General features: G+C 68.2%; 43 protein-coding genes and 2 tRNA genes. 22 read left to right on the top strand and 23 right to left on the bottom strand.

Annotation, left to right across the window (positions count from 1 at the left end):
- From VGD93_RS08025 to VGD93_RS07995, 7 genes are all read right to left on the bottom strand, one after another.
- The coding region (locus tag VGD93_RS08025; protein WP_395010920.1) for an insulinase family protein at window positions 1-990 on the bottom strand (990 nt) is incomplete at its 3' end.
- 110 nt (window positions 991-1100) lie between these two features.
- Complete coding sequence (locus VGD93_RS08020) at window positions 1101-2366, bottom strand: Glu/Leu/Phe/Val family dehydrogenase (protein WP_395010918.1); 1266 nt, start codon at window positions 2364-2366, stop codon at window positions 1101-1103.
- A 207-nt stretch (window positions 2367-2573) separates the two neighbouring features.
- Complete coding sequence (locus VGD93_RS08015) at window positions 2574-4175, bottom strand: peptide chain release factor 3 (RefSeq protein WP_395010916.1); 1602 nt, start codon at window positions 4173-4175, stop codon at window positions 2574-2576.
- Window positions 4176-4294: 119 nt separating this feature from the next.
- Window positions 4295-4966, bottom strand: coding sequence for an outer membrane protein (locus VGD93_RS08010; RefSeq protein ID WP_395010915.1), 672 nt, complete (start codon window positions 4964-4966; stop codon window positions 4295-4297).
- 231 nt (window positions 4967-5197) lie between these two features.
- Window positions 5198-5809, bottom strand: coding sequence for an outer membrane protein (locus VGD93_RS08005; protein ID WP_395010913.1), 612 nt, complete (start codon window positions 5807-5809; stop codon window positions 5198-5200).
- Window positions 5810-5998: 189 nt separating this feature from the next.
- The gene (locus VGD93_RS08000; protein ID WP_395010912.1) at window positions 5999-6658 is read right to left on the bottom strand and encodes an outer membrane protein; all 660 of its coding nucleotides are present in this window, start codon (window positions 6656-6658) and stop codon (window positions 5999-6001) included.
- Between the two features lie 224 nt (window positions 6659-6882).
- Complete coding sequence (locus VGD93_RS07995; RefSeq protein WP_395010910.1) at window positions 6883-7566, bottom strand: outer membrane protein; 684 nt, start codon at window positions 7564-7566, stop codon at window positions 6883-6885.
- 900 nt (window positions 7567-8466) lie between these two features.
- Between VGD93_RS07995 and VGD93_RS07990 the strand changes: the two genes are divergently transcribed.
- Window positions 8467-8841, top strand: coding sequence for an endonuclease domain-containing protein (locus VGD93_RS07990; RefSeq protein WP_395010908.1), 375 nt, complete (start codon window positions 8467-8469; stop codon window positions 8839-8841).
- Window positions 8842-9010: 169 nt separating this feature from the next.
- Here the strand turns inward: VGD93_RS07990 and VGD93_RS07985 are convergent, their stop codons facing one another.
- From VGD93_RS07985 to VGD93_RS07945, 9 genes are all read right to left on the bottom strand, one after another.
- Window positions 9011-10282: an L-fuconate dehydratase gene (locus VGD93_RS07985; RefSeq protein WP_395010906.1), complete on the bottom strand. Its 1272-nt coding sequence runs from the start codon at window positions 10280-10282 to the stop codon at window positions 9011-9013.
- Window positions 10283-10447: 165 nt separating this feature from the next.
- Complete coding sequence (locus tag VGD93_RS07980) at window positions 10448-11179, bottom strand: SDR family oxidoreductase (RefSeq protein ID WP_395010905.1); 732 nt, start codon at window positions 11177-11179, stop codon at window positions 10448-10450.
- Between the two features lie 20 nt (window positions 11180-11199).
- Window positions 11200-11529 carry a type II toxin-antitoxin system HicB family antitoxin gene (locus VGD93_RS07975; protein WP_395010903.1) on the bottom strand — a complete coding sequence of 110 codons (330 nt, stop codon included), beginning with the start codon at window positions 11527-11529 and terminating at the stop codon, window positions 11200-11202.
- Window positions 11530-11623: 94 nt separating this feature from the next.
- Entirely contained in the window at window positions 11624-11782 is a 159-nt protein-coding gene (locus tag VGD93_RS07970; protein ID WP_395010901.1) for a hypothetical protein, read from the bottom strand.
- Between the two features lie 22 nt (window positions 11783-11804).
- Window positions 11805-12914, bottom strand: coding sequence for a mandelate racemase/muconate lactonizing enzyme family protein (locus VGD93_RS07965; RefSeq protein WP_395010899.1), 1110 nt, complete (start codon window positions 12912-12914; stop codon window positions 11805-11807).
- A gap of 169 nt (window positions 12915-13083) precedes the next feature.
- Window positions 13084-14187, bottom strand: a complete 1104-nt coding sequence (locus VGD93_RS07960) for an ABC transporter ATP-binding protein (RefSeq protein WP_395010897.1) — start codon at window positions 14185-14187, stop codon at window positions 13084-13086.
- 4 nt (window positions 14188-14191) lie between these two features.
- Complete coding sequence (locus tag VGD93_RS07955; protein WP_395010928.1) at window positions 14192-14986, bottom strand: carbohydrate ABC transporter permease; 795 nt, start codon at window positions 14984-14986, stop codon at window positions 14192-14194.
- 65 nt (window positions 14987-15051) lie between these two features.
- Window positions 15052-15954: a carbohydrate ABC transporter permease gene (locus tag VGD93_RS07950; RefSeq protein WP_395010895.1), complete on the bottom strand. Its 903-nt coding sequence runs from the start codon at window positions 15952-15954 to the stop codon at window positions 15052-15054.
- A gap of 114 nt (window positions 15955-16068) precedes the next feature.
- On the bottom strand, window positions 16069-17397 hold the full coding sequence (locus tag VGD93_RS07945; RefSeq protein WP_395010893.1) for an ABC transporter substrate-binding protein: 1329 nt from the start codon (window positions 17395-17397) through the stop codon (window positions 16069-16071).
- Window positions 17398-17542: 145 nt separating this feature from the next.
- On the opposite strand from VGD93_RS07945, the gene VGD93_RS07940 reads away from it, so the two are divergent.
- From VGD93_RS07940 to VGD93_RS07905, 8 genes are read left to right on the top strand one after another with little or no spacing between them, the layout of a single operon-like run.
- The gene (locus tag VGD93_RS07940; protein WP_395010891.1) at window positions 17543-18319 is read left to right on the top strand and encodes an IclR family transcriptional regulator; all 777 of its coding nucleotides are present in this window, start codon (window positions 17543-17545) and stop codon (window positions 18317-18319) included.
- Window positions 18320-18329: 10 nt separating this feature from the next.
- Window positions 18330-19169: an amidohydrolase family protein gene (locus tag VGD93_RS07935; RefSeq protein WP_395010890.1), complete on the top strand. Its 840-nt coding sequence runs from the start codon at window positions 18330-18332 to the stop codon at window positions 19167-19169.
- Window positions 19166-19495 (top strand): L-rhamnose mutarotase, encoded by a 330-nt coding sequence (locus VGD93_RS07930; protein ID WP_395010889.1) that lies wholly within the window; start codon window positions 19166-19168, stop codon window positions 19493-19495. The genes VGD93_RS07935 and VGD93_RS07930 overlap by 4 nt, the downstream gene beginning before the upstream one ends.
- A gap of 54 nt (window positions 19496-19549) precedes the next feature.
- Complete coding sequence (locus VGD93_RS07925) at window positions 19550-20632, top strand: Gfo/Idh/MocA family protein (RefSeq protein ID WP_395010887.1); 1083 nt, start codon at window positions 19550-19552, stop codon at window positions 20630-20632.
- Complete coding sequence (locus tag VGD93_RS07920; RefSeq protein WP_395010885.1) at window positions 20629-21183, top strand: MaoC family dehydratase; 555 nt, start codon at window positions 20629-20631, stop codon at window positions 21181-21183. Before VGD93_RS07925 ends, VGD93_RS07920 begins: the two co-directional genes overlap by 4 nt.
- A gap of 28 nt (window positions 21184-21211) precedes the next feature.
- Window positions 21212-22360 (top strand): CaiB/BaiF CoA transferase family protein, encoded by a 1149-nt coding sequence (locus VGD93_RS07915; protein WP_395010883.1) that lies wholly within the window; start codon window positions 21212-21214, stop codon window positions 22358-22360.
- Between the two features lie 14 nt (window positions 22361-22374).
- A complete protein-coding gene (locus tag VGD93_RS07910) occupies window positions 22375-23484 on the top strand; it encodes an extracellular solute-binding protein (protein ID WP_395010926.1) in 1110 nt (369 codons plus the stop codon).
- Window positions 23484-23927, top strand: coding sequence for a MaoC/PaaZ C-terminal domain-containing protein (locus VGD93_RS07905; protein ID WP_395010881.1), 444 nt, complete (start codon window positions 23484-23486; stop codon window positions 23925-23927). The genes VGD93_RS07910 and VGD93_RS07905 overlap by 1 nt, the downstream gene beginning before the upstream one ends.
- A 376-nt stretch (window positions 23928-24303) precedes the next feature.
- On the opposite strand, the gene VGD93_RS07900 is transcribed toward VGD93_RS07905, so the two are convergent.
- Complete coding sequence (locus VGD93_RS07900; RefSeq protein WP_395010880.1) at window positions 24304-24843, bottom strand: hypothetical protein; 540 nt, start codon at window positions 24841-24843, stop codon at window positions 24304-24306.
- Window positions 24844-25070: 227 nt separating this feature from the next.
- Between VGD93_RS07900 and VGD93_RS07895 the strand changes: the two genes are divergently transcribed.
- From VGD93_RS07895 to VGD93_RS07865, 7 genes are all read left to right on the top strand, one after another.
- Window positions 25071-25481, top strand: a complete 411-nt coding sequence (locus VGD93_RS07895; protein ID WP_395010878.1) for a hypothetical protein — start codon at window positions 25071-25073, stop codon at window positions 25479-25481.
- 127 nt (window positions 25482-25608) lie between these two features.
- Entirely contained in the window at window positions 25609-27606 is a 1998-nt protein-coding gene (locus tag VGD93_RS07890) for a vWA domain-containing protein (protein ID WP_395010877.1), read from the top strand.
- 63 nt (window positions 27607-27669) lie between these two features.
- Entirely contained in the window at window positions 27670-28578 is a 909-nt protein-coding gene (locus tag VGD93_RS07885) for a LysR family transcriptional regulator (protein WP_395010875.1), read from the top strand.
- A gap of 121 nt (window positions 28579-28699) precedes the next feature.
- Window positions 28700-29332: an NADPH-dependent F420 reductase gene (locus tag VGD93_RS07880; RefSeq protein WP_395010873.1), complete on the top strand. Its 633-nt coding sequence runs from the start codon at window positions 28700-28702 to the stop codon at window positions 29330-29332.
- A 5-nt stretch (window positions 29333-29337) separates the two neighbouring features.
- A complete protein-coding gene (locus VGD93_RS07875) occupies window positions 29338-30300 on the top strand; it encodes a glutathione S-transferase family protein (protein WP_395010924.1) in 963 nt (320 codons plus the stop codon).
- A gap of 187 nt (window positions 30301-30487) precedes the next feature.
- Window positions 30488-31162, top strand: coding sequence for a L,D-transpeptidase (locus VGD93_RS07870; protein ID WP_395010871.1), 675 nt, complete (start codon window positions 30488-30490; stop codon window positions 31160-31162).
- Between the two features lie 82 nt (window positions 31163-31244).
- Window positions 31245-31787 carry an SH3 domain-containing protein gene (locus VGD93_RS07865; protein WP_395010869.1) on the top strand — a complete coding sequence of 181 codons (543 nt, stop codon included), beginning with the start codon at window positions 31245-31247 and terminating at the stop codon, window positions 31785-31787.
- Between the two features lie 57 nt (window positions 31788-31844).
- Here VGD93_RS07865 and VGD93_RS07860 read toward each other — a convergent pair whose 3' ends face one another.
- Window positions 31845-32072, bottom strand: a complete 228-nt coding sequence (locus tag VGD93_RS07860; protein ID WP_395010867.1) for a hypothetical protein — start codon at window positions 32070-32072, stop codon at window positions 31845-31847.
- Between the two features lie 163 nt (window positions 32073-32235).
- Between VGD93_RS07860 and VGD93_RS07855 the strand changes: the two genes are divergently transcribed.
- Window positions 32236-32442: a hypothetical protein gene (locus VGD93_RS07855; RefSeq protein ID WP_395010865.1), complete on the top strand. Its 207-nt coding sequence runs from the start codon at window positions 32236-32238 to the stop codon at window positions 32440-32442.
- On the opposite strand, the gene VGD93_RS07850 is transcribed toward VGD93_RS07855, so the two are convergent.
- The 3 genes from VGD93_RS07850 to cpdR all read right to left on the bottom strand — a co-directional run bounded on the left by VGD93_RS07850 (window position 32413) and on the right by cpdR (window position 33109).
- Window positions 32413-32487: transfer RNA gene (locus VGD93_RS07850), tRNA-Val, on the bottom strand. The two genes, VGD93_RS07855 and VGD93_RS07850, sit on opposite strands and share 30 nt — an antisense overlap.
- Before the next feature lie 73 nt (window positions 32488-32560).
- A tRNA-Val gene (locus VGD93_RS07845) sits at window positions 32561-32635 on the bottom strand.
- A gap of 114 nt (window positions 32636-32749) precedes the next feature.
- Window positions 32750-33109, bottom strand: coding sequence for a cell cycle two-component system response regulator CpdR (cpdR, locus tag VGD93_RS07840; protein WP_395010863.1), 360 nt, complete (start codon window positions 33107-33109; stop codon window positions 32750-32752).
- Window positions 33110-33287: 178 nt separating this feature from the next.
- On the opposite strand from cpdR, the gene VGD93_RS07835 reads away from it, so the two are divergent.
- On the top strand, window positions 33288-34184 hold the full coding sequence (locus VGD93_RS07835) for an N-formylglutamate amidohydrolase (RefSeq protein ID WP_395010861.1): 897 nt from the start codon (window positions 33288-33290) through the stop codon (window positions 34182-34184).
- Window positions 34185-34553: 369 nt separating this feature from the next.
- Window positions 34554-35291 (top strand): histidinol-phosphatase, encoded by a 738-nt coding sequence (hisN, locus tag VGD93_RS07830; protein WP_395010922.1) that lies wholly within the window; start codon window positions 34554-34556, stop codon window positions 35289-35291.
- Between the two features lie 15 nt (window positions 35292-35306).
- Here the strand turns inward: hisN and VGD93_RS07825 are convergent, their stop codons facing one another.
- Window positions 35307-36281 (bottom strand): alpha/beta fold hydrolase, encoded by a 975-nt coding sequence (locus tag VGD93_RS07825; RefSeq protein WP_395010859.1) that lies wholly within the window; start codon window positions 36279-36281, stop codon window positions 35307-35309.
- 507 nt (window positions 36282-36788) lie between these two features.
- Between VGD93_RS07825 and VGD93_RS07820 the strand changes: the two genes are divergently transcribed.
- The 3 genes from VGD93_RS07820 (at window position 36789) to VGD93_RS07810 (ending at window position 43835) form a co-directional block, all read left to right on the top strand.
- Window positions 36789-37241, top strand: coding sequence for an Hsp20 family protein (locus VGD93_RS07820; RefSeq protein ID WP_395010857.1), 453 nt, complete (start codon window positions 36789-36791; stop codon window positions 37239-37241).
- A 469-nt stretch (window positions 37242-37710) separates the two neighbouring features.
- Window positions 37711-42408: a glutamate synthase large subunit gene (gene gltB / locus VGD93_RS07815; protein ID WP_395010855.1), complete on the top strand. Its 4698-nt coding sequence runs from the start codon at window positions 37711-37713 to the stop codon at window positions 42406-42408.
- A gap of 5 nt (window positions 42409-42413) precedes the next feature.
- On the top strand, window positions 42414-43835 hold the full coding sequence (locus VGD93_RS07810) for a glutamate synthase subunit beta (protein WP_395010853.1): 1422 nt from the start codon (window positions 42414-42416) through the stop codon (window positions 43833-43835).
- Between the two features lie 297 nt (window positions 43836-44132).
- Here VGD93_RS07810 and VGD93_RS07805 read toward each other — a convergent pair whose 3' ends face one another.
- Entirely contained in the window at window positions 44133-45374 is a 1242-nt protein-coding gene (locus VGD93_RS07805) for a DUF459 domain-containing protein (RefSeq protein ID WP_395010851.1), read from the bottom strand.
- Between the last annotated feature and the right edge of the window lie 184 nt (window positions 45375-45558).

Genomic DNA, 45558 nt, shown 5'->3' with positions numbered 1-45558 from the left:
ACTCCCGGTCAGCCCCTCGCCCAGTCCGGAATCGATCAGCGCCTTGCGCAGCGGCGCCGCCGGCGTGCCGACGAGGATGAACTCGAGCACGCCGAGCGCCAGCATGGCCTGCGGATCGGTGACCTCGTCGAGCATCCAGTTGACGGTGACCATGGAGGTGTGCCGCCCGGGCTCGGCTTCGTTCGCGGCGTAGGTCTCGACAATGCGGCGCGGGGTGTCGAGCCGCGGCTGCAGGCCGACCGCGGACTCCACCTCGATGCGGTCGAACTGGCCCAGGTAGCGCTCGAGGATGGCGAGGCGCTCGGCCGGGTCGTCGTCGCCGTAGAAGACGATGCGGGCGTTGGAGGGGTGGTAGTATTTCGCGTGAAAGCCCTTGAACGCCGCATAGGTGAGGTCGGGGATGGCCTTGGGGTCGCCGCCCGAGTTCACCCCGTAGGCGGTGTCCGGATACAGCGATTGCTGGCTGAGCTTGCCCAGCACCGCGGCGGCCGACGAGTACGCCCCCTTCATCTCGTTGAACACCACGCCCTTGTAGGCCATCGGCCCCTGCGACGCCTCGCGTTCGTAGTGCCAGCCCTCCTGGCGGAACGTGTCCTCGGTCAGCAGCGGGAAGAACACCGCGTCGAGATAGACGCCGACCAGATTGTGGAAATCCTGCAGGTTCTGGCTCGCCACCGGATAGGCGGTCTTGTCCGGGAAGGTCATGGCGTTGAGGAAGGTATGCAGCGACCCCTTGAGCAGTTCCACGAACGGCTTCCTGACCGGGTAGTTGCGGCTGCCGCACAGCACCGAATGCTCGAGAATATGGGCGACGCCGGTGGAATCCGCCGGCGGCGTGCGGAAGGTGATGCCGAACACCTTGTTCTCGTCGTCATTGGCAAGGCTCAGCACCTCGGCGCCAGTCCTGCGGTGCCGGTACAACCGGGCCAGCGCGTTGACTTCCCCGATCTGCTGTTCGCGCACGAGTTCGAAGGCAGGATGCTGTGTCATTTCCGGCTCTTGGTCATTGCGGGGTGCGGCTAAAATAGGAAGCGCCCCCTGCTTGCGCTAGGGGGCGCCGGACGTTCCGTGGGCGGGCAGGCAGGGTCCCTGCCGCTCGCTCAGCTGATGAAGTAAGACTGCGTGCCGTGCTCCTCGATGGCGTTCGCCAGCCGCGACAGCGCATGGATATAGGCAGCCGTGCGCACGCTCGTGCCGCGTTCGCGCGAGATGTTCCACACCGCCCTGCCCTCGCGCTCCATGGTCTTGAGCAGCCGCTGGTGCACCTCCTCGAGGTCCCAGTAATAGCCCTGGCGGTTCTGCACCCACTCGAAATAGGACACGGTGACGCCGCCGGCATTGGCGAGGATGTCGGGCAACACGACGATGCCCTTCTTCTCGAGGATGGCATCGGCATCGGCCGTCACCGGCCCGTTGGCCAGTTCCAGCACCACCTTGGCCTTGATCGCGTCGGCGTTGTCCTTGGTGATCATGTCCTCGAGCGCCGCCGGCACCAGCACGTCGCAATGCACCCCGAGCAGCGCGTCGGGGGCGATGGACTGCACCCCGGCCTCGTTCGCCATGGCGGTGACCGGCTGGCCGGCGCGCTTGCGGGCGATGAGCGCCTCGACGTCGAGTCCGCCCGGCGCGTGGATCGCACCCGAGGAATCCGACACGGCGACGATCTTGTGCCCCTCGGCGGCCAGCAGCTTGGCGATGAACTGGCCGGCATTGCCGAAGCCCTGCACGGCGACACGCATCTCCGACCCCAGCCCGAGTTCACCGGCGAGGTGGCGCAGCAGGTAGAAACCACCGCGCGCGGTGGCGTCGTCGCGGCCGAGCGAGCCGCCGAGCGAGATCGGCTTGCCGGTGATCACCGCCGGCCGGACCTGGCCCGCCAGCTGGTAATATTCGTCGGCCATCCAGCCCATGATCATGGCGTTGGTGTAGACGTCGGGCGCCGGGATGTCGCGGTCGGGGCCGATGACATGGGCGAAGGCCTGCATGTAGGAGCGCGACACCCGCTCCAGCTCGGCCTTGGAGAGCTGCCGCGGGTCGACCCGCACCGCGCCCTTGCCGCCGCCATAGGGCAGGTTCATCACGGCACACTTGAACGTCATCCAGAAGGCCAGCGTCTCCACCTCCTCGACGGCGGCGTCGGGATGGAAGCGGATGCCGCCCTTGGTCGGGCCGCGGGTGTCGTCGTAGCGGCAGCGCCAGGCGAGGAACGACTTGCGCGAGCCGTCGTCCATGCGGATGAGCAGGCGCACCTTGATGGTTTCGCGCGGGTATTTGAGCTTTTCGATGACGTCGGGGTCGATTTGAAGATGGGAGGCGGCCTGGTCGAGGCGCACCAGGGCGCGGTCCAGCAGGGTTTCTTCGGTCATCGCGTGCTCCACTTTCGAAGGGTGCCAACCCGCTGGGCTGCAGTGCGAGGACAGCGGCTTGCCATTCGCATATGTCAGCTATGCTGACCGACTGCAACAGCAATCGTGTCCGAAAGGTGCAGAATCTGCGATGGCCGGGAGGCGACGCGCCCTCGCTTCCCGCCCGGGCGGGAAGCGAGGAACGACGGCGGGGTTGGGCCGGGGCGGCTAGTGCCGTTCCTTGGTGGCGAAGAACTGGATCTGCGGCCAGTCCTTCTGCGTGCGGGCGAGCCACCAGGCGCTTTGCGCCAGGTATACCGGGTCGCCGTCCTTGTCCTCGGCCAGCTCCATCTTCTGGGCCGAAATGAAGCGGTCGAGTTCCTTCCGGTCGTCGCAGCCGATCCAGCGCGCCATCTCGAAATTGAGGCTCTCGAAGGTGATCGGCACGTTGTATTCCTTGAGGATGCGCGCCTGCAGCACCTCGAGCTGCAACTGCCCCACCACGCCGACGATGTAGTCGGCGCCGATCATGCGCCGGAACACCTGCACCACGCCCTCTTCGGCGAGGTCGTGCAGGGCCTTGGCCAGCTGCTTGGCCTTGATCGGGTCGGCGAGGCGCACGCGGCGCACGATCTCCGGGGCGAAATTGGGAATGCCGGTGACCTTGATCTGCGCCCCCTCGGTCAGCGTGTCGCCGACGCTCAGCGTGCCGTGGTTGGGGATGCCGACGATGTCGCCGGCCACCGCCTCCTCGGCCAGTTCGCGGTCGTGCCCGAAGAAGAACATCGGGTTGGAGATGGCGATGTCCTTGCCGGTGCGCACGTTCCTGAGCTTCATGCCGCGCTGGAAGCGGCCCGAGCTCAACCGCACGAAGGCGATGCGGTCGCGGTGGTGGGCGTCCATGTTGGCCTGCACCTTGAACACGAAGCCGCTGACCTTGGGCTCGGCCGGGTCGATGGGACGGGGCTCGGCCGGCTGCGGCCGCGGCTCCGGAGCCCAGCGCCCGAGGCAGCGCAGCAACTCGGGCACGCTCACCGCCTTCAGCGCCGAGCCGAAGATCACCGGCGTCAGGTGCCCGGCGCGGTAGGTCTCGAGGTCGAAGGCGGGCAGCCCGGCCCGCGCCAGCTCGAGCGTCTCGAGCGAGGCCCTGATCACCGGGTCGGCGACGAGCGCCGCGTCGCGCAGCAACTCGTCGGCGTCGGTGAAGTCGCGCAGCGTTTCGCCCCGGGCATCGAGCACCCGCTTGCCGACGAGGTCGACCGTGCCCCTGAAATCGACGCCCTGCCCCAGCGGCCACACCACCGGGGTGACGTCGAGCGCCAGCGTATCGGCGACCTCGTCGAGGATGGCCAGCGGATCCTTGCCCTCGCGGTCGATCTTGTTGGCGAAGGTGACGATCGGGATGTCCCTGAGCCGGCACACCTCGAACAGCTTGAGCGTCTGCGCCTCGATGCCCTTGGCCACGTCGATCACCATCACCGCCGCGTCGACGGCGGTCAGGGTGCGGTAGGTGTCCTCGGAAAAGTCGGAGTGGCCGGGGGTATCGAGCAGGTTGAAGGTCAGCCCGTCATGCTCGAACGTCATCACCGATGAGGTGATGGAGATGCCGCGCTGCTGCTCGATCTCCATCCAGTCCGAGCGCGTCGAACGCTGGTCGCGCCGGCCGCGCACCGCGCCCGCCTGCTGGATGGCGCCGGAGGCGGCGAGCAGCTTTTCGGTCAGCGTCGTCTTGCCGGCGTCGGGGTGCGAGATGATGGCGAAGGTGCGGCGGGTCTGGTACGGCAACGGGCGATCGGTCGGCGCCGCGGCGGTCAGGGCGTTCATGCGCATGCTCGGTGAAGCGGGGGTTGGGGCCGATATAATGGCTCGGGCCCGAAAAGCAAAGCCGCCTCAAGACGCAAAACCCCGCCGCGGCGCGCGCCGGGCGGGGTTGCAGGGAGCGGCCGCCCCTAGAACTTGAAGTTCACGCCGGCGGTCAACGCATGGGTGGTCAGGCTGAGGTCGGTCGGCACGGCGAGGTCGTAGGTCGCCTGGCCGTAATCCGAATAGCGGTACTGCAGGTCGACCGACAGATTGTCCGTCGCCGCTACTTCGACGCCGGCACCGGCCGTCCAGCCGAAATGCACCTGCGAGCTCTCGTCGCCGCCGATCTCGCCGGTCGCCCCGGCGACGGCGAGGCCGCCGGTCAGGTACGGCATGAAGGCGCCGCCGTCGAAGCCGGCGCGGCCGCGCAGCGACGCCGTCCAGTTGATGTCGTAGTCGAGGTCGCTGTTAGCGTCGTAGCCGTTGATGCCGCTCCAGGCGACGTCGCCGACGGCACCGACGACGAAGCCGTCGGAGACGGTGAAGTTGGCGCCCAGATTGGCGCCGATCAGCCAGCCGGACAGGTCGAGTTCGTCCCCCGGAAGGTTGATGACGCCGCCGTCTGCGTCGGTCACGGTGCCCCAGCCATAGCCGGCGAAGCCGCCGACATAGGCGCCGTCCCAGCCGCCGCTGCCGCCCATGTTGACGAAGCCCGGCATGGACGAGGAATTGTTGCTGTAAAGGTCTGCCGCCTGGGCCGCCGGGACGAAGCCGAGAGCGGCCGCGCCACAGAGAAGTGCGAGGGAGATGCGAGTCATGGAAAGCCTCCTTGTGAGGGTTGGCGCTGTGCCCTGGAGGCGATGAATCGATCTAAATTCGAAACAAAGTCTTTACGAACCGGCGGCGCGGGGGCGGCGCCCGGTTTCGTTACCGGACTCTGCTGCGACACGGTTAGCGAAGCGTGAATCGGCGCACGGAAAACCCCGCCCGGCTGGTGCCGGACGGGGCTGCGTTTCGGGCCGGCGGGAGCCGCGCTCCCGCGTGCCGGATCAGAAGTTCCAGTGCAGGCCGGCGGTGACCTGGTGGGTGGCGAAGCCGAACTCCGCGCCCCCGCCGTAATCCTTCGCGCCCAGGTTCGTGTAGCGGTACTGCAGGTCGATCGAGACGTCGTCGGTGGCCGCGAACTCGAGGCCGGCGCCGGCGGTCCAGCCGACATGCAGGTTGCCGAGGTCCGGCGGCTCGACATAGCCCTGCCCAACGGCAAGGCCGGCCGTCAGGTAGGGCATGAAGGCGCCGCCATCTATGCCGATGCGGCCGCGCAGGGAGCCGCTCCACTGTAGGAAGATCACGTCGAACTCGTCGACCTGGCTGCTCCAGGCGATATCGGCGACGAGACCCGCCACGACGCCGTCGGCGAGTTCGAAATTGACGCCCGCGTCGACACCCAGCAGCGCGCCGGAGACCGAAGTGCCCGCGAAATCGCCGGTGAGTTCGCCCGACGCCGCGCCGCCGAACACGCCGATGAAGGCGCCTTCCCAGGCACCGGAGGCATCGACGACACCGGCGACCGGCGCGTCGATGATGAGGTCGGCCGCCTGGGCGGCAGCGGCGAGCGTCAGCGCGGAAACCCCCGCGGCGAGGAGAATTACGAAGCGATTCATTGTGTTAACCCCCAAACCCTTTGGGGCCTGCATAGCCCGTCGCAGCGCAAAGGGCAAGCGTGGCCGATTTGCGGCGTCGCCACATTTCGAACGGGCGCGGCGGGGCAACGAAAAACCCCGCCCGGCTGGCGCCGGACGGGGTGAGTCGTGCCGTCGGTGCGGGCGGGGATGACCCGTCCGCGACCGGAATCAGAAGTTCCAGTGCAGGCCGGCGGTGACCTGATGGTTGGTCAGGCTGAGATCGGCGTCGGGGACGATCTCGTAGGTCTGGGTCCCGTAGTCCGAATAGCGGTACTGCAGGTCGATCGACAGGTCCTCGGTGGCCGCGATCTCGACGCCGGCACCGGCGGTCCAGCCGACATGCACGTTGCTGTCAGAATCGCCCGAGTAGTCCGCCGTCGCGCCGGCCATCGCAAGACCGCCGGTGATGTACGGCATGAAGGCGCCGCCATCGAAGCCGAGCCGACCGCGCACGGATCCTGCCCAGTCGATGCCCACAGTGGTGTCATAGCCGGTGTCTTCGCCGCCGATGTCGCTCCAGGCGATGTCCGCAACGACGCCAGCGACGATGCCATCGCTGAGGTAGAAGTTGTAGCCGAAATCGGCGCCGACCAGCCAACCGGAAAGATCCAGTTCATCGCCGTCGAAGACGTCGTCGGTAATGGCCTGGGTGGCCGTGCCCCAGCCGTAGCCGGCGAACACGCCGACAAAGGCGCCTTCCCAGCCGCCGCTGGTCGTCTCGACGACGCCGACGGCGGGCTGCTCGATGATGAGATCGGCGGCCTGGGCGGCCGAGGCGATGGCGAGGGCGGAAACGCCCGCGACCAGGGAAATGGCAAAACGAGTCATATGTCTTCTCCTTCAGAAGGAGTGAGACATAGGCTGCCCATTTGTGGACAAAAAGTGGCCCGCCTCCGTCCGGGACGGGTTTGCGGGCCAATGTTGCGGTCGTGCCACACCACCTCCTGGCGGAGGTCCGGTGGGCGCCCGCCCCACCCGGCAGACCCGGACGGGGCAGGCACGCATGTGCATTCGGGCCCGGCCGGCGGAGGTTGCCGGCCGGTTCTCCGGGATCAGAAGCGCCAGTTCAGTCCGACGGTGAACAAATGCTCAGTCAAAGCAATCGTCGGATCGGTGAAGGCAGGATTGTCATAGTCGTATTCCTGCTCGCCGAAGTCGGAGTAGCGGTAAGCCACGTCCACAGAGAGATCCTCGGTCGCCGCAATTTCGACACCCGCGCCGGCCGTCCAACCGAAGTGGGTTGCCGAGCCTTCGCCGTCGCCCCAAGCGGAGCCAACCACCTCACGGGTCGCATGTGCGAACGCCGCGCCGCCCGTCAGGTACGGCATGAAGGCGCCGCCATCGAAGCCCAACCGGGCGCGTAGAGAGCCCTGCCAGTCGATGGTGTGAGTGATGTCGCCGAAGACGCCGAAGTCCTCGGTGCCGCTGATATCCGACCAAGCGATATCGCCGACAATACCGACCACGACGCCGTCGCTGACGGTGAAATTGGCACCGAGCGCGGCGCCGAGCTTCCAGCCCGTGAGGTCGATGTCATTACCCGGATCGAGCGAAGTGTGATCGGCCTCGCCCCAGCCATAGCCGGCGAACACGCCGATATACGGGCCATCCCAGTTGCCGCCGACATCGACGACGCCGACGACGGGTTCTTCGATGATGAGATCCGCGGCCTGCACCGCGGAAGTCAGGGCCAGGGCGGAGACGCCCGCAACGAGAAACAGTGATAGACGTGTCATGGCTTTTTGCCTCCTTGGATGCTTGAAAGATACCGCCTGAGACTTGCAAGACAAGCAAATTGCTCACACTCGCCCACAATGACGTCACTGTTTGGTCGAATTGTTGCGAATCCACCACATAGGGACCATAGTCGCCATTATTCCTCTACAATATTGACCGCCGCATCGTACCGATCGGAGCGAGGGCCGGGCCCGCACGACTCTCACCCTGCCGCCAAATGCTTGCTGCCCAAGCGGATTCCGGCAATCGTCGCTGCCGCACGGGCGGGCGACAACTGGCCGGAACAGCAAAGGGCCGCCCCGGCTGGGGCGGCCCTCCCGATTTCGCGACGTCCGCGGGTCCGGCTGCTGCCCGGACCCCCGGCTTCATGACAGAGGCTGCTCCGTCACGCGGCGCGAGGCTCCAAGACCTGCGGAAATCGACGATTTCGAATCAGACATCGGACCACCTCCTCTCTTGCCTGTTGACGATGCACCCAAGGTGGGAGCGTGCGCCCGGCTCGACAAGCCCCATTTTCGGGGCGTCCGCTCCGACCCTCGGGCACCCTCCCGCGCAAGGGAAAAGAGTCGGCGCCTTCTCGCCTCGCGGGAGAAGGTGGCGCCGGATGAGGGGGCGGCGCGGTCGTGCCCAGGAACGAGACCCCCTCCCCGACCCTCCCCACGCTTCGCGGGGGAGGGTGACCGGGGCGGGACGGCGGCTCGGAGGCGGCTGCAACCTGTGCTGCGCCCTGCCCGTCACGCACGCATCGTCCCCCGGCCACGGAGCGAACACCCTCCCCCTTGCGGGGAGGGTTGGGGAGGGGGAGCCGCTCTTTTCCATACGTAGTCCTGCGAATTGCGTGGCCGCTACCGGATGCCCAACATTGCCGATGCAACACCGGAGGGCCGGGAGGGGCGTCCATGAGCACCGAACGGGCAAGGCAATTGCGGGCCAATTCCTCCGTTGCCGAACGCCGGATGTGGCGCATCCTGCACAGCTGGCGCACCGGCGGGTATCATTTCCGCAAGCAGGCCCAGATCGGCCCGTACTACGCGGACATCGCCTGCCATCACGCGAAGCTCGTGATCGAACTCGACGGCGACACGCACGCCACGGACGCAGCCGAGCGCCATGACATGCGGCGCGACGCCTTCCTGCGGGCGCAGGGCTACACGGTACTCCGCTTCGCCAATACCGACGTCATCGACAATCCCAACGGCGTTTTCCTCGTCGTCGAGGCCGCCCTGAAGGGCTGCCCGCAAAGTCCGCGCTGGCTGGCGCGGGGCGGTGACTGAAACACCCCCTCCCCGACCCTCCCCACGCTGACGCGGGGGAGGGTGAAGCGTGCCCGGCTGCCGGGCCGGCGGGTGTGACGGACTACGTTCCCGCCCGAGGCAATATCGTGCCCGAACCGCCGGGCGAACACCCTCTCCCTTGCGGGGAGGGTTGGGGAGGGGGCTGCCGTCAGCCGCGGAATTCGTACGCGGAAATGGATTGCGGCTTCATCTCGATGGAAAAGCTCGGGGCCGTCGGCGGCATGTAGGCGGCGTCGCGGATGACGCAGGGGTCGAGGAAGTGCTCGTGCAGATGGTCGACATACTCGATCACCCGGCCCTGCTTCGTCCCCGAAACGCACAGATAGTCGATCATGGCGAGGTGCTGCACATATTCGCACAGGCCGACGCCGCCGGCATGCGGCCATACCGGCAAATCGTACTTGGCCGCCATCAGCAGCACCGCCAGCACCTCGTTGAGCCCGCCGATGCGGCAGGCATCGATCTGCACGATGTCGATGGCGCCGCGCATGATGAACTGCTTGAACAGGATGCGGTTCTGGCACATCTCGCCGGTCGCGACCTTGACCGGCGCCACCGCCTCGCGGATCCTGCGGTGCCCTTCGACGTCGTCGGGGCTGGTCGGCTCCTCGATGAAGTAGGGGTCGAAGGGGGCCAGCGCGCGCACCCAGTCGATCGCCTCGCCGACCTCCCACACCTGGTTGGCGTCGATCATCAGGTAACGCTCGGGTCCGATGATCCGGCGCACGATCTCCAGCCGGCGGCGGTCGTCGTCCAGGTCGCGCCCCACCTTCATCTTGATATGGGAAAAGCCGGCCTCGACCGCCTCCTGGGCGAGGCGGGTCAGCTTCTCGTTGGAATAGCCGAGCCAGCCCGCCGAGGTGGTGTAGCACGGGTAGCCCTCGGCCTCGAGCCGCGCCATCCGTTCGGCCTTGCCGGCCTCGGCGCGACGGAAGATGGCGAGCGCCTCCTCCGGCGTCACGCAGTCGGTCAGGTAGCGGAAGTCGATGATCGAGACGAGCTGCTCGGGGCTCATCTCGCCCACCAGCTGCCACACCGGCTTGCCCGCCTCCTTGGCGAGGAGGTCCCACACGGCGTTGACCACGGCGCCGGTGGCGAGGTGCATGGCGCCCTTGTCGGGCCCGATCCAGCGCAGCTGGCTGTCGGAGGTGACGTGGCGCCAGAAGCGGCCGGGGTCCGCGCGAATCCAGTCGAGGTCGAGCCCGGCGACGCGCCCGGCGAGCGCCCGGATCGCCGCCACCACCACCTCGTTGCCGCGGCCGATGGTGAAGCTGAGCCCGTGCCCTTCAAGCCCGCCGTCGGTTTCGAGCACGACGTACGCAGCCGAATAGTCCGGGTCGGGGTTCATGGCGTCCGAGCCGTCCAGCGTGGCCGAGGTCGGAAAGCGCAGATCGTGGGTCTTGAGTGATGTGATCTTCATGGTGCGGTGCCCTTTGGCATGCCCCCTCACCCGCCCTTCGGGCACCCCCTCCCACAAGGGGAGAGGGCGATCGAACCGCGGGTCTTCAGTCGGGGGCCTTCTCCCCTTGTGGGAGAAGGTGGCGCGGCCGGCGGCCGAGCCGGATGAGGGGGAGCGATGTCATGCTCAGCCCGTCCAGCCGCCGTCGATGACGTGGACCTGGCCGGTGGTGTAGGTGGCGCCGGCGAGATAGACGGCGAGGTCGGCGATCTCCTCGGGCCGGCCGATGCGGCCGATCGGCTGGCGGGCGATGAAGGCCGTGCGCGCCGCCTCGAAATCGCCGGTCGCCCGCCAGCGCTCGTGCAGCGACGGGCTGTCCACCGTGCCGGGGCAGATGGCATTGACGCGGATGCCGCGGCTCACATAGTCCGCCGCGACCGATTTGGTCAGCCCGATCACCGCCGCCTTGGAGATGGAATAGGCCGCCCGGTTGGGCACGCCTTTGACCGAAGAGGCCACCGTCGCCATGTTGATGATGGCGCCGTCGCCGCGCTCGAGCATCTGCGGCAGCACCGCGCGGATGGTGCGCACCTGCGCCCTGGCATTGAGATCGAGGGCGAAATCGAGGTCCGCGTCGCTCATCTCGAGGATGGTGCCGTTGTGCACGACGCCGGCGCAGTTGAACAGCACGTCGATGCGGCCCGCCGCGGCGATGGCCGCGTTGACGGCCGCGGCGTCGAGCACGTCGAGCACCCGCGTGGTGACGCCGGCGACGCCATCGAGTTCCCTGAGTTTCGCCTCGTTGACGTCGGTGGCGATCACCGTGGCGCCGGCGGCGACGAAGGCGTGCACCGAGGCGAGCCCGATGCCCTGCGCCGCGGCGGTGATGAAGACTGTCTTGCCGCTGATATCGGCCATGTTCGCGCTCTCCGCTTGCTCTATTTCACGGCCCGTTCAAGGGCTGTGGTAACCCACTTGTTCAGGCTGACCCCTTCGCGTCTCGCGGCGAGCGAAAGCGCCTTGTGCAGCACGGGCGGCGTCCGCACGACGAATTGCCCGGAATAGGGCCTCTCCGGCTCTTCCCCCCGCTCGCGGCAGAACTGCAAATAGTCCTCGACCGAGTCCGCGAACGCCTGCTTCAACTCACCGGCCGATGCCCCCTGGAAGGTGATGACGTCGCGCAGATTGAGCACCTCGCCGTGGAAGATTTCGGCTTCCTCGTCGAATTCCACCGAGGCCTCGTAGCCCTTGTAGTGCATGATGGTCATGGCCTGATCTCCGCTTCGATCAGAAAGCGCCGGACCGACTTGACCGCGCCCTTGTCCGTTTCCTTGTGCGGGTGCGGCCGGTGGAACACCGCCCTCACGCCGTTGCAACGCGTATTCGCGATCCGTTGCCCTCGCCGACTTCCGCTCCGCAGGCCACGAGCAGCGCTTCGATGTCGCGCCAGGCGATCCCCGCCCGCACCGGATCGGCAAAGATCGCCTCGAGGGTCGACCGGTGCTTTCCTGTGAGGGACATATAGTATCACTTTTCAGTATCATCAAGCCGAAATTAGCGACCGCGAGCCGTCGACCGTCATGCGTTCGATGGCGTCGAAATCCCAAGCGATGCCGAGGCCGGGCTCGTCGCTGGGGACGGCCCTGCCGTTCTCGATTTTCATCCCTTTCCCGGTGATCGCGTCAAGCTGCGGGATGTACTCGACCCAGCGGGCGTTGGGCACGGCGGCGCACAGCGAGACGTGCAGTTCCATGAGGAAGTGCGGCGAGACGGCGATGTTGAAGGCCTCGGCCATGTGCGCGACCTTGAGCCACGGCGTGATGCCGCCGACGCGGCCGGCGTCGACCTGCACCACCGAGCAGGCGTGGCGCTCGAGATATTCGCGGAAATGCAGGTGCGAGTAGAGGCTCTCGCCCACGGCGATGGGGATCGAGGTGTGATCGGAGAGCCGCCGGTGGCCCTCGATGTCGTCGGCCGTCAGCGGCTCCTCGAACCAGCCGATGTCGAGCGGTTCGTAGGCGCGGGCGCGGCGGATGGCCTCGTCGACGTGGAAGGCCTGGTTGGCGTCGGTGAAGATCTCGAAGCCGGCCCCGACCGCATCGCGCACCGCGAAGATGCGGGCGACGTCCTCATGGATCGGCCGGCCGACCTTGAGCTTGCAGCCGCCGAAGCCATCGGCCTTGGCCCGCAGCGCATCCTCGACCAGCGCCTCGGACTCGAGATGCAGCCAGCCGCCTTCCGTGGTGTAGAGCGGGATGGCCGGCTGCGCCCCGCCCGCCATGAGGTGCAGCGGCTGCCCGAGCCGGCGGCACTTCAGGTCCCACAGCGCCGTGTCGATGGCGGCGAGCGCGATCGAGGTGATGGCGCCCACCGAGGTGGCGTGGGTCAGGAACAGCAGGTCTCGCCAGATGCGCTCGATCTCGAAGGCCTCGCGCCCGATGAGCGCCGGCGCCAGCGTGCGTGCCAGCAGCGCCATCACCGAATGCCCGCCGGTGCCGATGGTGTAGCTGTAGCCCGTGCCGGTCATGCCGTCGACATCGGTGATGCGGACGATCGGCGTCTCCTGGGAGACGAAGGACTGGATGGCGTCGACCCGCTTCACCTTGGGCTTGAGGTCGACCATGAGGAGTTCGACGCGCTCTATCTTGGCCATTGGACGATCTCCAGCGCCGGTGAGAAGGACCCCGACCCCCACCCTTGGCGCTTCGCACCGTCCCTCCCCTCAAGGGGGAGGGAGACGATGGAACCGCCACGCCGGTACCCGGGGCTTTCCGCTCCCCTCCCCCGTGAGGGGAGGGGCTGGGGGTGGGGGTCGTTGCGGATCATTCTCGAAGGCTCTTCCCGCTCGCCGCGTCGAATACGTGCAGCCGCGTGAGGTCGAGCGTGAATTCCAGCATCTCGCCCGGCTCCACCGGCCGCGGGTTGAGCATCTTGCCCTGCACTTCCCGGCCGCCGAGTTCGGTGAACAGGATGGTCTCGGTGCCCAGCGGCTCGGCGATGGCGACGCTGCGCCCGAGGGTGAGCGCCTGCCCCGCCTCGTGCAGCGAATGCCCCTTCGGCGCGAAGCTCTCCGGGCGGAAGCCGAGCACGACCGCCTGGCCCGCCGCCGCCTTCGCCGCGATTTCGACGGGCAGCGGCACCTCGATGCCGTCGGCGAGGCGGGCCACCGCGCGCCCGTCGGCCGCGGCGACGACGGCATCGAGCTGGTTCATCGGCGGCGAGCCGATGAAGCCGGCGACGAAGACATTGGCGGGCCGCTCGAACACGTCGGAGGGCGTGCCCACCTGCTCGACATGGCCGTCGCGCATGATGACGATGCGGTCCGCCAGCGTCATCGCCTCCACCTGGTCGTGGGTCACGTAGATGACGGTGGTTTTCACGCGCTGGTGCAGCTTCTTGATCTCGACCCGCATCTGCCCCCGGAGCTTGGCGTCGAGGTTCGAAAGCGGCTCGTCGAACAGGAACACGTCGGGGTTGCGCACGATGGCGCGGCCCATGGCGACGCGCTGGCGCTGGCCGCCGGAGAGGTGCTGCGGCAGCCGGTCCATATAGGGGCCGAGCCCGAGGATTTCCGCCGCTTCGTCGACGCGGCGGCGGATGTCGTCGGGCTTCTCGCCGGCGATCTTGAGCCCGAAGCCGAGATTGTCGCGCACGCTCATGTGCGGGTAGAGCGCGTAGGACTGGAACACCATGGAGATGTTGCGCGCCCGCGGCGGCAGGTCGTTCACCACGCGCTCGCCGATGCGGATGATGCCGTCCGAGATTTCTTCCAGTCCGGCGATCATCCTCAGCGTCGTCGACTTGCCGCAGCCCGACGGGCCGACCAGCACGACGAATTCATCGTGCGCCACGTCGAGGTCGATGCCGTGCACGACCTCCACCTTGCCGTAGCGCTTGACGACTTTTTCGAGGCGGACTTCTGCCACGCGACTACCCCTTGACGCCGCCGAAGGTGAGCCCGGCGATCAGATGCTTCTGGACGAGGAAAGTGAGGACCAGGGCCGGGATGATGATGAGCACGGCCATCGCGCTCATTCCGGTCCAGTCGACGGTGAACTGGGCGGTGAAATCCATGAGCCCGACCGGCATGGTCTTGGACGCCGTGGTGCGAGTCAGCTGGCTGGCCAGCGCATATTCGTTCCACGAGGTCAGGAAGGCGAAGATCGCCGCCGAGGCGAGGCCGGAGCGGGCGAGCGGGAACTCCACCTTCCAGAAGGCCTGCCAGCGGGTGCAGCCGTCGATCTGGGCGGCCTCGCTGAGATCGACCGGAATCTGCCGGAAGAAGCCATCTGTCAGCCAGATGGTGAACGGAATGTTGACCGCAAGATAGACCAGGATCAGCCCGAACGAGGTGTCGATCAGCCCCAGCCGGCTCCACAGGATGAACAGCGGCAGGCTCAGCGCCACCCCCGGCACGGTGCGGCTCAGCATGAAGCCGAGGAACAGGGTGGCCTTGCCGCGGAAGCGGTAGCGCGCGAAGGCGTAGCCGCCCATCATGCCGATGGCGATGGCGACGACGGTCGAAGTGATCGAGATCACCAGCGAATTGACGAAGTAGCTGGCGACCGGCAGCCCCTGCTGCGTCGGCAGCAACCCGAAGATGCCGAGGAAATTATTGAGCGTGAGCTGCTGCGGGATCCACACCGCCGGCCGCGCCAGCACCTCGATATTGGGGCGGAAGGCGGTGAGCACCACCCAGGCGCCCGGCACCACAAGGATCAGCATGGCGACGAAGATGCCGAGCCTGACGGCCCAGCGCTGCCACGGCTTCTCGATGCTCAGGGTCCGGCTCACTGCGCCCCTCCCATGAAGGCGCGGGCGCCGACCAGCTTCCTGTAGAAATAGAAGGTGAAGACGATGGACAGGATGATCGAGATGTAGCCCATGGCGTTGGCCATGCCCATCTGCGAGTTCTGGTAGCCGACCCGCGTCATCAGCGTCCAGATCAGCTCTGTGCGCCCCGCCGGCCCGCCATTGGTCATGATCCGCACCATGTCGTAGGCGCGCGCCACGTCGAGCGAGCGGATGGTCATGGCGATGAAGACGAAGGGCATGAGGAAGGGCAGCGTGATGTGGCGGAATACCTGCCAGGCGTTGCAGCCGTCGACCCTGGCCGCCTCGATCGGTTCCTTGGGCAGCGCCATCAGCCCCGCCAGCAGCAGGATGGCGAAGACCGAGGTCGACATCCACACCTCGGCGAAGATGATGGAGAAATTGGCCAGCGTGCCGTCGACCAGCCAGGGAATGGGCTGGCGGATGAGGCCGAGGTCGAACAGCGCGTTGTTCACCAGCCCGACGGCGTCGTTGAAGATGTACTTGAACTGGAAGCCGACGAGGATGGGCGAGAACATCATCGGGAACATCATGATGGTGCGGAGCGTGCGCTGCCCCCAGGTGATCCTGTTGACCAGCAGCGCCAGCCCGAGCCCGAGCACCATCTCGAGATTGAGCGCTATGGTGATGAAGACGACGGTGCGCCCGAACGCCCACCAGAAATCGTCATTGCCCAGCAGCCGCTGGTAGTTCCTCAGGCCGACGAACTGGAACAGCGTCTGCGGCCGCGTCAGGTTATAGCCGGTGAAGCTCGTCCAGAACGAGACCAGCAGCGGCACCAGCACCACCGCAAGGATCACCGCGATGGCCGGCAGCAGCAGCAGATAGGGGGTCGCGCGCGGCGAGCGCCAGAAACTCATCTTGGTGCCATGTCCTGCTGACGCGCCCCTGGATTCAAGTTGCTCCCTTCCCGCCTGGAGGGGAATGGATGGGCGGGCCGCGTCGAGAGGGGGACGCGGCCCGTCACGCCCCGCCTACTGCAGCAGGCCGGCGTCCTGCATGATCACGGTCGCCTCCTCGGCGGCGCCGTCGAGGGCCTCCTGCGGCGTCTTCTCGCCGACGATGGCAGCCTGCACGGCGGGCCAGATGACGTTCGAGACTTCGATCCACTGCGCGATCAGCGGCGGCGTGCGCGCCTCGGCAAGCGAGGCTTCCCACGCGGTGAACATTTCCGCCATGTGCGGCTTGCCGTTGGCCTTGAACCACTCCTTGACCTCGGCGAAGGTCTTCGTGCGGGTCGGCAGGTTGCCCGCTTCTGCCTCCATCATCTCGCTCTCGTCATTGGTGAGGAAGACGATGAAGGAGACCGCCGCCGGGATGTTGTCGCAGTTCTGCGTCACCGAGAAGGAATGCGAGCCCGACCAGCCGCCGCGCTTGCCGGACGTGCCGACCGGAGCGGTGGCGAAACCCAGTTCGCCGGCGATCTTGGACGAGGCCGGGTCGGAGAAGAACCCGGCAAAGCCCGGCCAGTCGAGGTCGATCGCGAGCTGGCCGGCGGCCATGGCCTGGCCGATATCGTCCCAGGTATAGTTGACGGTGCCGGCCGGTACCGCCTTGGCGTCGTAGAGGTCCTTGAACCACTGCACGGCGGCGACGCCCTCGGGCGAGTTGAAGATCGGCTTCCAGTTCTCGTCGAACATGTCGCCGCCATTGGCGCGCAGGATCTCCATGAAGCGCCCGCTCAGGCCCTCGTCCTTGCCGGCGAAAGCGGTGCCATAGAGATCGGGCGGGTTGGCGAAGAAGATCGCCTGCTGCTTGAATTCGTCGAAGGTCTTGGGCGGCGCCAGTTCGACCCCGAACTGCTCCTTGTACCTGGCCTGGTTCTCGGCGCTCTCGTACAGACTCTTGCGGTAGTAGAGGTTGGACACGTCGGTGACGCGCGGCAGCTGCACCAGGCGGCCGTCGACCTCGGCCGAGGCAAGCGTGCCCGGCACGTACTTGGCCAGTTCCTCGGCCGGGATGTGGTCCTTGAGATCGACATAGAGGTCGCCGTATTGCGGCGCGAAGCTGGTGTGGTTCGAGCCCACGCACCAGTTGATGGCGCCCGAGGCGATGTCCTGCTTGATCTCGCGGTCGAGGTCGAAATGGTTCTTGGAGGAGACGATCTCGACCTTGGCGCCGGTCATCGCCTCCCATTCCGGGATGCGGGTATAGAGCTTTTCGTACTGCGTGCCGCCGATCAGCTTCACCTTGAGCGTATAGCCCTCGAACTTGCCGTAGTCGAAGTCCTGCGCCCCGGCGATCCCGCCTAGCATGGCGAACGCACACGTCGCCAACAGCGCCTGCTTCAGTGTTCTCGTCATGGATTCCTCCTCCTCGGGGACCTCTCGCATGCCGCCTCCCAATGGGCTTGATCATGCATATGTGAAAAGTCTATTCGTAGGTAAGCATAGTTGACGCGAGGGCGTCAACCGATAGCATCCGCCGCACACGCTTACCGGAGGGGTCATGGCGGTCGCCGAGGAACTGGACAAGTATCGCGCGCCGGCGCTCGACAAGGGGCTCGACATCCTCGAGCTGCTGGCGGCGACGGAAGAGGGATTGAGCCAGGCCGAAATCGCCAAGGCGCTCGAGCGCTCCCCGAACGAGATCTATCGCATGCTCGACCGGCTGGTGCGCCGCGGCTACGTGCGCCGCACCGGCAGCGACCGCTACGAACTCACGCTCAAGCTGTTCGAACTGGCGCATGCCACCCCGCCGATCCGGCGGCTGGTGAGCCAGGCCCTGCCGGTGCTGCGGCGCTTCGCCCGCGAGGCCGGCCAGGCCTGCCACCTCGTCATCCATGACCGCAACATCCTCGTCGTGGTGGCCCAGGTCGACTCCCCCGGCTACTGGAACGTCTCGATCCGCGTCGGCTCCCGCATCGGCCTCGTCAATACCGGCTCGGGCCACGTGTTCCTCGCCTTCGCCACCCCGGAAGAACGCCAGCTCATGCTCGAGGATCTCGAGCGGCGGGCCAGCGAGCCGTTGACGCCGGCACTGGAGAAGCGCCTCGACCGGGTGCGCGCGCAGGGCTTCGAATCCATGGACAGCCTGCAGGTGGTTGGCGTCTCCAACCTGTCGGTGCCGATCTTCGGGCCGGCCGGCAGCGTCATCGCCGCCCTCACCTGCCCCTACACCAAGCGGCTCGACAAGCCGCAGGCGCCGTCGGCCGAGGCGGCACTCAAGCTGCTGATCGCGGCCGGCCACGAAATCTCGCAACGTCAGGACGCCGAACGCGCCTGAGGAGGAACCGATGCGCATCGTCGATACCCACCTGCACCTCGTCTACCAGGATCGCTTCTCCTATCCGTGGCTGGAAGGCGTGCCGGCGTTGAACCGGCAATGGACCGCCGACACCTATTTCGCCGAGGCGGAGACGCTCGGCATCGAGGCGGCGCTGCATATGGAAGTCGACGTCGCCGAGACGGACATGCTGGCCGAGACGGAATTCGTCACCCGCCTCCACCCCCGCATCGCCGGCGCCATCGCCGCGGCGCGCCCCGAGCACAAGGATTTCCGCGACCATCTGCAGCGCCTCGCCGAAATCCCCGGGCTGCGCGGCATCCGCCGGGTGCTGCACACCATGCCCGACGAGCTGTCGCAGACCGACCGCTTCGTCGAGAACGTCCAGCGCCTCGCCAACTACAAGCTGCCCTTCGACCTGTGCGTGCGGGCCGACCAGCTGCCGATCGGGACGCAGCTGGTGGCGCAGTGCCCCGACGTACAGTTCGTCCTCGACCATTGCGGCGTGCCCAAGGTAGCCGAGCAGGAGCTGGAGCCGTGGCGGACCCACATCCGCGAACTGGCGCGGCACCCCAACGTCGCGGCCAAGATTTCCGGCGTCGTCGCTTATGCCGGGCCGGACTGGACGCTCGAAACGCTGAGGCCCTTCGTCGAGCACGTCATCGACAGCTTCGGCTGGGACCGCGTGGTGTGGGGATCGGACCACCCCGTGTGCACGCTCACCGCCAACCTCACCCGCTGGGTGGAGGCCACGCGGGCACTCATCGCCGGTGCCAGCACCGACGAACAGGCCAGGCTCCTGCACCGCAACGCCGAGCGCATCTATCGTATCGAGGGAGAACGGGAATGAAGCGCTATGCTTCCGTCATTGGCATCCGTCCGGAGGCGATCGCCGAATACAAGCGCCTCCACGCGGCCGTGTGGCCGGACGTGCTCAAGCAGATCAAGGCGTCCAACATCTCCAACTACTCCATCTATCTCAAGGAGCCGGAGAACCTGATGTTCGCCTATTACGAGTACCACGGGACCGACCACGACGCCGACATGGCGGCGATGGCCGCCGACCCCAGGACGCAGGAATGGTGGGCCGTCTGCATGCCGCTGCAGGCGCCGCTGGGAACGCGCCGCGACGGCGAATGGTGGGCCGCGATGGAGGAGGTCTTCCACACCGACTGACCCGCCCCGCTTGCACCGTCGCCCCATATGTGAAACTATCATTCATAGAAGAATATGAGGCGGGAGGTGCAATTGGTGATCGAGGCAGCAAGCCTGCGGCAGCGCTGGCCGCTCCCGGCCACCCCGCGCCCCATCGTCGTCATCGGCGCCGGCGGCATCGTCAACGATGCCCACCTGCCGGCCTACCGCATGGCGCAACTGCCGGTCGCCGGGCTTTTCGACCTCGACGCCACGCGGGCCGCGGCCCTGGCGGAGAAGTGGGGCACCCGGGCCTTTGCCACGCTCGATGAGGCGCTCGCAACACCCGGGGCGGTCTACGACCTGGCCCTGCCCCCGGGCGCGCATCTCGACGTCCTGCCCAGGCTTCCCAGGGGCGCCACCGTGCTGCTGCAGAAGCCGATGGGCCGCAGCCTCGACGAGGCCACCGCCATCTTGCGACTCTGCCGCGAGCGCGATCTGGTCGCCGCCGTCAACTTCCAGTTGCGCTTCTCCCCCATGCTGCTCGCCGTCGCCGATGCGCTGGCGCACGGCTGGCTCGGGCGGCTGGTCGACGTCGAGATGCACCTGAACCTGGTGACGCCCTGGCATCTGTTCCCCTTCCTCAGGGGCATGGATCGGGTGGAAATCTCGGTGCATTCGATCCACTACCTCGACACCATCCGGGCGCTGCTCGGCAACCCGACAGGCGTGCAGGCGCGCACCCTCGGGCATCCGTCCACCGACCTGGCGCAAACCCGCACCTCGGCGCTGTTCGACTTCGCGCCCGACCAGCGCGTGCTGTTTTCGATCAACCACAACCACGATTTCGGGCGGAAATTCCAGGATGCGAGCTTCCGCTTCGAAGGCACGGAGGGGGCCGCGGTGGTCAAGCTCGGCGTCCTGCTCGACTATCCCGCGGGCGAACCGGACGAACTGTGGATCACCCGCAAGGGCGAGGCGTGGACGCAGGTCGAGCTGGTCGGCGGCTGGTTCCCGCACGCCTTCATCGGCACCATGAGCAACCTCATGCGCTACGCCGCGGGCGAGGACGACAGGCTTCATACCGGCGTCGAAGATGCGTGGCACACCATGGCTTTGGCCGAAGCGGCCTATGCCGCGGCGAAGGCGCCGGCGACGCCGGTGCGGGCGGCGCCATGAGCGAGTTCCAGCCGACCGTCGGGGTCTCTTCCACCCATCCCAAGACCATGCCGGACGCGCACGCCGCGCTGCCGGTGTGGAACGCCGAGAACTGGTACTACGAAGACTGGCAGGTTGGCCACAAGATCAGGTCGCTCCGCCGCACGATCTCCGAAGGCGAGTCGATGCAATTCAACGCCCTCGTCACGGACATGCATCCCTATGTCGCCGATGAGATATTTGCGGCAACGGAAGGACAGTTCGGCAAGCGGCTGGTGGCCGGGGCGTTCATCTTCTCCGCGGGACTGGGTCTAGTTGCCACCAACTGCGTCAACGCCTTCTCCTACGGCTACGACAGACTGCGCTTCATCAAGCCGACCTTCATCGGCGACACCATCTATACGATCCGCACCAATCTCGAAAAATTCCCGAAATACAAGGAGTTGGGCCTCTGCCGGGCGAGCTACGAGGTGTTCAAGGGCGAGGGCGAGCTGGTGCTCTATTGCGAGCATCTGCAGACCGTCAGGTACCGCAACCCCGCCGACTTCGCCGCACAAACACCCCCCCGATGAACGAATATGAACCATGGATGACCGGCAGATGATGCCCCTTCTTGACGGCCTCGTCGTCGTCGACCTGTGCCAGTTCCTCTCCGGCCCCTACGCCTCGCTCAGGCTGCAGGATCTCGGCGCGCGCGTGATCAAGATCGAGCGCCCAGACGGCGGCGACCTGTCCCGCCGCCTGTACCTGTCGGACACCGAGATCGGCGGCGACTCCACCATCTTCCACGCCATCAACCGGTCCAAGGAGAGCCTCGCGCTCGACCTCAAGGACCCCGCCGACCTCGCCGCGCTGAAGAAGCTCCTCACCCGGGCCGACGTGCTGCTGCAGAACTTCCGGCCCGGCGTCATCGCGCGGCTGGGGCTCGACTACGACACCGTCAGGGCGATCAATCCCGGCATCGTCTACGCCTCGATCACCGGCTACGGCGACGAGGGGCCGTGGGTCGACCGGCCCGGCCAGGACCTGCTGGCGCAGGCCCGCTCGGGGGTGATGTGGCTCAACGGCGACGCCGACCAGGGCCCGGTGCCCTTCGGGCTGGCCGTCGCCGACATGCTGGCCGGGGCCGCCGTGGCCCAGGGCGTGCTCGCGGCGCTGGTCCGGCGCGGCCGCACCGGCACGGGGGCCCATATCGAGACCAGCCTGATCGAGGCCCTGGTCGACTTCCAGTTCGAGGTGCTGACCACCCATCTCAACGACGGCCACCGGCCGCCGAAGCGCTCGGCCTTCCGTTCGGCCCATGCCTATCTCGCCGCCCCCTACGGGGTCTACCGCACCGCCGACGGCTGGCTGGCCATCGCCATGACCCCGATCGGCCGGCTCGCCGACCTGCTGCAGATCGAGGCGCTGGCGCCGTATCGCGACGACCCGGGCAGTTGGTTCACCGAGCGCGACGCCATCAAGCGCAGCATCGCCGGCCTGCTCGAAACGCAGCCGACGGCGCACTGGCTCGCCATCCTCGAGCCCGCCGACATCTGGTGCGCAAAGGTGCTCGACTGGCCGGAACTCATGGCTTCCGACGGCTTCAAGGCGCTCGACATGCTGCAGACCGTGACCCGCGAGGACAACGTCTCGATCGTCACCACCCGCTCGCCCCTGCGCATCGACGGCGAACGGGCCCGCACCCGCCGGGCCGCGCCCCTCATCGGGGAGCAGAGCCAGAGCATCCGCAAGGAGTTCGGGCTGTGACCAGCCTGCGCGGCATGACCTGGAACCACCCGCGCGGCTACGATCCGATGGTGGCCACGGCCGACGAATGGACGCGCCGGACCGGCGTCGACATCGCCTGGGAAAAGCGCAGCCTGCAGGACTTCGAGAGCTTTCCGGTCGAGGAACTGGCGCGGCGCTACGACCTCATCGTCATCGACCACCCGCATGTCGGCGAGATCACTGCCGGACGCTGCCTGCTGGCGCTGGACGTCCCCGGGCGCGAGGCGGAGCGTGCCGCCCTCGCCCGCGGCAGCGTCGGGCAATCCTATGCGAGCTACGCCTTCGCCGCTCACCAGTGGGCCTTCCCCATCGACGCCGCGGCGCAGGTGATGGCCTACCGCCCCGACATCATAGAGCAACCGCCGGTGAACTGGCGCGAGGTGGTCGAACTGGCGCGACTCGGCCGCGTCGTGCTGCCCATGCTGCCGCCGCACAGCCTCATGTGCTTCTTCACCTTCGCGGCCAGCCTCGGCACCCCCTGCGCCAACACCGGCCCCGGCGAACTGATCGAGGCCGAGGCCGGGGCCGAGGCCTATGAGCGGCTGCGCGAACTGACGGCGCTGATCGAGCCCTCGAACTTCGCCATGGACCCGATCGCCGCCTCCGAGGCGATGGCGCGCAAGGACGCGCTGGTCTGCGTCATGCCCTACGGCTACGGCTATGTGAGCTACGCGCGCGACGGCTTCCGCCCCGGCCGGCTGAGCTTTGCCAACATTCCCGCGCTTGGGCGCCACGGCCCCATCGGCTCCGCCCTGGGCGGCACCGGCATCGCCGTCTCCGCCTTCTCGGCCGCACCCGAGGCCGCACTCGACTATGCCTATTGGGTGGCGAGCGGCGAGGTGCAGCGCGGCCTCTACGCCGAGGCCGGCGGGCAGCCGGGCCATGCCGCCGCCTGGGACAACCCGGGGGTGAACGCGGCGACGGGCAGTTTCTACCGCGACACCCGCGCCACGCTCGAGGGCGCCTGGGTGAGGCCGCGGCACAAGGGCTACATGGACTTCCAGGAGGCGGCGAGCAAGCGCATCAACGCGGGCCTCATGACCGCGGCCCCGGCCCGCGAGGTCGTCGCCGCGCTCAACCACCTTTACTACGAGAGCTTCTGATGGAACGTCCCCGCCATTTCGAGGACTACCGCATCGGCGAGGAGCGCCGCACCTACGGGCGCACCATCACCGAGACCGACTTCGTGGTGCACGCCGGCCATACCGGGGATTTCTTCCCACACCACATGGACGCCGAGCAGATGAAACACAGCGAGTGGGGCCAGCGCATCGCGCACGGCACCATGACCTTCGCCATCGGCATCGGTCTCACCGCTTCCGAGATCAATCCGCTGGCCTTCACCTATGGCTACGAACGGCTGCGCTTCCCCAGGCCGGTCTTCATCGGCGACACCATCCATACCGTGCTGACCATTACCGGGCTCGATCCCGACCCGAAGCGGCCGGAGCATGGCCGCATCACCGAGCAGGTGCGGGTCGTCAACCAGCGCGGCGAGGTAGTGCTGGCCTGCGATCATATCTATCTGGCGCAACGCCGGGCATAACCCGGGCCGAAAGCTCGTCGCACCAGCATGCCCGGCGGATTCGAACGCCAGCCCCGGTCCGCGCCCGACCCAGGACCGCTCGTCGTATTGCGGATCATGTAGCGCTCTTTTTGGAAGATGACTATCGCCATGAAGTCGTTATGGAATTCACAACCAATAATAGATCGAAATAAATCTCATCAGGACTTTTCCCGACACGAGAAAGACTCGAACAATACCGACTGAGGTCGCCATTGGCGCGGCGGCCGATTCGGGCGAGTCTTGTGCTGCGCTGCTTTATGCACGCCTGGAGGCAATACGGCACGTTCGGGAAGCGACCCTGAACGTGCCGTCCAGGCTCGCTGCGGCGATCCAGGCCGCCGCCCGCAGCCTCCCGCTAGTTCTCCGCCCGCACCAGATAGCGCGAAGCCACCCCGCTCGAGGCGCCGTGGTGGCGGACCACCTCGACCCAGCCATGATCGCCGCCGGGCAGGTCCACCGGCCGGGCGGAAGAGGCGGACGCCACCACCCGGCGGGCGCGGCCGATGCTGCCGGCCCCGACCCGCACAGTGACGGCGGCCGGCGCCGCCGGCTCCGGCGACCGGGCCGGCCCGGCCGTGGCGGGGGCGTCCCCTCCGGCGACGACGACGGGCCCCAGCCGGACAGTGTGCAGGTCGGCGGCGGTCAGGGTCGGCGGCAGCGGCACCCGCCACAATTGCCGGGCCCTGACCGGATGTTCGGCGCTGCGCTGCGCCACGTGCTGCGCTGTCTGCTCGACCGCGATGCCGAGGCTGGCGCCAGTGACGAGCGCAGCCGCCGCCACCACCGCCAGATAACGGGCCAGCGTCCCTCCCGCTCCGCCCCCCAGGCGGAACGCCGCGGCGCCCGAGCGCAGGGCGACACTGGCGGAAGCAAGGCGGCGGAGAGGGGAAAGCATGGCGTCCACGGGGCTAGATTGTCGATGCAGCGCCAACGAATGCCCCCCGCCCCGCGTTCCCCGATCCCGCGGGGAAAATGCACGTCGGGCAGGGCCGATCGCCCCGCCGCCGCAACGCCCCCGTTTTCTCGCCCGGGCCGCCGATTTGTTCAGATAGCGTTCACAATTGCCGGAGTAGCACCGAATTCTTGCGGGTTTGCCCGCAAGACGTAAAAAGGGAAGATCAAATGAAGAAATTGCTGCTTCTGGCCGCACTTTGCGGCATGGCTACTCCAGTATTCGCGCAAAGTCCCTACGATGCGCTGCCGAGCGCCGACATCCTGGCCGCCGACGTGGTCAAGGTCTCCGACACCGTCCCGGCCATGGGCGAGCACTGGGCCAACCCCGCCACGCTGCCGCTCGGCCCGATCTATTGCGTGCACGAGGGCAAGATCGTCTGCCTCGAGTTCATGATCTCCCAGGAAGACTTCGCGGCCGGCAAGTCCTGGCCGGCGCTGACCGGCATGGCCGGCCTGCCCCCGGTGAACCACACCAATATCGGCTTCGAGCCGCACGGCCACGAGGGCTTCGAGGTGCCGCACTACGACATCCACATGTTCTTCCTCAGCCCCGAGGAAATCGCCAAGATCCAGCCGTAAGCGGCTGCCGATCCGGCACGCCGCGAGACAGCATCCCCAGGGATGAGCCTCGCGGCGGCCGCCGCCGGTTCCCAGGGCGGAAAAAACCGGGCATGGTGGCGCGCCATAGTTCGAGGGGGTCCCCGTCATGATCTGTCGCGCCATCGCCGCGTTTCTCTTGTGCATTGCGCTCGCCTTCGGCACCACTGCCGCCGTGGCCCAGGAGGCGCCGGCGGCGGGCAAGACCATCCTCGTGCTCGACGCCTCGGGCTCGATGTGGGGGCAGATCGACGGCGTCGCCAAGATCGAGATCGCCCGCGAGGTGATCGGCGGCCTGCTCGAGACGCTTCCCGCCGGGCTCGAACTGGGGCTTACCGCCTACGGCCATCGCGAGAAGGGCAATTGCGACGACATCGAATCGCTGGTAGCGCCGGCGGCCGGTACCGCCGAGGCGATCCGCGCCGCCGTTGCCGGGCTCAGCCCCAAGGGCATGACGCCGCTGTCGCATGCCGTGCAACTGGCGGCCGAGGAGCTCAAGTACGAGGAGCACAAGGCGACCGTCATCCTCGTCTCGGACGGCATCGAGACTTGCGAGGTCGACCCCTGCGCCGTCGGCGCCGACCTCGAGCGGCTCGGGGTCGACTTCACCGCCCACGTCATCGGCTTCGACGTGGCCGAGGAGGAGGCGCGGGCGCAGCTGCAGTGCCTCGCCGAAAATACCGGAGGCAGGTTCCTCACCGCCGCCAATGCCGACGAGCTCTCATCCGCCCTCGAACAGGTGAGCGCCGCCGCGCCGGAACCGGAGCCCGAGCCGGCGGCGGCTCTGCCCGCGGCGACGGTCGCGGCCGCCGCCGAGGCGCCCTTGGGTGCGACGATCCCCGTCGACTGGACCGGTCCCGACGCGAAGAACGACTATATCGCCGTCGCCCGGCCGGACGCGCGCGGCAGCGACTACGAGAACTACGCCTATACGCGCGAGGGCAGTCCGGCGCAGCTGCTGATGCCGGCGGAGCCCGGCGCCTACGAGATCCGCTACATCCGCCACGAAGGCGCCGAGATCCTCGCTCGCGCGGCCATCACCGTCGTCGAGGTCGAGGCCTCGGTTTCAGGTGCCGCCGAGGCGCCCTTGGGTGCGACGATCCCCGTCGACTGGACCGGCCCAAACGAGAAGGGCGACTATATCGCTGTCGCCCGGCCGGACGCGCGCGGCAGCGACTACGAGAACTACGCCTATACGCGCGAGGGCAGCCCGGCGCGGCTGCTGATGCCGTCCGAGCCCGGGGACTACGAGCTGCGCTATATCCTGCACCAGGACGCGACCATCCTCGCCACCGCGCCGATCAAGGTGGTGGCCGTCCAAGCCTCGGTCACGGCCCCCGCCGAGGCGGCCATGGGCGCGACGATTGCCGTCGACTGGACCGGCCCCGCCGAGAAGAACGACTATATCGCCGTCGCCCGGCCGGACGCGCGTGGCAGCGACTACGAGAACTACGTTTATACCCGCGACGGCAGCCCGGCGAAGCTGCTCATGCCGTCCGAGCCCGGCGACTACGAGCTGCGCTATATCCTGCACCAGGACGCGACCATCCTCGCCACCGCGCCGATCAAGGTCGTGGCCGTCGAGGCTTCGGTCGCGGCCGCCGCAGAAGCGGCCATGGGCGCGACGATCCCCGTCGACTGGACCGGTCCCGGCGAGGACGGCGACTACATCGCCGTCGCCGCGCCGGATGCGCGCGGCAGCGATTATGAAAACTATGTCTACACCCGCGACGGCAGCCCGGCGCAGCTGTTGATGCCGTCGGCGCCCGGCGAGTACGAGATCCGCTACGTCCTCAACCAGGATGCCAAGGTGCTGGCGACGACGCGCATCGAGGTGACGCCGGTCGCGGCCACGCTGGCGGCCGCCGGCCGCGCCCCCGCCGGCAGCGCGATCGAGGTGGACTGGACCGGTCCGGGCTACGACGGCGACTATCTCACCGTCGCCGAGCCGGGTAGCGCCGGCAGCGACTATTTCACCTATGCCTATGTGCGCGAGGGCAGCCCCCTGCGGCTCGAGTTGCCCGAGGCGGCGGGGACGTACGAGATCCGCTATATCCTCGACCAGGACGCGCGTATCCTCGCGACCCTGCCGGTCACCGTGGAATAGGCCGGAGAACGGGACGGCCGGGACGCCGAAACTCCGCTAGCATGCCGGCACGAGGAGGACCGGATGGATCGGCTCGAGTGCGACCGCATGTTTGTCGCGGTGTTTGAGGCGGGCAGCTTCGCCAAGGCGGCGGCGCGCCTCGGCACCAGCGCCGGACAGGCCTCCAAACTGGTTTCCCGCCTCGAGACGACGCTCGGCGTGCGGCTGCTGAGCCGGACCACGCGCTCGCTGTCGGCCACCGAGATCGGCCAGGCCTATTACGAGCGCATCCAGCCGCTGCTGGCCGAACTGGACGCCATCGACGTCTCCGTCAAGAACGCCTCCGGCGCCGCCTCGGGCCGCATCCGGCTGACGGCGCCGCTCTCCTTCGGCACCGGGCAACTGACCGAGGCCCTGCTCGATTTCGCGCGCGCCTATCCCGACATCCAGCTCGACGTCGGCTTCACCGACCGCGTCGTCAGCCTCGTGGACGAGGGGTTCGACGCCGCCGTGCGCGTCGGCCGGCCGGTGGATTCGAGCCTCATCGTGCGCAAATTGTGCGATGCGCGGGTGGTGCTGGCCGCGGCGCCGGCCTATCTGGCGGCGCACGGCACGCCGCTGCGCCCCGAGGACCTCGGCGGGCACGAATGCATCATCGACACCAATTTCCGCGAGCCGCTCACCTGGCAGTTCCGCGCCGCCGGGCAGGCGGTGGCCGTCACCGTGGGCGGGCGGCTGCATTTTTCCAATGCCGAAGCGTGCCTGACCGCCGCCGAGCACGGCCTCGGCATCGCCCGCCTGCCCAGCTTCGTCGCCGGCCCGAGCTTCGCCGCCGGGCGCACGGTGCCGCTGCTGGCCGCCTACGAGGACGACCCCTTCGGCATCTTCACCGTCTACCCGCCGGGGCGGCACCTGGCGCTGAAGGTGCGGGTGCTCATCGATTTCCTCGTCGCCCGCTACCGCGACGGCCCGCCCTGGGACCGCGGCTGGTGAGCTGATACCTTCCATATCGGCACGAATGTTATCCGATATCCGGGTCTACTCGCCAAAGTAGCAAGGGCTCATATCGCTCTCATCTGAACGGCGCCCCGCGCCAGCAACGAGGAGAGTTGAAATGAGCATTGCCATCCTGGGGACCGGCAACATGGCCAAGGGCCTCGCCGGAGTGTTCGACGCCGCCGGCTACGACGTCGTCATCGGCTCGCGCGACCCGCTGCGCGCCGCCGAGACCGCGCGCACGATCGGCCCGCGCGTCGCCGGAACCGGCCTCGCCGAAGCCGCCGCCGGCGCCGACACGATCGTGCTGGCGGTGCCCTTCGACGGCGTCGCCGACGTGCTCGCCGCCGCCGGGGACCTGAGCGGCAAGGTCGTCATCGACATCACCAACCCGCTGACTGCCGACTATGCCGGCCTCACCATCGGCCACAGCACCTCGGCCGCCGAGGAGATCGCCCGCCTGGTGCCCGGCGCCCGCGTGGTCAAGGCGTTCAACACCGTGTTCGCCGGCGTGCTGCAGGCGGGCGGCAAGCTCGGCGGGCAGCCGGTCACCGTGTTCGTTGCCGGCGACGACGAGACGGCCAACGCCGCGGTGGAGGCGATCGCCGCCAGGGCCGGCTTCGCCGTGCAGCAGGCCGGCGCCCTCGCCCGCGCCCGCTATCTCGAACCGGTCGCCGGCCTCAATATCGCGCTCGGCTATTTCCAGGGGCTGGGCACCGACATCGCCCCCACCTGGCAGAAGGCGGCGTGAGTCCGATGCTGGTCAATGGCAAATGGGCGGCCGACTGGCAGCCGGTGCAGGGCACCGACGGCAAGGGCGGCTTCGTGCGCGAGAGCGCCGGCTTCCGCAACTGGATCACGCCCGACGGCAGCGCCGGGCCGACCGGCGACGGCGGCTTTGCCGCCGAGGCCGGGCGCTATCACCTGTACGTGGCGCTGATCTGTCCCTGGGCCTCGCGCACGCTCGTCGCCCGCCACCTCAAGCGGCTCGAGAAGGTCGTCTCGGTGTCGGTGGTCGAACCGGCGCTGAGCGAGCAGGGCTGGCGCTTCGCCACCCCGGACGCTGATACCGGGGCCCGCTTCATGCACGAGATCTACACCCTCGCCGCCCCCGGCTATACCGGGCGGGCGACGGTGCCGGTCTTGTGGGACAAGCAGCGCCGCACCATCGTCAACAACGAATCGGCCGACATCGTGCGCATGTTCAACGCGGGCTTCGGCGCCCTCGCCGACGCCACGGTCGACCTCTATCCCGACCGCCTGCGCGACGCCATCGACGCGCTCAATGACGGCCTCTATCACGGCCTCAACAACGGCGTGTACCGGGCCGGCTTCGCCACCACGCAGACGGCCTACGAGCAGGCGTTCCACGACGTGTTCGACACGCTCGACCGGCTGGAGAAGCGCCTCGCGGGGCGCACCTTCCTCGTCGGTTCGCAGCTGACCGAGACCGATATCCGCGCCTTCGTGACGCTGGTGCGCTTCGACGTCGCCTATCACGGGCTGTTCAAGTGCAATTTGCGCCGGATCGCCGACTACCCCAACCTCAGCGCCTATCTCAAGCGGCTGCTGGCGATCCCGGGGTTCCGCGAGACCGTCGACATCGACCACATCAAGCGCGGCTACTATTCGATCAAGGCCCTCAATCCCTCGGGCATCGTGCCGCTCGGGCCGGACGTGCCGGAGATCGCCGAGGTCGAGCGCCGGCAGGCGGCGTAGAGCCCGGGCCGCTGCCGGCCGGATGGTGTTGCCTTTGGGCGACGCCGTCCGGCCGAACGGCGCCGCCTTGAACACGAGGGCGTGAGCCGCCCTTACTTCGGTCAATATTATTGACATATCAGCCGCATTCCCGCCTCCGCTTGCCGGAGGTCCCGCCGACGCTTTTTTCCTAGGACGACGACCAGCAATGACTGCCCTCGTTATCGGGCGCCGCACTTTCCTGACGGGCGGCGCTACCCTCCTCGCTGCAACGCTTGCCGGCTGCGCCACCACCTCGCCCCGCGCCCTCTCGCAGGCGGCGGCGGCGACGCCCGCCGTGCCGCCCGACATCGCGGCCGCCTACGCCGCGGTCGAGGACGAGCCCTACCCCGTGCGCGCCTCCAACATGGCGCTGGTATCGCCGCAGTTCTGGCGCCAGGAGGTAGCCGATCCGACCGGGGAAGCCCCCGGCACCGTGGTGGTCGACACCGCCAACCGCTTCCTCTTCCATGTCGGCGAGGAGGGCCGCGCGACGCGCTACGGCGTCGGCATCGGGCGCGCCGGCTTCGAATGGTCGGGGCGCGCCCACATCGCCTATACGCGCGAATGGCCGCGCTGGACGCCACCGGCCGAAATGATCGCGCGCGAGCCCGAACTCGAGCCGTACCGCTACGGCATGGCGCCAGGGCCGGACAACCCGCTGGGCCCGCGCGCCCTCTACATCCACCAGGGCAACCGCGACACGCTCTACCGCATCCACGGCAACCCCGACGAACGGACCATCGGGCTCGCCGTCTCCAGCGGCTGCGTGCGGCTGCTGCCGCAGGACATCATCCACCTGCACGCGCGGGTGCGCCACGGCTCGCCGCTGCTGGTCGTCTAGGGCGGAAGCCCTCTCTTTCGCAACCCATCGCCGCTGCCGCGCGTTGGCGGTGCACGGGGTGGCAGGATCGAAGGAGAAAAACATGAAGACGTCCACGATAATCGCCACGGCGGCCCTGGCCGCGGGCATGATTTTCGGCACCGCGGCCGTGGCCGACGAAGCCACGGCCTGGGTCAATGTACGGTCCGGCCCGGGCACCTCCTACAGGGTGCTCGATACACTGCATCCGGGCGAACAGGTGACGGTACGCGACTGCCGCTCGAGCGGCTGGTGCTTCGTCGTCCGTCCGGGGCCGGACGGCTGGGTTTCCGGCCGCTATCTCGCCGATTCGGGCGCCACGCGGCGCGCGCCGAACGTGAGCTTCAGCTTCTCGTTCGGTCGCGGCGACGGGTTCTCGATCTGGACGCCGCCGCGCGGCGGATCGCGCGATCTCGTCTGCCTCGTCACCTTCTTCAAGCGCGACCAGGTGGCGGGTGGCGCCGACGCCAATGTGCAGCGGGCCCGCGTGCTGCCGCGCCACGAGGCGGAACGGCGCGACGGCCCCAACGACCGGCAGGCCATCTTCGACTACGGCACCAACCAGCAGACGCGGGACACCTGCCGCTATCTCGACCGGCTAAACTAGCCCGGATCGTCTCCACCAATGGAGCCTGCCGGGTGCGATGCCCGGCAGGCCGTCGGCTCAGAGCTCCTTGAGCTCGCACTGCGGGGGGTACTCGGGCCGGGTCTCGACCGGCTGGAAGGAATCGTTGCAGCCGACCAGCGAGCCGCCTTCGCGCAGGCATACGTCGGGGCAGTGGTAGTGGTCGCCATGCGCCACGCACCAGTGGTTGTTGGAGAACTCGGCGCTTGCCGGGGTGGCGAGGTTGAAGCTGGCCGCCGCCAGCAGGCAGGCAATCAGGATGCGCATTCGGAATCTCCCTTGCTCGAGGCACTGGCCGCGAGGGCCCCGGGGGTCATCCCGACCAGGGTGCATCGACGCCGGCTTCGGCGGGGCCACCCGGATCGACGGTGCTGCCGGCAGTCGCTCGCGCCGCCTGGTCTTCACCTGTTCCTGTCATCAGTAGAAGATCATGTTCTTCTACACGATTATTGTAATCGTCAGCGCCGCGGATGGCAATCAGGCGGGTGGATTCAGTACTTCGTCTTTTAACGATCTTGCCGACAACTTGCCCGCCCGTGCGGGCGGAACACCACAGATCGGCGCGTTTGGGGAAATTGGCGCTTCGCGCCGCAGGCGGTGGCAAGGATGGTGGGTGCGACAGGGATTGAACCTGTGACCCCCGCCGTGTGAAGGCGATGCTCTCCCGCTGAGCTACGCACCCATCCTGCCCGGGCCGCGGCCGAGGGCCGTGGCGGAGCCTTTAAAATCCAAGGAACTCAATGCCTTGGAGGAGATGGTGGGTGTAACAGGGATTGAACCTGTGACCCCTACCATGTCAAGGTAGTGCTCTCCCGCTGAGCTATACACCCATCTCTCTGCGACGGCGCGGCCGCGCCACTCCGTCGCCGCGCGATAGACCATAAAACCCGCTCCCGGGTCAAGTGGTCAAGCCCCGCGGCATCGCACCGGTTGCGCCGGCGCGCTCAGGCGGCGAGCAGGCGCTCCACTTCGTGCACGAGATCCTTGAGGTGGAAGGGCTTGCTCAGCACCGAGGCGTCGCGCGGCGCGTCGCTGTCGGGGTTGAGGGCGACGGCGGCGAAGCCGGTGATGAACATCACCTTGAGGTCGGGGTCGAGCTCAGTGGCGCGCCGGGCCAGTTCGATCCCGTCCATCTCCGGCATAACGATGTCGGAGAGCAGCAGCGAGAACGGCTCCTCGCGCAGCCGCTCGTAGGCGGACTTGCCGTTGTCGAAGGACACCACTTCGTAGCCGGCGTTCTTGAGCGCCCGCGTCAGGAACTGGCGCATGTCGTTGTCGTCTTCTGCGAGCAGGATTCGCTTCATCTGTGCCTCTGCGCCCCCGAACCGGCGGGGAGCCTATCGGAGCGATGTTTAATGCAAGTTTGCCGCCGCGCAACCTCGCGATCACGTCTTTACCCGCTATCGCCAGCTTATGGACATTCCGCCCCCCAGCAGGCAGACTGGCCCGGTCGCTGAGTGCTTCGCGCGCAAGGAGCCCTGGGTGCAGTCCGACTACTGGGACAAGCCGGCCTTCGAGACCATCCGCCCGCGCCGGCTCGTGGCGCCGCTGGTGTTCAACTCCGCCCATTCCGGCCGCGACTACCCGCAGCGTTTCCTCGACATGACGCGGCTCGACCACGTCTCGATCCGCCAGTCGGAGGACGCCTTCGTCGACGAACTGTTCGCCCGCGCGCCGCATTTGGGTGCGCCGATGCTGCGCGCGCATTTCCCGCGCGCCTATCTCGACGTCAACCGCGAGCCTTGGGAACTCGATCCCGCCATGTTCGCCGAGCCGCTGTCGGACCGCTTCAACACCACCTCGCCCCGCGTCGCCGCGGGCCTCGGCACGCTCGCCCGCGTCGTCGCCGAGAACAAGCCGATCTATCGCGAGCGGCTGACGCTGGCCGACGCGCGCATGCGCATTGAGGGCATCTACCAACCCTACCACGCAACGCTGCAGAAACTGCTGGGCGAGGCGCTGTCCTCGTTCGGCGCCGCCGTGCTCATCGACTGCCATTCGATGCCGCGCCTGGCGCGCAGCGGCGACCGGCTGGCCCCCGACATCGTGCTGGGCGACCGCTACGGCACCACCTGCGCCACCCCGCTCGTCGAACTGTGCGAGATGGTGTTTGCCGGCGCCGGGCTGCGCGTCGCCCGCAACCGCCCCTATGCCGGGGGCTTCGTGACCCGCACCTACGGCCGGCCGCAGCACGGCATCCACGCGCTGCAGATCGAGATCAGCCGGCACCTGTACATGAACGAGGTGACGCTCGAGAAGAACGAAGGCTTCGCCGCTATGCGGCAATTGATCGAGCGGCTGCTGGTGGCGCTGGTCGGCTACGACTGGACGCTGCTGCTGCCGGCAACGCCGCCCGCCGACAAGGCGGCGGCCGAATAGCGCTCCCGGTCCGGCAGAAAAAGGGCCGCCGAAGCGGCCCCAGTCAAGGGAGGAAACGATGGCGGCCACGATGTGCCAGAGGCGTGCAGCGATCGCGAACCGCCCATCCATCATGCCCCTTATCCGGTGAACCGATTTGCACCCGGGAGCAAGATGCGTACAAGTCTTCAACAAGAAAAGTCGCCGTTGTTGCAAAAATGAATCACGGGAGTTGACCGGTTCTTCTCACCCGCCACTGGCCCGGCTGCCGCAGGCCGGCCCCCACGAACACCCACTGAAAGCCCGTACATGAACGAAAGACTGCTCGGCGGCCTCGACCCCGCCCTGGTTCGCAAGACCCTGCTCGATGCCGCCGACGTGGCCGCCGCGATGACGCTGCCGCGCTTCCGCACCAACGTCGCCGTCGACAACAAATGGACGGAGGGCTTCGATCCGGTCACCGAGGCCGACCGCGAGGCCGAGCGCGTCATCCGCGAGATGATCGCGGCCCGCTTTCCCGGCCACGCCCTGATCGGGGAGGAATGGGACGACACGGCCGGCGACGGGCGCTTCGCCTGGATCATCGACCCCATCGACGGCACCCGCGCCTTCATCACCGGCGTGCCGGTCTGGGGCACGCTGGTCGGGCTCACCGTCGACGGGCGCGCCGTCGCCGGGCTCATGGCGCAACCCTTCACCGGCGAGGTCTATCTCGGCCTGCCCGGGGAGGCGCACTACCATCGCGGCGGCGAGCGCCAGCAACTGCGCACCAGCAAGATCACCGAGCTGGCCGGAGCCAAGCTCACCGCCACCTCGCCGGACATCTTCAGCCGGCCCGGGCACGATTTCACCGCCCACTGGGCGGCGATCAGCACCGGCGCGCTCACCGTGCGCTACGGCCTCGACTGCTACGGCTACTGCCTGATGGCGGCCGGCCATATCGACCTCGTGGTCGAGGCCGACCTCAAGGACGTCGACATCACCCCGCTGATCCCCATCATCGAGAACGCCGGCGGCGTCGTCACCACCTGGGACGGCGGGCGGGCCGAGGCCGGCGGCAACGTCGTCGCCGCCGCCACGCCCGAACTGCACGCGGCGGCCCTGGCCGTGCTCGCCCGGGTCGGCTGAGCGCCGGCGGGCCGGCTAGCCGCTCGGCTCGGTGATGAAGGCGTCGAACGCCGCGAACACCTGCGCGCGCACGGCGTCGGTCTCCATGAACAGCTCGTGGCGCGCCGCCGGCACCAGCATGTGCCGGCCGGTGCGCATCCTCAGCCCGAGCTGTTCGGTGGCCCCGGTCGACACCACCCCGTCGCGCCCGGCCGCGAGCATCAGCACCGGGATGCGGATGCCGCCGGGGAAATCGTCGCGCGCCGCACGCGCCATCGCCCGCATCGCCGCCGCCACCCAGCGCACGGTGGGGGCGCCGATCTCGAGGTCCGGACGGGCCCGCAACACATCGACATTGCGCGTGAAGCGGTTGGCATCGGAGGTGACCGGGTTGCCGGCGAACGGCATCTCCGAGGCGGGCCGGTCGGCCTTGCGCGCAACCGGCAACCGGCCGAGGCCGAAAAAGCTCAGCGTCTCGGTGACGGCGGCCACCGTGCCGGGGCCGAACGGCAGGCGATCGAGCCCCACCATGGGCGAGGTGACGAAGATGCGCTCGAACATCATGCGGTCGCGGAAGCCGGCAAAGAGCGCGACGAGCCCGCCCATCGAGTGGCCGACCAGGTAGTAGGGCGGCGGGCAGTCGGGCAGCAGCACCGTGCCATGGAAGCTCCTGAGGTCGACCCAGTAGTCGTCGAAGCTGTGGACATGGCCGAGCCGTGGGTCGGGCAGGAGCCGCTGCGAGCCCCCCTGCCCGCGCCAGTCGAAGGTGGCGACGGCAAAGCCGCGCTGCTGGAAATCGCCGACGGTCTCGAAATATTTCTCGATATACTCGGTGCGCCCCTGCACGAGGCAGATCGTGCCCCTGGGGGCGCCGCCCCCGCGCGGGAAGATGGCGTAGCGCAGCCGCACGTTGTCGGGCGTGGTGAAATGGCCGGCGCGGGCGCCGGCAGGAATCGGGTTGGACGGAATCCCGGCCAGGATTGGCGAATCGGCTTCGGCGCTGTCGTTCATCGATCCCGTCCCGCGGCTCCCTCCGCACGCCGGCGGGAGCCGGACCCCCGCGTCTCCGGCGGCCGGTCGCGCTGCCAGCCTATAGCGGATTCCGCGACGCTTTGCGACGCATGCGGCGGCCGGCAAAAGGAAAAGCCAGCGATCCGATGGAACGCTGGCTCTCCTTGAATGCCGCCGTGCGGGGGGCGGGTGACGGCGGCTCATTCGAATGTGCAGGTCGCAGCAGGCAGCCTGCACGGTCTCGCTTGTAAGGGGAGGCGCCTGAACCGGCGTTGAGGGGCCCGTTCATCTGCGGTTCATCGCCGCCCGGAGCGCCCCGCCCGCCCCGGCGCGCGCAGCACGAAGCGGCGCCCTGCCGCCACCCCTTGAACGCCGCAAGCGGCGTCCTACATCAAACCTGTCCGCCGGAACGGTCCGGGGATCGGGGTCCCCGGAGTGCAGCTCGCCGCCCGCCGGGAGTGCGCACGGGACACCCGCCGACACGTTGCTCAACACGGAGAATGTGACATGCAATCCATCGATTTCTCGCCCTTCTATCGCTCCACCGTCGGCTTCGACCGGCTGTTCTCGCGCCTCGACACGCTGGTCGGGCAGGAGGCCAAGTCCTACCCGCCCTACAACATCGAGCGGCTCGGCGAGAACGCCTACCGCATCTCGATCGCGGTTGCCGGCTTCGCCGAAGGCGACATCGCCATCGAGAGCAAGGAGAACAGCCTCACCATCAAGGGCGCCAAGGCACCCGAGGCCGAGGAGAAATCCCGCGAGTTCCTGCACCGCGGCATCGCCGAGCGCGCCTTCGAGCTGCGCTTCCAGCTGGCCGAGTATGTCGAGGTGAGCGGCGCCGCGCTGGAGAACGGGCTCCTGCACATCGACCTCAAGCGCGAGCTGCCCGAGAGCAAGAAGCCGCGCCAGATCGCCATCAACGCCGGCAAGGCGCTGGAGGCCAAGCAGGTCAACTAGGCTTACCGCTTCACGCCGTCATCCAGGGGCGCGGTCCGTCAAGGGCCGCGCCCTTTGCTTTTGGCCGGCGCAGCCGGGTTGGTCTTTCCTATTCGCCGTTGGCGATTGCCTATTCCGCGCGGCAAAAAAGTAACCGTCGCCGCTTGCGAGCGGTTTCGAAGTGTGACACTGTACCCGCAATAGGACAACAGTGTTGTCCAAATTTCGTGGGCCGCCGGTCTCCCCGGATGCGTCCACACGCCGACCCGGCTGGCCCGCGCTCGAATGCGGAAACGGATCGGCGGGGCGGATCGCGCCCGTATGAGCGGCCATTTGGATGCAGAGCCGCTCTCCACCGAATTGGATTGCGCCGTTCGCCATGGGCCGTACAGTGTACGACCCGGAAAACGATGACGCGTCAAAAGGACTGATCACCCCGGAGCCCCGCGGCTCCGGACCCGAAGCCGACCCTGGATGAAAGGACATTGCGATGGTCGAGACAAGGAACGGATGGCACCAGAACCCCGTGACACCGGCGGCCCTTCGCAAAGCCACGCGCCCGAAGGCCGCCGGACTGTTCGACCCGGCGCGCGAGCACGACGCCTGCGGCGTCGGCTTCATTGTCAACCTCAGGAACAAGCCGAGCCGCAAGATCGTCACCAACGGTCTCGCCCTGCTCGAGAACCTCGAGCACCGCGGCGCTGTCGGCGCCGACCCGCTGATGGGCGACGGTGCCGGCATCATGGTCCAGATCCCACACAAGTTCTTCGCCCGCGAGGCCGAGCGGCTGGGCTTCACCCTGCCGGCCCGGGGCGAATACGCCGTCGGCTTCATCTTCATGCCGCAGGACCCCGAGCTGCGCGACAAGATGGAGCGCGTCGTCTGCAAGGCGATCGAGGACGAGGGGCACGTCCTGCTCGGCTGGCGCGACGTGCCCTCCGACAATTCCTGCCTGTCGCAGGCGCCGGAGATCGCCGCCACGGAGCCGTTCCACCGCCAGGTGTTCATCGGCCGCGGCGACGGCGTCGAGGATGAAGAGACGTTCGAGCGCAAGCTCTACATCCTGCGCAAGGTGATCTCGGCCAAGATCTATTCGGCCTATGCCGGCGAGCAGACCGACTTCTACGTCGTGTCGATGAGCTGCCGCACGCTGGTCTACAAGGGCATGTTCCTGTCGTTCCAGCTCGGGGCCTACTACAAGGACCTGCACGACCCCGACTTCGAGTCGGCGCTCGCCCTCGTGCACCAGCGCTTCTCCACCAACACCTTCCCGTCCTGGCGGCTGGCCCATCCCTACCGCTTCGTGTGCCACAACGGCGAGATCAACACCGTGCGCGGCAACGTCAACTGGATGGCGGCGCGCCAGGCGTCGGTCGCCTCGCCGCTGTTCGGCGGCGACATCGGCAAGCTGTGGCCGCTGTCCTATCCGGGCCAGTCCGACACCGCCTGCTTCGACAACGCCCTCGAGTTCCTGCTGCGCGGCGGCTATTCGCTGCCGCACGCGGCGATGATGCTGATCCCCGAGGCGTGGGCCGGCAACCCGCTGATGGACGAGGACCGGCGCGCCTTCTACGAGTACCACGCCGCGCTGATGGAGCCGTGGGACGGCCCCGCCGCCATGTGCTTCTCCGACGGCATCCATATCGGGGCGACGCTCGACCGCAACGGGCTCAGGCCCGCACGCTACATCGTCACCGACGAGGACGAGGTGATCATGTCCTCGGAAGCCGGCGTGCTGCCCATCGACAGCAGGAAGATCCGCAAGAAGTGGCGGCTGCAGCCGGGCCGCATGCTGCTCATCGACCTGCGCCAGGGCCGCATCGTCTCCGACGAGGAGATCAAGCACCAGCTCGCCACCGCCCACCCCTACCGGCAGTGGCTGGCGCGCACCCAGATCGTGCTCGAGGACCTGCCGGCGGTGCCGCACGAGCCGCGCGACAACGGCATCCCCCTGCTCGATCGCCAGCAGGCCTTCGGCTACACCCAGGAGGACCTCAAGTTCCTGCTGACGCCGATGGCGACGACCGGCCAGGAAGCGGTGGGCTCGATGGGCACCGACACGCCGATCTCGGCACTGTCGGACAAGTCCAAGCTGCTCTACACCTATTTCAAGCAGAACTTCGCCCAGGTCACCAACCCGCCGATCGACTCGATCCGCGAGGAACTGGTGATGAGCCTCGTCTCCTTCATCGGGCCGCGGCCGAACGTGCTCGACCTCAAGGGCGGCGGCAAGCGCCAGCGGCTCGAGGTGCGCCAGCCCATCCTCACCAACGAGGATCTCGAGAAGATCCGCGCCATTGGCGGCATGGACAACCCGTTCCGCTCCATCACCCTCGACATCACCTATCCGGTGAGCGAGGGCGCCGAGGGCATGCAGGCGGCGCTCGACCGGGTCTTCGCCGACGCCGAGATGGCCGTGCACGCGGGTGACAACATCATCATCCTCTCCGACCGGGCGATGAGCCGCGAGCGCGTCGCCATCCCGGCGCTGCTCGCCACCGCGGGCGTGCACCACCACCTCATCCGCAAGGGCCTGAGGACCTCGGTGGGACTGGTGGTCGAGACCGGCGAGGCGCGCGAGATCCATCATTTCTGCGCGCTCGCCGGCTACGGCGCCGAGGCCATCAACCCGTATCTGGCCTTCGAGACGCTGCTCGCCATGCAGGCCGACTTCCCCGAGGAGGTCGACGCGCACGAAGTCATCCACCGCTACATCAAGGCGATCGGCAAGGGCATCCTCAAGGTCACCGCCAAGATGGGCATCTCGACCTACCAGTCCTATTGCGGCGCGCAGATCTTCGACGCCGTGGGACTCTCGAGCGCCTTCGTCGATACTTACTTCACCGGTACCGCCACCACCATCGAGGGCGTCGGCCTCAACGAGATCGCCGAGGAGACGGTCAGGCGGCACCAGGACGCCTTCGGCGATTCCCCGGTGCTCGCCGGCGCGCTCGACGTCGGCGGCGAGTACGCCTTCCGCTACCGCGGCGAGGCGCATGTGTGGCGCTCCGAGACGGTCGCCAGCCTGCAGCATGCCGCCCGTGGCAATGCCCGCGACAAGTATCGCGAGTTCAGCCGGCTGGTGAACGAGGTCGAGGACCGCTACATCACCATCCGCTCGCTGTTCCGCCTGCGCACGGCGGCGGAGGACGGCCGCGCGCCGGTGCCGCTGGACGAGGTCGAGCCGGCCGCCGAGATCGTCAAGCGCTTCTCGACCGGAGCGATGAGCTACGGCTCGATCAGCCGCGAGGCGCACACGACGCTGGCAATCGCCATGAACCGGATCGGCGGCAAGTCGAACACCGGCGAGGGCGGCGAGGAGGTCGACCGCTTCACCCCGCTGCCCAACGGCGATTCCATGCGCTCGGCCATCAAGCAGGTGGCCTCGGGCCGCTTCGGGGTGACCACGGAGTACCTGGTCAACGCCGACATGATGCAGATCAAGATGGCGCAGGGTGCCAAGCCCGGCGAAGGCGGGCAACTGCCCGGCCACAAGGTCGATGCGGTGATCGCCAGGGTGCGCCACTCGACCCCGGGCGTCGGCCTGATCTCGCCGCCGCCGCATCATGACATCTATTCGATCGAGGATCTGGCGCAGCTGATCTTCGACTTGAAGAACGTCAATCCTGCCGGGCTGGTCTCGGTCAAGCTCGTCTCCGAAGTCGGCGTCGGCACCGTCGCTGCCGGCGTCTCCAAGGCGCGCGCCGACCACGTCACCATCTCCGGCTACGAGGGCGGCACCGGCGCCTCGCCGCTGACCTCGCTCAAGCACGCCGGCTCGCCCTGGGAGATCGGCCTCGCCGAGACGCACCAGACGCTGGTCGCCAACAAGCTGCGCGGCCGCATCGCGGTGCAGGTCGACGGCGGCGTGCGCACCGGCCGCGACGTCGTGATCGGCGCCCTGCTGGGGGCCGACGAGTTCGGCATGGCCACGGCGCCGCTGATCGCGGCGGGCTGCGTGATGATGCGCAAGTGCCACCTCAACACCTGCCCGACCGGCATCGCCACCCAGGACCCGGTGCTCAGGAAGCGCTTCACCGGCAAGCCCGAGCACGTCATCAACTACCTGTTCTTCGTCGCCGAAGAGGTCCGCGAGATCATGGCCGAACTCGGCTACCGCCGCTTCGACGAGATGGTGGGCCAGATGCAGATGCTCGACCAGACCGAGGCCGTCGCGCACTGGAAGGCCAGGGGGCTCGACCTGTCGCGGCTGTTCGACAAGCCGGTGGCGCAAGCGGGCGTCGCCATCTCGCACAGCGAGGCGCAGCAGCACCCGATCGACACGGTCCTCGACCGGCGGCTGATCGAGCAGGCCAGGCCCGCCCTCGAGCACCGCACGCCGGTGAGGATCGAGGCTGCGATCTCCAGCGTCGACCGTGCCGCCGGCGCCATGCTCTCGGGCGAGGTGGCGCGGCGCTACGGCCATGCCGGCCTGCCCGAGGACACGATCAGCATCAGCCTCACCGGCACCGGCGGGCAGAGCTTCGGCGCCTGGCTCGCCCACGGCGTCGCGCTCGACCTCGTCGGCGAGGCCAACGACTATGTCGGCAAGGGGCTATCCGGCGGCCGCATCGTGGTCCGGCCCCCGGACGGCGGCGGCTTCGTGCCGGAGGAGTCGATCATCATCGGCAATACCGCCCTGTACGGCGCCATTGCCGGGGAGTGCTACTTCCGCGGCGTCGCCGGCGAACGCTTCGCCGTGCGCAACTCCGGCGCCGTCGCCGTGGTCGAGGGCACCGGCGACCATGGCTGCGAGTACATGACCGGCGGCATCGTCGTCGTGCTCGGCAAGACCGGACGCAACTTCGCCGCCGGCATGTCGGGCGGCATCGCCTACGTGCTCGACGCCGACGACAGCTTCGCCAGCCTGTGCAATCTGTCGATGGTCGAGCTGGAGCCGGTCGAGGAGGAAGAAAGCATCTCCGCCCGCGACTACCACCATGCCGGCGACATGGAGACCAAGGGCGTCGTCGAGATCCTGTCGGACCTCGGCCGCGGCGACGCCGAACGCCTGTACCAGCTCATCGCCCGGCACAAGAGCTTCACCGGCTCGACGCTGGCCCAGCGCATCCTCGCGGACTGGGAAACGTACCTGCCCAAATTCCGCAAGGTCATGCCCGTCGAATACCGCCGGGCCCTGGCCGAGCTCGAACGCGAGCAGGCGCAAACGCAAGTGGCGGCGGAGTAAGGACCATGGGCAAGATCACAGGCTTCCTCGAAATCGACCGCCGCGACCGCGCCTACGAGCCGGCCGCCGACCGCGTCCGCCACTTCCGCGAATTCGTCATCCCGCTGGGGGAAGCGGCGACGCGCGAGCAGGCGGCGCGCTGCATGGACTGCGGCGTGCCCTACTGCCACACCGGCTGTCCGGTGAACAACCAGATCCCCGACTGGAACGACCTTGTCTACAAGGGCGACTGGCGCAAGGCGCTCGACAACCTGCTGTCGACCAACAACTTCCCCGAGTTCACCGGGCGCATCTGCCCGGCCCCGTGCGAGGCGGCGTGCACGCTCAACATCCGCGACGTGCCGGTCACCATCAAGACCATCGAATGCGCCATCGTCGACCGCGGCTGGGAAGAGGGCTGGATCGTCCCGCAACCCAACCCCAGGCGGACCGGCAAGTCGGTGGCCGTGGTCGGCTCCGGCCCGGCCGGGCTCGCCTGCGCCCAGCAATTGGCCCGCGCCGGCCATGACGTGCACGTCTACGAGAAGAACGCCACCGCCGGCGGCCTGCTGCGCTACGGCATCCCCGACTTCAAGCTGGAGAAGCGCCATATCGACCGGCGCATCGCCCAGCTCGAGGCCGAGGGGGTCAGCTTCCACTACAATACCCGGGTGGGGGGCAGCGGCCTCGCCGTCGAGGATTTGCTGCAGGCCCACGACGCCGTCGCGCTGTCCGGCGGCGCCGAGCGGCCGCGCGACCTGCCGATCCCCGGCCGCGACCTCGACGGCATCCACTTCGCCATGGACTTCCTGCCGCAGCAGAACCGCCGCATCGCCGAGGAAGCGGCCGGCGACGTCGCGCCCATTCTCGCCACCCGCAAGCACGTCGTCGTCATCGGCGGCGGCGATACCGGCTCGGACTGCATCGGCACCTCGAACCGGCAGGGCGCGCTCTCGGTCACCCAGATCGAGATCATGCCCGCCCCGCCGGAAAAGGAGAACAAGGAGCTGACCTGGCCGAACTGGCCGATGAAGATGCGCACCTCCTCCTCGCAGGAAGAGGGCGTCGAGCGCGATTTCGCCGTGGCCACCGTCCGCTTCGCCGGGGAGAACGGCAAGGTGACGGCGCTGCACTGCGCCCGCGCCGACGCGAAGTTCCAGCCGATCCCCGGCACCGAGTTCGTGCTGCCGGCCGACCTCGTGCTGCTCGCCATGGGCTTTCTGGGCCCGGTGCACGAGGGCATGGTCACGGAACTGGGGGTCGGGCTCGACAAGCGCGGCAACGTCCTTGCCGACACCATCCGCTACCAGACGACGCGGCCAAGCGTGTTCGCCTGCGGCGACATGCGGCGCGGCCAGTCGCTGGTGGTGTGGGCCATCCGCGAAGGACGCCAGTGCGCCCGTGCCATCGACGAGCACCTGATGGGGGTGACGACCCTGCCGCGCTAGCGACGGGGGGCGGCGTGGTCGCCTGGGTCCTCGGGCGGCGCTGCGCGCCCCGAGGATGACGGCCCCGGGGGAAGTGCCGGCATTCTCCTCACACAAGCCGGCAGTCGGGCTTTCCCTCCCCCTTGCGGGGAGGGTGTCGTCCCGAAGGGACGACGGGTGGGGGTGGTGCAGCTGAGCACTGAGGGACCCCCACCCGTCCAGGCTGCGCCGGGCCACCCTCCCCGCAAGGGGGAGGGAGAGACCCGGTGGTTGGGGCGCGATCGTGCAACAGAGATCGCGTCGGTCCACGAGCGGCGGCTACCGCCCGCCGGCGTTGAGACGTTCCCCCTCGGGCACCTTGCCGACCCCGAAGGCGTCGACGCGGCCGGCGGGTGCCTCGAGCAGCAGCGCCGGGTCGAACGCCGCCGCCTGCAGCGCGCCCGCGCTCACGAGGTCGCCGGCGCGGCGTTGCGCATGCGTGAGCGGGATGACGGCACCGGCCACTTCCAGCAGCCGGATCTGGCCCAACCCCTGGTAGGGCGGGCGCAGCATGGTCTGCGCCTCGGTGCCGGACAGCGGATCCGCGATCTCGATGCCGACGCCGCCGCCGCCGCGATAATAGAGCCTCAGCGTCTGGCTCACATAGAAGGCGAGCTTGTCGGCGCCGGCGGCGGAAAAGTGGATGCCGTCGTCCTTGCGCATGCGCACGCGGTTGCCGTTGAGGTCCGGGCCGTGCGTGGTGTACTTGCCGTCCTCGGTGGCGAAACGGTCGTAGATATCGAGGAATTCGGCCCCGCCGGCGAACACCGCCAGCTTCTGGATCTCGTTGATCTGGTTGATGGCGTCGCGATACGACTTGGCCTCCATCGGCGGCAGCCCGACCCAGATCGCCGGCTTGCCGGCGCGGCGCAGCTGCGCCACGAAATCGGCGACGCGGGCGCTGTAGGCGGCCGTCCATTCCGGCGTCAGCGAGCCGTAGCTGACGCCGTCGAGCCGCATCTTCTGGCGGTCGTTGATGCCGATGATGACGACGGCGATATCGAAGCTGTCGGCGGCGATCTGTTCGCCGATGGCCTTGTTCCAGTCGAAGAAGTCGGGGCGCACGAAACTCGAATCGCCCACTGCCTCCGAGCGGATGACGATGTTCGGATCCTCGGCGTAGAGCCGGTCCAGGGCCTTGGCCAGGTCGCTCGCCATGGAGTCGCCGAAGACCGCCAGCCGGGTGGCACCCGCGGCCTTCTCGACCTTGGGCTTGGCCGGCGCCGCCGCCGCCGCCGGCGCCTTGCGCACCACGGCCGGCGCTTCTGTCACCGGCGCCCGCTCGCGCTGCTGTTCCTGCTGGTCGCCGAACAGCAGGTCCATCAGCGTGCGGCGGCGGCGCGGCCGCTGCTCCTCCTGGGCGATGAGCTTCGGCGCCTCCTGCTGCTGCCGTACCACGGCGCTGCGCGGCGCCGCGACGACCGCGGCGGAAGACTGGGCGTGGGCCGCGAGCACGTCGCCCAGCAGCAGCGAGGCGACGACGAGCAACCCTGTGGTCCAGACTGGCCAGCGCGTCTTCATGTCGCCCTCATAGCGCATCGGGGGGTGCAAAAGTAGGGCTGCCGGCGAAACTTTGCGCCGGCGCTAGCGCGTTGCCGCCTGCAGCGCGGCGTAGCTTTCGAGCGTGATGAAGCCGTCGGCCACCTCGCCCTGCGCCGCCTGGAAGCGGGCATAGGCCTGCTGGCTCACCGGGCCGAGCCGGCCG

Origin of the sequence: Devosia sp., from assembly GCF_036406155.1 — a bacterium.
Classification (GTDB): Bacteria; Pseudomonadota; Alphaproteobacteria; order Rhizobiales; family Devosiaceae; genus Devosia_A.
This window is presented reverse-complemented; position numbering and strand designations above follow the sequence as displayed.

Excerpts from the sequence above, each read along its gene's own strand:
- VGD93_RS07955 (WP_395010928.1), bottom strand. The coding sequence starts at position 14,986 with ATGCTGATCCTTGTGGTGCCGGGCGCCTGGGTGGTGCTCACCGCCTTC.
- VGD93_RS07870 (WP_395010871.1), top strand. The coding sequence starts at position 30,488 with ATGACTGCCCTCGTTATCGGGCGCCGCACTTTCCTGACGGGCGGCGCT.
- VGD93_RS07855 (WP_395010865.1), top strand. The coding sequence starts at position 32,236 with ATGTTCTTCTACACGATTATTGTAATCGTCAGCGCCGCGGATGGCAAT.
- cpdR (WP_395010863.1), bottom strand. The coding sequence starts at position 33,109 with ATGAAGCGAATCCTGCTCGCAGAAGACGACAACGACATGCGCCAGTTC.
- VGD93_RS07940 (WP_395010891.1), top strand. The coding sequence starts at position 17,543 with ATGGCGGTCGCCGAGGAACTGGACAAGTATCGCGCGCCGGCGCTCGAC.
- VGD93_RS07995 (WP_395010910.1), bottom strand. The coding sequence starts at position 7,566 with ATGACACGTCTATCACTGTTTCTCGTTGCGGGCGTCTCCGCCCTGGCC.
- VGD93_RS07860 (WP_395010867.1), bottom strand. The coding sequence starts at position 32,072 with ATGCGCATCCTGATTGCCTGCCTGCTGGCGGCGGCCAGCTTCAACCTC.
- VGD93_RS07920 (WP_395010885.1), top strand. The coding sequence starts at position 20,629 with ATGAGCGAGTTCCAGCCGACCGTCGGGGTCTCTTCCACCCATCCCAAG.
- VGD93_RS07985 (WP_395010906.1), bottom strand. The coding sequence starts at position 10,282 with ATGAAGATCACATCACTCAAGACCCACGATCTGCGCTTTCCGACCTCG.
- VGD93_RS07970 (WP_395010901.1), bottom strand. The coding sequence starts at position 11,782 with ATGTCCCTCACAGGAAAGCACCGGTCGACCCTCGAGGCGATCTTTGCC.
- VGD93_RS07820 (WP_395010857.1), top strand. The coding sequence starts at position 36,789 with ATGCAATCCATCGATTTCTCGCCCTTCTATCGCTCCACCGTCGGCTTC.
- gltB (WP_395010855.1), top strand. The coding sequence starts at position 37,711 with ATGGTCGAGACAAGGAACGGATGGCACCAGAACCCCGTGACACCGGCG.
- VGD93_RS07890 (WP_395010877.1), top strand. The coding sequence starts at position 25,609 with ATGATCTGTCGCGCCATCGCCGCGTTTCTCTTGTGCATTGCGCTCGCC.
- VGD93_RS07965 (WP_395010899.1), bottom strand. The coding sequence starts at position 12,914 with ATGGCCAAGATAGAGCGCGTCGAACTCCTCATGGTCGACCTCAAGCCC.
- VGD93_RS07915 (WP_395010883.1), top strand. The coding sequence starts at position 21,212 with ATGATGCCCCTTCTTGACGGCCTCGTCGTCGTCGACCTGTGCCAGTTC.
- VGD93_RS07925 (WP_395010887.1), top strand. The coding sequence starts at position 19,550 with ATGAGGCGGGAGGTGCAATTGGTGATCGAGGCAGCAAGCCTGCGGCAG.
- VGD93_RS07885 (WP_395010875.1), top strand. The coding sequence starts at position 27,670 with ATGGATCGGCTCGAGTGCGACCGCATGTTTGTCGCGGTGTTTGAGGCG.
- VGD93_RS08000 (WP_395010912.1), bottom strand. The coding sequence starts at position 6,658 with ATGACTCGTTTTGCCATTTCCCTGGTCGCGGGCGTTTCCGCCCTCGCC.
- VGD93_RS07950 (WP_395010895.1), bottom strand. The coding sequence starts at position 15,954 with ATGAGTTTCTGGCGCTCGCCGCGCGCGACCCCCTATCTGCTGCTGCTG.
- VGD93_RS07825 (WP_395010859.1), bottom strand. The coding sequence starts at position 36,281 with ATGAACGACAGCGCCGAAGCCGATTCGCCAATCCTGGCCGGGATTCCG.
- VGD93_RS08005 (WP_395010913.1), bottom strand. The coding sequence starts at position 5,809 with ATGAATCGCTTCGTAATTCTCCTCGCCGCGGGGGTTTCCGCGCTGACG.
- VGD93_RS08015 (WP_395010916.1), bottom strand. The coding sequence starts at position 4,175 with ATGCGCATGAACGCCCTGACCGCCGCGGCGCCGACCGATCGCCCGTTG.
- VGD93_RS07930 (WP_395010889.1), top strand. The coding sequence starts at position 19,166 with ATGAAGCGCTATGCTTCCGTCATTGGCATCCGTCCGGAGGCGATCGCC.
- VGD93_RS07980 (WP_395010905.1), bottom strand. The coding sequence starts at position 11,179 with ATGGCCGATATCAGCGGCAAGACAGTCTTCATCACCGCCGCGGCGCAG.
- VGD93_RS08010 (WP_395010915.1), bottom strand. The coding sequence starts at position 4,966 with ATGACTCGCATCTCCCTCGCACTTCTCTGTGGCGCGGCCGCTCTCGGC.
- VGD93_RS07905 (WP_395010881.1), top strand. The coding sequence starts at position 23,484 with ATGGAACGTCCCCGCCATTTCGAGGACTACCGCATCGGCGAGGAGCGC.
- VGD93_RS07880 (WP_395010873.1), top strand. The coding sequence starts at position 28,700 with ATGAGCATTGCCATCCTGGGGACCGGCAACATGGCCAAGGGCCTCGCC.
- VGD93_RS07935 (WP_395010890.1), top strand. The coding sequence starts at position 18,330 with ATGCGCATCGTCGATACCCACCTGCACCTCGTCTACCAGGATCGCTTC.
- VGD93_RS07910 (WP_395010926.1), top strand. The coding sequence starts at position 22,375 with ATGACCTGGAACCACCCGCGCGGCTACGATCCGATGGTGGCCACGGCC.
- VGD93_RS07875 (WP_395010924.1), top strand. The coding sequence starts at position 29,338 with ATGCTGGTCAATGGCAAATGGGCGGCCGACTGGCAGCCGGTGCAGGGC.
- VGD93_RS07895 (WP_395010878.1), top strand. The coding sequence starts at position 25,071 with ATGAAGAAATTGCTGCTTCTGGCCGCACTTTGCGGCATGGCTACTCCA.
- VGD93_RS07865 (WP_395010869.1), top strand. The coding sequence starts at position 31,245 with ATGAAGACGTCCACGATAATCGCCACGGCGGCCCTGGCCGCGGGCATG.
- VGD93_RS07945 (WP_395010893.1), bottom strand. The coding sequence starts at position 17,397 with ATGACGAGAACACTGAAGCAGGCGCTGTTGGCGACGTGTGCGTTCGCC.
- VGD93_RS07810 (WP_395010853.1), top strand. The coding sequence starts at position 42,414 with ATGGGCAAGATCACAGGCTTCCTCGAAATCGACCGCCGCGACCGCGCC.
- VGD93_RS08020 (WP_395010918.1), bottom strand. The coding sequence starts at position 2,366 with ATGACCGAAGAAACCCTGCTGGACCGCGCCCTGGTGCGCCTCGACCAG.
- VGD93_RS07900 (WP_395010880.1), bottom strand. The coding sequence starts at position 24,843 with ATGCTTTCCCCTCTCCGCCGCCTTGCTTCCGCCAGTGTCGCCCTGCGC.
- VGD93_RS07975 (WP_395010903.1), bottom strand. The coding sequence starts at position 11,529 with ATGACCATCATGCACTACAAGGGCTACGAGGCCTCGGTGGAATTCGAC.
- hisN (WP_395010922.1), top strand. The coding sequence starts at position 34,554 with ATGACGCTGCCGCGCTTCCGCACCAACGTCGCCGTCGACAACAAATGG.
- VGD93_RS07805 (WP_395010851.1), bottom strand. The coding sequence starts at position 45,374 with ATGAAGACGCGCTGGCCAGTCTGGACCACAGGGTTGCTCGTCGTCGCC.
- VGD93_RS07990 (WP_395010908.1), top strand. The coding sequence starts at position 8,467 with ATGAGCACCGAACGGGCAAGGCAATTGCGGGCCAATTCCTCCGTTGCC.